Source organism: Kribbella sp. NPDC050124 (assembly GCF_044460355.1).
In the GTDB taxonomy this organism is placed as follows: domain Bacteria; phylum Actinomycetota; class Actinomycetes; order Propionibacteriales; family Kribbellaceae; genus Kribbella.
Genome location: NZ_JBITJU010000037.1, coordinates 1 through 57,245, shown reverse-complemented (window position 1 = coordinate 57,245; position 57,245 = coordinate 1). Strand labels below are relative to the sequence as shown.

At 67.4% G+C, this 57,245-nt stretch carries 51 protein-coding genes and 3 pseudogenes (1 of these 54 running past the window's edge); 31 read left to right on the top strand and 23 right to left on the bottom strand.

Annotated elements, in window-relative coordinates:
- A protein-coding gene (locus ACIBL3_RS43885) for an NAD(P)/FAD-dependent oxidoreductase (protein WP_396359958.1) crosses the window boundary here: on the bottom strand, positions 1-109 show its 5' end (the start). It extends 1,271 nt beyond the left edge of the window; only the first 109 of its 1,380 coding nucleotides appear in the window; it begins with the start codon at positions 107-109; its stop codon lies beyond the left edge, outside the window.
- Positions 110-223: 114 nt separating this feature from the next.
- On the opposite strand from ACIBL3_RS43885, the gene ACIBL3_RS43880 reads away from it, so the two are divergent.
- From ACIBL3_RS43880 to ACIBL3_RS43865, 4 genes are all read left to right on the top strand, one after another.
- Positions 224-922: a GntR family transcriptional regulator gene (locus ACIBL3_RS43880; RefSeq protein ID WP_396359957.1), complete on the top strand. Its 699-nt coding sequence runs from the start codon at positions 224-226 to the stop codon at positions 920-922.
- Between the two features lie 379 nt (positions 923-1,301).
- Positions 1,302-2,336, top strand: coding sequence for a betaine/proline/choline family ABC transporter ATP-binding protein (locus tag ACIBL3_RS43875; protein ID WP_396359956.1), 1,035 nt, complete (start codon positions 1,302-1,304; stop codon positions 2,334-2,336).
- Entirely contained in the window at positions 2,329-3,249 is a 921-nt protein-coding gene (locus tag ACIBL3_RS43870; protein ID WP_396359955.1) for an ABC transporter permease, read from the top strand. Before ACIBL3_RS43875 ends, ACIBL3_RS43870 begins: the two co-directional genes overlap by 8 nt.
- Positions 3,250-3,310: 61 nt before the next feature.
- A complete protein-coding gene (locus ACIBL3_RS43865; RefSeq protein WP_396359954.1) occupies positions 3,311-4,213 on the top strand; it encodes a glycine betaine ABC transporter substrate-binding protein in 903 nt (300 codons plus the stop codon).
- 52 nt (positions 4,214-4,265) lie between these two features.
- Here ACIBL3_RS43865 and ACIBL3_RS43860 read toward each other — a convergent pair whose 3' ends face one another.
- Positions 4,266-4,958 carry a GntR family transcriptional regulator gene (locus tag ACIBL3_RS43860; protein WP_396359953.1) on the bottom strand — a complete coding sequence of 231 codons (693 nt, stop codon included), beginning with the start codon at positions 4,956-4,958 and terminating at the stop codon, positions 4,266-4,268.
- Positions 4,959-5,025: 67 nt separating this feature from the next.
- Between ACIBL3_RS43860 and glyA the strand changes: the two genes are divergently transcribed.
- From glyA to ACIBL3_RS43815, 9 genes are all read left to right on the top strand, one after another.
- Positions 5,026-6,324 carry a serine hydroxymethyltransferase gene (gene glyA, locus ACIBL3_RS43855; protein WP_396359961.1) on the top strand — a complete coding sequence of 433 codons (1,299 nt, stop codon included), beginning with the start codon at positions 5,026-5,028 and terminating at the stop codon, positions 6,322-6,324.
- Complete coding sequence (locus ACIBL3_RS43850; RefSeq protein ID WP_396359952.1) at positions 6,321-7,541, top strand: sarcosine oxidase subunit beta family protein; 1,221 nt, start codon at positions 6,321-6,323, stop codon at positions 7,539-7,541. Before glyA ends, ACIBL3_RS43850 begins: the two co-directional genes overlap by 4 nt.
- 18 nt (positions 7,542-7,559) lie before the next feature.
- On the top strand, positions 7,560-7,847 hold the full coding sequence (locus ACIBL3_RS43845) for a sarcosine oxidase subunit delta (protein ID WP_396359951.1): 288 nt from the start codon (positions 7,560-7,562) through the stop codon (positions 7,845-7,847).
- Positions 7,844-10,714 carry a sarcosine oxidase subunit alpha family protein gene (locus ACIBL3_RS43840; RefSeq protein WP_396359950.1) on the top strand — a complete coding sequence of 957 codons (2,871 nt, stop codon included), beginning with the start codon at positions 7,844-7,846 and terminating at the stop codon, positions 10,712-10,714. The genes ACIBL3_RS43845 and ACIBL3_RS43840 overlap by 4 nt, the downstream gene beginning before the upstream one ends.
- Positions 10,707-11,279 (top strand): sarcosine oxidase subunit gamma, encoded by a 573-nt coding sequence (locus tag ACIBL3_RS43835; RefSeq protein ID WP_396359949.1) that lies wholly within the window; start codon positions 10,707-10,709, stop codon positions 11,277-11,279. Before ACIBL3_RS43840 ends, ACIBL3_RS43835 begins: the two co-directional genes overlap by 8 nt.
- Positions 11,279-12,649 carry an L-serine ammonia-lyase gene (locus ACIBL3_RS43830; protein ID WP_396359948.1) on the top strand — a complete coding sequence of 457 codons (1,371 nt, stop codon included), beginning with the start codon at positions 11,279-11,281 and terminating at the stop codon, positions 12,647-12,649. Before ACIBL3_RS43835 ends, ACIBL3_RS43830 begins: the two co-directional genes overlap by 1 nt.
- 14 nt (positions 12,650-12,663) lie before the next feature.
- Positions 12,664-13,530, top strand: coding sequence for a formyltetrahydrofolate deformylase (gene purU / locus ACIBL3_RS43825; RefSeq protein WP_396359947.1), 867 nt, complete (start codon positions 12,664-12,666; stop codon positions 13,528-13,530).
- Between the two features lie 235 nt (positions 13,531-13,765).
- Positions 13,766-15,340, top strand: a complete 1,575-nt coding sequence (locus ACIBL3_RS43820) for a helix-turn-helix domain-containing protein (RefSeq protein WP_396359946.1) — start codon at positions 13,766-13,768, stop codon at positions 15,338-15,340.
- Between the two features lie 189 nt (positions 15,341-15,529).
- A complete protein-coding gene (locus ACIBL3_RS43815) occupies positions 15,530-16,894 on the top strand; it encodes an MFS transporter (protein WP_396359945.1) in 1,365 nt (454 codons plus the stop codon).
- A gap of 449 nt (positions 16,895-17,343) precedes the next feature.
- Here the strand turns inward: ACIBL3_RS43815 and ACIBL3_RS43810 are convergent, their stop codons facing one another.
- Complete coding sequence (locus ACIBL3_RS43810) at positions 17,344-17,499, bottom strand: hypothetical protein (RefSeq protein ID WP_396359944.1); 156 nt, start codon at positions 17,497-17,499, stop codon at positions 17,344-17,346.
- 370 nt (positions 17,500-17,869) lie between these two features.
- Between ACIBL3_RS43810 and ACIBL3_RS43805 the strand changes: the two genes are divergently transcribed.
- Genes ACIBL3_RS43805 through ACIBL3_RS43780 form a run of 6 tightly spaced genes read left to right on the top strand, consistent with a single transcriptional unit; the run spans position 17,870 to position 25,267 of the window.
- Positions 17,870-19,132, top strand: a complete 1,263-nt coding sequence (locus tag ACIBL3_RS43805; RefSeq protein WP_396359943.1) for an aromatic ring-hydroxylating dioxygenase subunit alpha — start codon at positions 17,870-17,872, stop codon at positions 19,130-19,132.
- Between the two features lie 23 nt (positions 19,133-19,155).
- Complete coding sequence (locus ACIBL3_RS43800) at positions 19,156-20,289, top strand: 2Fe-2S iron-sulfur cluster-binding protein (protein ID WP_396359942.1); 1,134 nt, start codon at positions 19,156-19,158, stop codon at positions 20,287-20,289.
- A 10-nt stretch (positions 20,290-20,299) separates the two neighbouring features.
- Positions 20,300-21,682, top strand: coding sequence for an FAD-dependent oxidoreductase (locus ACIBL3_RS43795; protein WP_396359941.1), 1,383 nt, complete (start codon positions 20,300-20,302; stop codon positions 21,680-21,682).
- Between the two features lie 36 nt (positions 21,683-21,718).
- Positions 21,719-22,615: a 4-hydroxy-tetrahydrodipicolinate synthase gene (gene dapA / locus ACIBL3_RS43790; RefSeq protein WP_396359940.1), complete on the top strand. Its 897-nt coding sequence runs from the start codon at positions 21,719-21,721 to the stop codon at positions 22,613-22,615.
- A gap of 25 nt (positions 22,616-22,640) precedes the next feature.
- On the top strand, positions 22,641-24,146 hold the full coding sequence (locus tag ACIBL3_RS43785) for an aldehyde dehydrogenase family protein (protein ID WP_396359939.1): 1,506 nt from the start codon (positions 22,641-22,643) through the stop codon (positions 24,144-24,146).
- A 14-nt stretch (positions 24,147-24,160) separates the two neighbouring features.
- Positions 24,161-25,267, top strand: a complete 1,107-nt coding sequence (locus ACIBL3_RS43780; RefSeq protein WP_396359938.1) for a mandelate racemase/muconate lactonizing enzyme family protein — start codon at positions 24,161-24,163, stop codon at positions 25,265-25,267.
- A gap of 9 nt (positions 25,268-25,276) precedes the next feature.
- Here ACIBL3_RS43780 and ACIBL3_RS43775 read toward each other — a convergent pair whose 3' ends face one another.
- On the bottom strand, positions 25,277-26,017 hold the full coding sequence (locus tag ACIBL3_RS43775) for an IclR family transcriptional regulator (RefSeq protein ID WP_396359937.1): 741 nt from the start codon (positions 26,015-26,017) through the stop codon (positions 25,277-25,279).
- 80 nt (positions 26,018-26,097) lie between these two features.
- Complete coding sequence (locus ACIBL3_RS43770) at positions 26,098-26,880, bottom strand: IclR family transcriptional regulator (RefSeq protein ID WP_396359936.1); 783 nt, start codon at positions 26,878-26,880, stop codon at positions 26,098-26,100.
- A 109-nt stretch (positions 26,881-26,989) separates the two neighbouring features.
- Between ACIBL3_RS43770 and ACIBL3_RS43765 the strand changes: the two genes are divergently transcribed.
- The 6 genes from ACIBL3_RS43765 to ACIBL3_RS43740 are packed head-to-tail and all read left to right on the top strand — an operon-like array spanning position 26,990 to position 33,688.
- Positions 26,990-28,339 (top strand): aromatic ring-hydroxylating dioxygenase subunit alpha, encoded by a 1,350-nt coding sequence (locus tag ACIBL3_RS43765; RefSeq protein WP_396359935.1) that lies wholly within the window; start codon positions 26,990-26,992, stop codon positions 28,337-28,339.
- Between the two features lie 18 nt (positions 28,340-28,357).
- Positions 28,358-29,590, top strand: a complete 1,233-nt coding sequence (locus tag ACIBL3_RS43760) for a glycine betaine/L-proline ABC transporter ATP-binding protein (RefSeq protein ID WP_396359934.1) — start codon at positions 28,358-28,360, stop codon at positions 29,588-29,590.
- Complete coding sequence (locus ACIBL3_RS43755; protein WP_396359932.1) at positions 29,587-30,558, top strand: ABC transporter permease; 972 nt, start codon at positions 29,587-29,589, stop codon at positions 30,556-30,558. Before ACIBL3_RS43760 ends, ACIBL3_RS43755 begins: the two co-directional genes overlap by 4 nt.
- A 36-nt stretch (positions 30,559-30,594) precedes the next feature.
- Positions 30,595-31,521, top strand: coding sequence for a glycine betaine ABC transporter substrate-binding protein (locus ACIBL3_RS43750; protein WP_396359931.1), 927 nt, complete (start codon positions 30,595-30,597; stop codon positions 31,519-31,521).
- Positions 31,521-32,570 (top strand): alcohol dehydrogenase family protein, encoded by a 1,050-nt coding sequence (locus ACIBL3_RS43745; RefSeq protein ID WP_396359930.1) that lies wholly within the window; start codon positions 31,521-31,523, stop codon positions 32,568-32,570. The genes ACIBL3_RS43750 and ACIBL3_RS43745 overlap by 1 nt, the downstream gene beginning before the upstream one ends.
- On the top strand, positions 32,567-33,688 hold the full coding sequence (locus ACIBL3_RS43740) for a mandelate racemase/muconate lactonizing enzyme family protein (protein WP_396359929.1): 1,122 nt from the start codon (positions 32,567-32,569) through the stop codon (positions 33,686-33,688). Before ACIBL3_RS43745 ends, ACIBL3_RS43740 begins: the two co-directional genes overlap by 4 nt.
- 2 nt (positions 33,689-33,690) lie before the next feature.
- On the opposite strand, the pseudogene ACIBL3_RS43735 reads toward ACIBL3_RS43740, so the two are convergent.
- From ACIBL3_RS43735 to ACIBL3_RS43710, 6 genes and pseudogenes are all read right to left on the bottom strand, one after another.
- Positions 33,691-34,715: pseudogene (locus ACIBL3_RS43735) on the bottom strand (proline racemase family protein).
- Positions 34,716-34,751: 36 nt separating this feature from the next.
- Positions 34,752-35,540: an MOSC domain-containing protein gene (locus ACIBL3_RS43730; RefSeq protein ID WP_396359928.1), complete on the bottom strand. Its 789-nt coding sequence runs from the start codon at positions 35,538-35,540 to the stop codon at positions 34,752-34,754.
- Between the two features lie 4 nt (positions 35,541-35,544).
- Entirely contained in the window at positions 35,545-36,549 is a 1,005-nt protein-coding gene (locus ACIBL3_RS43725; RefSeq protein ID WP_396359927.1) for an Ldh family oxidoreductase, read from the bottom strand.
- The gene (locus ACIBL3_RS43720) at positions 36,536-37,240 is read right to left on the bottom strand and encodes a GntR family transcriptional regulator (protein WP_396359926.1); all 705 of its coding nucleotides are present in this window, start codon (positions 37,238-37,240) and stop codon (positions 36,536-36,538) included. The genes ACIBL3_RS43725 and ACIBL3_RS43720 overlap by 14 nt, the downstream gene beginning before the upstream one ends.
- A gap of 47 nt (positions 37,241-37,287) precedes the next feature.
- Entirely contained in the window at positions 37,288-38,502 is a 1,215-nt protein-coding gene (locus ACIBL3_RS43715) for an allantoate amidohydrolase (protein WP_396359925.1), read from the bottom strand.
- Positions 38,499-39,653 (bottom strand): FAD-dependent oxidoreductase, encoded by a 1,155-nt coding sequence (locus ACIBL3_RS43710; RefSeq protein WP_396359924.1) that lies wholly within the window; start codon positions 39,651-39,653, stop codon positions 38,499-38,501. The genes ACIBL3_RS43715 and ACIBL3_RS43710 overlap by 4 nt, the downstream gene beginning before the upstream one ends.
- Before the next feature lie 106 nt (positions 39,654-39,759).
- Here ACIBL3_RS43710 and ACIBL3_RS43705 point away from each other — a divergent pair, with 106 nt between their 5' ends.
- Both ACIBL3_RS43705 and pruA read left to right on the top strand, forming a co-directional pair.
- A complete protein-coding gene (locus tag ACIBL3_RS43705) occupies positions 39,760-40,713 on the top strand; it encodes a proline dehydrogenase family protein (RefSeq protein WP_396359923.1) in 954 nt (317 codons plus the stop codon).
- 37 nt (positions 40,714-40,750) lie between these two features.
- On the top strand, positions 40,751-42,388 hold the full coding sequence (gene pruA, locus ACIBL3_RS43700) for an L-glutamate gamma-semialdehyde dehydrogenase (RefSeq protein WP_396359922.1): 1,638 nt from the start codon (positions 40,751-40,753) through the stop codon (positions 42,386-42,388).
- Positions 42,389-43,445: 1,057 nt separating this feature from the next.
- Here pruA and ACIBL3_RS43695 read toward each other — a convergent pair.
- From ACIBL3_RS43695 to ACIBL3_RS43660, 8 genes are all read right to left on the bottom strand, one after another.
- On the bottom strand, positions 43,446-43,883 hold the full coding sequence (locus tag ACIBL3_RS43695) for a nucleotidyl transferase AbiEii/AbiGii toxin family protein (RefSeq protein WP_396359921.1): 438 nt from the start codon (positions 43,881-43,883) through the stop codon (positions 43,446-43,448).
- 93 nt (positions 43,884-43,976) lie between these two features.
- Positions 43,977-44,441: a hypothetical protein gene (locus ACIBL3_RS43690; RefSeq protein WP_396359920.1), complete on the bottom strand. Its 465-nt coding sequence runs from the start codon at positions 44,439-44,441 to the stop codon at positions 43,977-43,979.
- A gap of 363 nt (positions 44,442-44,804) precedes the next feature.
- On the bottom strand, positions 44,805-45,275 hold the full coding sequence (locus ACIBL3_RS43685; protein WP_396359919.1) for a HEPN domain-containing protein: 471 nt from the start codon (positions 45,273-45,275) through the stop codon (positions 44,805-44,807).
- Positions 45,272-45,877 (bottom strand): ArsR family transcriptional regulator, encoded by a 606-nt coding sequence (locus ACIBL3_RS43680; RefSeq protein WP_396359918.1) that lies wholly within the window; start codon positions 45,875-45,877, stop codon positions 45,272-45,274. Before ACIBL3_RS43680 ends, ACIBL3_RS43685 begins: the two co-directional genes overlap by 4 nt.
- A gap of 140 nt (positions 45,878-46,017) precedes the next feature.
- Complete coding sequence (locus tag ACIBL3_RS43675) at positions 46,018-46,296, bottom strand: hypothetical protein (protein WP_396359917.1); 279 nt, start codon at positions 46,294-46,296, stop codon at positions 46,018-46,020.
- A 4-nt stretch (positions 46,297-46,300) separates the two neighbouring features.
- The gene (locus ACIBL3_RS43670) at positions 46,301-46,945 is read right to left on the bottom strand and encodes a type IV toxin-antitoxin system AbiEi family antitoxin domain-containing protein (protein ID WP_396359916.1); all 645 of its coding nucleotides are present in this window, start codon (positions 46,943-46,945) and stop codon (positions 46,301-46,303) included.
- Between the two features lie 488 nt (positions 46,946-47,433).
- On the bottom strand, positions 47,434-48,297 hold the full coding sequence (locus ACIBL3_RS43665; protein ID WP_396359915.1) for a cytochrome c biogenesis CcdA family protein: 864 nt from the start codon (positions 48,295-48,297) through the stop codon (positions 47,434-47,436).
- Between the two features lie 14 nt (positions 48,298-48,311).
- A complete protein-coding gene (locus ACIBL3_RS43660) occupies positions 48,312-48,929 on the bottom strand; it encodes a redoxin domain-containing protein (protein ID WP_396359914.1) in 618 nt (205 codons plus the stop codon).
- Positions 48,930-49,012: 83 nt separating this feature from the next.
- On the opposite strand from ACIBL3_RS43660, the pseudogene ACIBL3_RS43655 reads away from it, so the two are divergent.
- The 3 genes and pseudogenes from ACIBL3_RS43655 to ACIBL3_RS43645 form a co-directional block, all read left to right on the top strand.
- Positions 49,013-49,891 (top strand): annotated as a pseudogene (locus ACIBL3_RS43655) (IS630 family transposase); the annotation flags it as partial.
- Between the two features lie 734 nt (positions 49,892-50,625).
- Positions 50,626-52,374, top strand: coding sequence for a group II intron reverse transcriptase/maturase (ltrA, locus tag ACIBL3_RS43650; protein ID WP_396359913.1), 1,749 nt, complete (start codon positions 50,626-50,628; stop codon positions 52,372-52,374).
- 73 nt (positions 52,375-52,447) lie between these two features.
- A pseudogene (locus ACIBL3_RS43645) lies at positions 52,448-52,642 on the top strand (IS630 family transposase); the annotation flags it as partial.
- 498 nt (positions 52,643-53,140) lie between these two features.
- Here ACIBL3_RS43645 and ACIBL3_RS43640 read toward each other — a convergent pair.
- From ACIBL3_RS43640 to ACIBL3_RS43625, 4 genes are all read right to left on the bottom strand, one after another.
- Positions 53,141-53,587, bottom strand: a complete 447-nt coding sequence (locus tag ACIBL3_RS43640; RefSeq protein ID WP_396359912.1) for a DUF4383 domain-containing protein — start codon at positions 53,585-53,587, stop codon at positions 53,141-53,143.
- 245 nt (positions 53,588-53,832) lie between these two features.
- Positions 53,833-54,741, bottom strand: coding sequence for an alpha/beta fold hydrolase (locus ACIBL3_RS43635; RefSeq protein ID WP_396359911.1), 909 nt, complete (start codon positions 54,739-54,741; stop codon positions 53,833-53,835).
- Between the two features lie 117 nt (positions 54,742-54,858).
- Complete coding sequence (locus tag ACIBL3_RS43630) at positions 54,859-55,629, bottom strand: hypothetical protein (protein WP_396359910.1); 771 nt, start codon at positions 55,627-55,629, stop codon at positions 54,859-54,861.
- Positions 55,630-56,077: 448 nt separating this feature from the next.
- Positions 56,078-56,461: a hypothetical protein gene (locus ACIBL3_RS43625; RefSeq protein ID WP_396359909.1), complete on the bottom strand. Its 384-nt coding sequence runs from the start codon at positions 56,459-56,461 to the stop codon at positions 56,078-56,080.
- Positions 56,462-56,685: 224 nt separating this feature from the next.
- Between ACIBL3_RS43625 and ACIBL3_RS43620 the strand changes: the two genes are divergently transcribed.
- Positions 56,686-57,168, top strand: a complete 483-nt coding sequence (locus tag ACIBL3_RS43620; RefSeq protein WP_396359908.1) for a hypothetical protein — start codon at positions 56,686-56,688, stop codon at positions 57,166-57,168.
- The last annotated feature ends 77 nt before the right edge of the window (positions 57,169-57,245 follow it).

Here is a 57,245-nt window from a genome sequence, read left to right as displayed (position 1 = left end):
GGCCGCCGACGCGGTCCCCGGACTCGAGCAGCAGGGTGTCCCAGTGCCGAAGGCGCCAGCCCGCGGCCAGACCGGCGATGCCGCCCCCAACGATCACGACATCTCTCATGAGGTGCCCTTCTACGTAATTCCCCGGTGGTGCTTCCCACGGAACCGTAGTTTGTGATCACAGATCACGCAAGAGGTGAGACGCGAGGGCCCGGAAGTGTCTATCTTTGATCCTGTGACCCTTTCGAAGCGGCTGGAGCCGACCCTGCTGACCGACCAGGTCTACGCCGTTCTCCACGAGTCGATCATCAGCGGCGAACTGCCCGCCGGCTCCCGCCTGAGGGTCCGGGATCTGGCCGCCCAGGTGGGCACCAGCGTCATGCCCGTCCGTGAGGCGATCCGTCGGCTCGAGGAAGCGGGGCTGGCCGAGCGGGAGCCCCACAAAGGGGCGGTGGTGAAGGGGCTGACGCTGCAAGAGCTCGTGCACGTGTACGGCGTACGCCGGCTGCTGGAGGGCGAAGCGGCACGGCTGGGTGCTGAGCGGATCACGGCCGAAGACTGCGACGCGATGCAGGCCGAGTACGACGCGATGGTGACTGCAATCACCGAGCGGCGTGTGGTCGACATCCTCGACCATGATGAGTCGCTGCTGGCGATTCTCTACGACGCCGCCGGAAATCCCGTGCTGGTCAACATGATCAGGACGCTCTGGCAGCGCTGTCGCGCTTACAAGATCGTGGGTGCCCAGGGGACGCTGTACGCCGAAGGCGAGGACTCGCTGTGGCGGTACCAGAAGCGGTTGGTCGCTGCTGCGCGTCAGCAGGACGGCGTCGCCGCCCGGACGGTGTCCGATGCCTCTCTCGACAACGCGACGCTGCGCATCAGGGCGCTCCTGGCCGTGCAGGACGACGAGGAGAACGTCGGCGCGTTCTGAGCGCGGCGACCTGACCAGAGTCGGAGCCGCCACCAACGGGTGATGGCGGCCTCTCCGCGCGACCCAGCGGCGTAACTCAGTCGCGGGCCGCCGCTGAGTCGCGCCCCGAGTCATCGCTGCGGTCGCGCCCCATACCGCGGGTCGCACCCTGAGCTTTGGCTGGACGTGCGCGTGACCCGGCTACTGCGTGCCGCTGACCGGACCCAAATTGTCACTCCGGAAACCGATGCGAAGAAAGATTGAGTTAGCGCTTGTGAGATCTGTGATCACATCTTATGGTCATGGCTGAGACGCGCATCACAGCCCGCCCCACGCCGCCAGGACGGTGCAGCGCCCGCCCAGGTGCGCCGCGCCGATGGAAACGACCAGGGAGAACGAGATGGCATCGCCCACACCGATGATCGAGGCGCGCGGCCTCACGAAGGTCTACCAGGCCGAGCGCGAGCGCAGTTGGCGCCGGCGCAAGCCGAGTGACACCGGGCGACGGCCGGCGGTCGACTCCGTGTCCTTCGATGTGGCCCGCGGCGAGCTGTTCGTCATCATGGGCCTGTCCGGATCAGGCAAGTCGACGCTGCTGAGAATGCTCAACCGATTGGTGGAGCCGACCGCCGGGACCGTGACTGTGGACGGTGTCGAGATCAGCTCGGCTGCCCCTGGCGAACTTCGCCGGCTGCGGAACAACACCCTCAACATGGTGTTTCAGCACTTCGCGATCTTCCCGCACCGCACACTCGTGGAGAACGTCGGGTACGGCCTGCAGATCCGTGGCATCGCGGCCGGCGAGCGGGCCGAGCGCGCGAACTGGGCGCTGAGCCGGGTCGGCCTGAAGGAGTGGGGACACGAGCTGCCGTCCGCATTGTCCGGCGGCATGCGACAGCGCGTCGGGCTGGCCAGGGCGCTGGCCACCGATGCCGAGGTGCTCCTCATGGACGAGCCCTTCAGCGCGCTGGACCCACTCATTCGCAGAGACATGCAGGACCTGCTCCTGGACCTGCAGAGCCAGCTCAAGAAGACGATCGTCTTCGTCACCCATGACCTGAACGAGGCCATGCGGCTCGGCGAGCGAATCATGGTCATGCGGGACGGCAAGCTGATCCAGCTCGGCACCGGATCGGAGATTCTGTCGAACCCGGCCGACGACTACGTCGCCGACTTCGTCTCCGATGTCGACCGCTCCCGGGTCGTCACCGCGGAACGTGTCATGTGCGAGCCATCGAGCTCGCTGCGCGGTCTGGATCTGGCGAACTTCGCCACTGTTGAGAGGAACACCCGGCTGATGGACATCTTCCCCCTCGTCGGCGAGGACGGTACGCCAGTGTGCGTGCTGGACGACTCCGGCCGGCTCGTCGGCGAGATCTCCAGTACAGCCCTCCTCCAGGCCCTGACCACGGACAGGAGTGTCAGCCATGCGTGACATCCCGGTAGGAGACGCCACCGAGCAGGTCGTCGACTGGATGCGCGAGAACCTCGCGCCCTTCTTCGACGCCGTGTCCGCGGTCATGTTGTGGTGCGTCGACATCATCCTGCAGGCCCTCACCGCACCGCACCCGCTCGTCATCGCCGCCGCGGCAACCGGTCTGGCGCTGTGGGCCCGCGGTATCGGTCTCGCTGTCTTCTCGCTCGCCGGGCTGCTCCTCATCCAAGGCATGCAGCTCTGGACGCAAGCGATGGAGACCCTCGCCGTGGTGATCGTGGCCTCGATGCTCGCGGTCGCCGTCGGGATCCCGGCCGGGATCTGGGCGGCCAGGAGCCGCGCGGCCAACCACGTCATGCGCCCAATCCTCGACCTGATGCAGACGCTGCCCGCGTTCGTCTACCTGATCCCGGCGGTCTTCTTCTTCGGTATCGGCCTCGTCCCCGGCGTCGTCGCCACCTTCATCTTCGCGATCCCGCCGGCGGTGCGGCTGACCGAGCTCGGCATCCGCCAGGTCGACAAGGAGATGGTGGAAGCGGCCACCGCCTTCGGTGCGACGCCCGCCCAGACCCTGCGGCAGGTGCAGCTCCCGCTCGCCGTCCCGTCCATCATGGCCGGCCTCAATCAGGTCATCATGATGTCCCTGTCCATGGTGGTCATTGCCGGGCTTGTCGGTGCCGGCGGCCTCGGCTCGGTGGTGGTCACCGGCATCAGCCGGCTCGACATCGGCGTCGGCTTCGAAGGCGGCCTGGCCGTGGTCTTCCTGGCCATGTACCTGGACCGCGTCACCGGGGCATTCCCCCGTGAGCGGGGCCGCCGGCGCACTCGCCGTACCGGTGTCACCAAGGTCGCGGAGCCCGAGCCGACGCCGGACCCACAGCCGGCCGCGGCTCCCGCCCAGATCCACGCCTGAACGCCCGGTCGCGCACCAACCCCTGACCCGGTCGCGCACCAAACTCCTGAAAGGAACACCTATGTCCCACCTCAGAAGGCGACGTACGCCGCGGCTGATGGCGGTGCTCGCTCTCGCGGTCGCCATGCTGCTCGCCGCCTGCAGCGGAAACACGCAGTCGGTCGGCTCGAACAGCGGCGGCGACGACAAGTCCGTCACGATCGGGTACGTCCCGTTCGACGAAGTGATCGCGGTCAGCTACCTGTGGAAGAACATGCTCGAGAAACAGGGCTACCAGGTCGAGATGCAGCAACTCGAGGTCGCCACCGTGTACCAAGGTGTCGCCAACAGCCAGCTCGACGTCTTCTTCGGCGGGGTCCCGATCACGCACAAGGACTACTGGGACCGGTTCGGCAAGGACTTCACCAGCATCCGCCAGTGGTACGACACTCTGCTGCAGGGAATCGCCGTACCGAACTACTCGGGCCTGAAGACGCTCAGCGATCTGGAGGGCAAGGCCAGCACGTTCGGCGGCCAGATCGTCGGGATCGAGGCCGGGTCCGGGCTGATGCGGCAGACGAGTCAGGACGCGACGAAGACCTACGACCTGTCCGGTTACAAGATCATCGATGGCAGCACGCCGGCGATGCTGGCCGCGCTGGACAAGGCGATCAAGGCGAAGAAGAACATCGCCGTGACGCTGTGGACGCCGCACTGGGCGTTCGAGCGGTATCCGATCACCATGCTCCAGGACGACAAGAAGGCCTATCCGGGCAACGACACCTACAAGACCGTCGTCAGCAAGGACTTCGCCGGCAACTCGGCGGTCGTGGACCAGTGGAAGACCTTCCACATGACCGAACAGCAGCTCGCCACGCTCATGCTGAAGATCACCGACGCCGGCCAGGGCAAGGAAGACACCGCCGTCCAGGGCTGGATCACCGAGAACCAGGCCGCCGTCGACGGCTGGGCCGCGAAGAAGTAGCGCCTGTCCCTGTGTTGCCCTGCGGCGCCAGCCGCCGTGGGGCGATACGGGGTCAGAGCAATGCCCGGACTTCTTGCTCGAAGTGGACCACGTGTTCGCGAGCCAGCCCAGCTGCTGCGTCCGCGTCACCAGAGACCACCGCATTCAGGAGTGGACTGTGCTCAGTGATGTGGCCGGCCATGCCGGGCAGGCGGTTGATGAACAGGCACCAGATCCGGTTCGCAAGGTTGTCGTAATGAACGAGGGTGTCCTCGAGGTGTGGGTTGTGCGTCGCCGCGTACAGCGCGCGGTGTGCTTCCAGGTCCAGGCGCATCAGGTCCCGCGCGCCCATCCGCGACACTGCCTCCGATCGGAGCGTTTCGGCCAACTCGTGGAGCGAGGCACGCTCAGGTGCAGTGGCTCGGCGCGCGGCGCTCGCGGCCGCGAGTGGCTCCAGATGCTGGCGCACCTCGGAGATGTGGGCCAGATCGGTGATGTTGACGTCCGTGGCGAACGTCCCGCGACGCGGGTAGGCGACGACCAGCCGCTCATGCGCGAGCCTCTTCAGGGCCTCCCGCACCGGCGTGCGGCCGATGCCCAGCGAGGCCCCCAACTGATCCTCGTTGATCGGGCTGCCAGGACGGATGTCGAGCATCACCAAGCGGTCGCGGATCTCACGGTACGCACGGCCGGCCAGCGATTCGGCCGCATCGCCTGCCGCGGCGCCGCTGCTCAGGCCGTGGGACATGTTGACGGACTCCGACATGTGCCGTACGTTACCTGAACAATTGATATATCAGTAGGTTTTCAATCGTGCATCAGTGGAGGCCCGCATCGTGACCGCATCCCTCGACCTCGACCTTGCCGCGTTCGACCCTGAGATCCACAACGCCATCAGCGCCGAGCTGCACCGGCAGCAGTCGACGCTGGAGATGATCGCGTCGGAGAACTTCGCACCGTTCGCCGTGATGCAGGCTCAAGGCTCGGTGCTGACGAACAAGTACGCCGAGGGTTACCCGGGCCGGCGGTACTACGGCGGTTGCGAGCACGTCGACGTCGTCGAGCAGCTCGCGATCGACCGGGTGAAGGCGCTGTTCGGTGCCGAAGCGGCGAACGTCCAGCCGCACTCCGGGGCCCAGGCGAACGCTGCCGCGATGGTCGCCCTGCTGGAGCCTGGCGACACCATCCTCGGCCTCGACCTCGCCCACGGTGGTCACCTGACGCACGGCATGCGGATCAACTTCTCCGGCAAGCTGTACGACGTCGTGCCCTACCACGTGCGCGACACCGACTTCCGGGTCGACATGGCCGAGGTCGAGCGGCTCGCACTCGAGCATCGGCCCAAGCTGATCGTGGCCGGCTGGTCGGCGTACCCGCGCCAACTGGACTTCGCCGAGTTCCGGCGGATCGCCGACCTCGTCGGCGCCTACCTGATGGTGGACATGGCCCATTTCGCCGGGCTGGTCGCCGCCGGCCTGCACCCCAATCCCGTGCCGCACGCCGACGTCGTCACCACCACCACGCACAAGACTCTCGGCGGCCCGCGCGGCGGCGTGATCCTGTGCCGGCCGGAGCTGCTGAAGAAGATCAACTCGGCGGTCTTCCCGGGCCAGCAGGGCGGACCGCTCGAGCATGTCATCGCGGCCAAGGCGGTCGCCTTCAAGGCGGCCGCGAGCCAGGAGTTCCGGGACCGCCAGGAGCGCACCCTCGAGGGCGCCCGCATCCTCGCCGACCGGCTCAGCGCCGACGATGTCGCCCGCGCCGGCATCTCCGTCCTGACCGGCGGCACCGACGTCCACCTCGTCCTTGTCGACCTGCGGAACTCCGAGCTCGACGGCCAGCAGGCGGAGGACCGGCTGCACACGATCGGAATCACAGTGAACCGCAACGCGGTGCCGTTCGATCCCCGCCCGCCGATGGTGTCCTCGGGTTTGCGAATCGGGACCCCCGCGCTCGCGACGCGTGGCTTCGACCCGACTGCTTTCGTCGAGGTCGCGGACGTCATCGCGGCGGCCCTGTCGGCCCCGCTGGATGAGGCCCGTTCGGCGGAGCTCGGTGGCCGGGTCGAAAGTCTGGCGGACAAATTTCCCCTCTACTCGCACCTCGCTACCGTCGAGGAGGCCTCGGCATGAGCAGCCCACATCTGCCGGAGCACCCCGACTGGCTCTGGCGCGATCCCGACCCGAAGTCGTCGTACGACGCCGTCGTCGTCGGCGGTGGTGGTCACGGCCTGGCCACTGCGTACTACTTGGCGAAGAACCACGGCATCACCAACGTCGCAGTACTCGAGAGGGGTTGGTTGGCGGGCGGGAACATGGCCCGCAACACGACGATCATCCGATCGAACTACCTGTGGGACGAGAGCTCTGCGATCTACGAGTTCGCCCTGAAGCTCTGGGAGCAGCTGCCCGCGGAGTTGGACTATGACTTCCTGTTCAGCCAGCGGGGGGTGCTGAACCTCGCGCACACCCTGCAGGACGTCCGGGACAGCAACCGGCGGGTGAACGCGAACCGGCTCAACGGGGTCGACGCCGAGTGGCTCGAGCCCGACGACGTGGCCAAGATCTGCCCGATCGTCAATGTCTCGCCGGACGTGCGCTATCCGGTGCTCGGGGCAACATTCCAGCCGCGGGCCGGGATCGCCAAGCACGACCACGTCGCCTGGGCGCTCGCCCGGGCGTGTGACCAGTTCGGCATCGACCTGATCCAGAACTGCGAGGTGACCGGTTTCGTCAAGGACGGCAACCGGGTCGTCGGCGTCGAGACCACCCGCGGGCGGATCAACGCCGACGTCATCGGGCTCAACGCGGCCGGCCACAGCAGTGTGCTGGCCGGACTCGCCGGGTTCCGGCTCCCGGTGCAGTCCCACCCGCTGCAGGCGTTGGTGTCCGAGCTCTATGAGCCCGTTCACCCGACCGTGGTGATGTCCAACCACGTACATGTCTATGTCTCCCAAGCGCACAAGGGCGAACTCGTCATGGGCGCCGGCGTCGACTCATACAACGGCTACGGACAGCGCGGCTCGTTCCACGTGATCGAGCACCAGATGGCCGCGGCGCTCGAGCTGTTCCCGATCTTCGCCCGCGCGCACCTGTTGCGCACCTGGGGCGGCATCGTCGATGTCTCGCCGGACGCCTCGCCGATCATCGGGCCGACGCCGGTCGAGAACTTGTACGTCAACTGTGGCTGGGGGACCGGCGGCTTCAAGGCGACGCCGGCGGCAGGCTGGGCGATGGCGCACACCATGGCCACCGGGAAGCCGCACGAGCTGAACCGGCCGTTCGCGCTGGAGCGATTCGTCACCGGCGCCCTGATCGACGAGCACGGCGCCGCCGCCGTCGCCCACTGAAGCCCGAGCGGAGGACCGATGCTCCTGCTGACCTGTCCCTGGTGCGGACCACGGGACGAGACCGAATACCACTACGGCGGCGAAGCCCACGTGCCGTATCCCGAGGACCCGTCCGCGCTCTCCGACGACGAGTGGGCGGCCTACCTCTTCTACCGCGACAACCCCAAGGGCAGGTTCGCGGAGCGCTGGTCGCACAGCGCCGGCTGCCGCCGCTGGTTCAACGTCGTCCGTGACACCGCGACGTATGAGGTGCACGCGGTCTACATCGGGGCAGCTCCGGCCGCCCAGCCAGGAGGAGCCAAATGACCGGGACCCAGTCCCACCGGCTGTCCGTTGGCGGTCGGATCGACCGCAGCCGGGAGCTTCGCTTCACCGTCGACGACGTGGAGTACGTCGGCCATCCCGGTGACACCGTGGCGTCCGCTCTGCTCGCCAATGGGCAGGGTCGGGTCGGTGACTCCATCTACAGAGGCCGACCCCGCGGCATCGTGGCGGCGGGCGTCGAGGAGCCGAACGCACTGCTTCAGATCGGCGGCGACTGCTCTGAGCCGATGGTGCCTGCCACTGTGCGGGCGCTGGTGGATGGACTCAGCGCGCAAACTCTGTCTGGACTCGGACATCTCGATCCTGCGCCGGACGAGGCCCGCTACGACAAGCGGTTCGTCCACACGGATGTCCTGGTGATCGGCGCCGGCCCTGCCGGTCTCGCGGCTGCCGACGCGGCCGCGGCCGGTGGTGCGCGCGTCATCCTCCTCGACGAGCAGGCAGAGCTCGGCGGATCGCTGTTGTCCAGCAGCCGGGAGCGCGTGGACGACAAGCCGGCGCTGGACTGGGTTGCCGACGTGATCGCCCGGCTCGAGGCGTCCCCGGAGGTCACCCTGCTGGCCCGGACCTCGGCGTTCGGCAGCTACGACGACAACTACGTGCTGGCCGTCGAGCGGCGGACCGACCATTTCGACGAGCCCCCGGCTCATCTCTCGCGGCAGCGGCTCTGGCACATCCGGGCGGGTCAGGTGGTGCTCGCTACCGGTGCACACGAGCGGCCGCTCGTTTTCGCCGGCAACGACCGGCCAGGCGTCATGTTGGCCGATGCCGTGCGTACCTACCTCAATCGGTACGCCGTGACCGTCGGCGACCGCGTGGTCGTGGCCACGACCAACGACAGCGCGTACGAGCTCGTCGCCGACCTGGTCGCGGCCGGCGTCGACGTGCCCGTCGTACTGGATACGCGGCCGACCCTGTCGGACCGGGCCGCCACCTGCGGCGTCCACGTGGAGCTGGCAGCCGTTGTGGTGGCAACCCATGGCGACCCCCGGGTGTCCTCGGTGGAGATCAGCAAGCTCGACGCCCAAGGCCAGCTCGCGGGCGAATGCTCCACGATCACCTGCGACACGTTGGCGGTGTCGGGTGGCTGGAGCCCGGTCGTGCACCTGCACAGTCAGCGGCAGGGGCGGCTGAACTGGAACGCCCGGATCGCCGCTTTCGTCCCGTTCGGGGCCGTACGCAACCAGTTCGTGGTCGGCTCCGCGGCCGGCGAGTTCAGCCTCGACGCGATCCTCGGCGCTGGAGGCGTCGCCGGCATTGCGGCGGCCGGTCGTCAGGGATATCCCTCCGAGGTGATCACACCCCGGGGCACCGGCGGCTGGAACGGAGCGGTACGACCGGTCTGGTTGGTCCCCGGCATCGACGGTGAGCCGGGCGAGTGGGACCAGCACTTCGTGGACCTGCAGCGCGACCAGACCGTCGCTGATGTCTGGCGCGCCACCGGAGCAGGCATGCGCAACGTCGAGCATGTCAAGCGGTACACGTCGATCGGGACTGGTCAGGACCAGGGCAAGACCTCGGGCGTCGCCGCCATCGGGGTGATAGCGGCCGCCCTGAACGAATCGGATCTCGGCGGGATCGGCACGACGACCTATCGGGCGCCGTACACCCCGATTCCGTTCGCGGCGTTCGCGGGACGCGAGCGCGGGGACCTGTTCGACCCCGAGCGGACCACGCCCGTGCACTCGTGGCACGTCGAGCACGGCGCCGAGTTCGAGATCGTCGGGCAATGGCTGCGCCCGTGGTATTACCCGCAGGCCGGAGAAGACCTGGACGCGGCCGTGGCGCGCGAGTGCCGGGCCGCCCGCCAGGGCGTGGCGATGATGGACGCCTCCACCCTGGGCAAGGTTGAGATCCGCGGCAGGGACGCGGGGGAGTTCCTCAACCGGATCTACACCAACGCATTCAAGAAGCTACCGATCGGCTCGGCGCGGTACGGCGTCATGTGCACGCCGGACGGGATGATGTTCGACGACGGCGTGACGCTGCGGCTTGCCGAGGACCGCTACTTCTTGACCACGACCACCGGTGGCGCCGCCGGCGTCCTGGACTGGCTCGAGGAGTGGTTGCAGACCGAGTGGCCCGACCTGGACGTGGTCTGTACGTCGGTCACGGAGCAGTGGACCACCGTCGCTGTCGTCGGCCCGCGTTCGCGCGAGGTGGTAGCACAGGTGGCGCCGTACCTCGATGTCTCCAACGACGCCTTTCCGTTCATGACCTTCCGGGAGACCACGCTCGCGTCCGGCATCCCGGCCCGGATCTGCCGCATCTCGTTCTCCGGTGAGCTCGCCTTCGAGATCAATGTGCCGGGCTGGTACGGGCGTGCAGTCTGGGAGGAGGTGTACGGCGCTGGGCAGCACTTGGGGATCACGCCGTACGGCACCGAGACCATGCACGTACTGCGCGCGGAGAAGGGCTATCCGATCGTCGGCCAGGACACCGACGGCACGGTCACTCCGCAGGATGCCGGCATGGAGTGGGTCGTTTCGAAGGTCAAGGACTTCGTCGGCCGACGCTCCTACAGTCGCCCGGACACCTCGCGCACCGACCGCAAGCACCTGGTCGGTGTGCTGCCCGTCGACCGCAGCACCCGGCTGCCCGAGGGAACCCAGCTCGTCGCTCCCGGTTCGCCCACGACAGCGGCGGACGGCCCGGTGCCGATGCTCGGGCACGTGACCTCGAGTTACCACAGTGAGGCGCTCGGTCGGCCTTTTGGTCTGGCGCTCGTCAAGTCCGGCCGCGACCGCTTCGGCGAGGTACTCCTGGCCCCTGTCGGCGACCGGATGGTGGAGGTCGAAGTGACCTCACCCGTGCTGTACGACCCCGAAGGGACGAAGCGAGATGGCTGACCTGAGTACGCTGCGGCGCAGCCCGCTGACGCATCTTGCCGACCGGATGGCCGCGGCCTCGGCCGAAGGCACGGTGAGCCTGTCGGAGGTGCCTTTCCTCGGGATGGTCAGCCTGCGGGTGGACCCGTCCGTGCCGGTCGCGGCCGTCCTTGGGGCCCCGCCGCCGGCCGGGTGCGGGCAGACCACCGGCACCGGCGATCTGCAGATCCTGTGGCTCGGTCCGGACGAGTGGCTCGTGGTCACCACGAACGACCCGGTTGCTCTGGTCGACCAGCTCGATGCCGCCCTCGGAGCGGACCCTGGACTGGCGCTGGACGTATCGGCCAACCGGACCGTCATCGAGCTCACCGGTCCGCAGGCCCGCACCGTGCTCGAGAAGGGCTGTCCCGTGGACCTTCACCCTCGCTCGTTCGGGCCGGGCCGCGCAGTTATGACCACTCTCGCCAGGGTGCCGGTGCTGCTCTGGCAGACCGACGACAACCACTACCGGCTGCTGCCGCGTTCGAGTTTCGCCGAGTACGTCGCCCGCTGGCTGCTGGATGCGATGCAGGAGTTCACCACCTGATGGCGCTCTCCGCGTTCGACCTCTACTCCGTCGGCATCGGCCCCTCCTCATCTCACACGGTGGGGCCGATGCGGTCCGCGAAGATCTTCGCCGAACGACTCGCGGAGGCCGACCTGCTGGCAGGCGTTGCCCGCGTGCGTGCCGAGCTGTTCGGTTCGCTCGGCGCCACCGGCCACGGGCACGGTTCGCCCAAGGCAGTGGTCCTAGGGCTCGAAGGCGAGGATCCGGCGACGGTCGACACCGACAGTGCCGACCGGCGGCTGGACCGGCTACGAGCCGAGCCTGTGCTCCAGCTCGGCGGCACTCATCCCGTGCCGTTCGACCTCGATGAGGACCTGGTCATGCATCGCCGGCGCAGCCTCCCGGCACACCCGAACGGAATGACCTTCGCCGCGTACGACGCGTTCGGGAAACCGCTGCTGGAGAAGACCTACTACTCGGTCGGCGGGGGGTTCGTGGTCGACGAGTCGACCGCCGGCTCCGACCGGATCGTGCACGACGAGACCCCCACGAAGTTCCCCTTCGGCACCGGCGATGAGCTGCTGGAGATCTGCGCCCGCGAGCAGCTCTCGATCAGCGACGTCATGCTCGCCAACGAGCAGGCCTGGCGATCGGAGCAGGAGATCCGCGACGGCATGCTGCACCTGTGGTCCGTGATGTCGGAGTGCGTGGACCGCGGGTTCCACCGCGAGGGCGTTCTGCCCGGAGGGTTGAAGGTCCCGCGCCGAGCACCGGGACTCTTCCAGGCACTCTCGGAATCCTCCGGTCCGGACCCGCTCCACGTGATGGACTGGGTCAACCTGTTCGCGCTGTCGGTGAACGAGGAGAACGCGGCGGGCGGCCGGATCGTCACGGCCCCCACCAACGGTGCCGCCGGCATCATTCCCGCGGTGCTCCACTACTACGTGTGGTTCGTGCCGGGCGCCGACGAGGACGGCATAGTGCGCTTCCTGCTCACCGCCGCGGCGGTGGGGGTCCTGTTCAAGACCAATGCCTCGATCTCGGGTGCCGAGGTCGGCTGCCAGGGCGAGGTGGGCTCGGCCTGCTCGATGGCCGCGGCCGGCCTGTGCGAGGTACTCGGAGGTACGCCGGAGCAGGTGGAGAACGCCGCCGAGGTGGGCATCGAGCACAACCTCGGGCTCACCTGCGACCCGATCGGCGGCCTGGTGCAGATCCCGTGCATCGAGCGGAACGCGATCGCCTCGGTCAAGGCCATCAACGCCGCGCGCCTGGCCATCAAGGGCGACGGCAGTCACAAGGTCAGTCTCGACAAGGCGATCAAGACCATGCGGGACACCGGCCGGGACATGAAGACCAAGTACAAGGAGACCGCGCGTGGCGGCCTCGCAGTCAATGTGATCGAGTGCTGATCGGCAGGTTTGCTATGAGTGATGCAACCGTGGAACACGTCCTCACCCTCGACTGCCCGGAGTCGCCGGGCATCGTCCACGCCGTCAGCGGGTTCCTGCTGGACCATGGCTGCGACATCGTCGACAACCTCCAGTTCGGTGACCGCCTCGAGAACCACTTCTTCATGCGAGTCCACGTCGTCTCCGCGGCCGACGGTGTGCACGTGACTGACCAACTGCGGGAGGACTTCGGCCCGGTGGCCGCCCGGTTCTCCATGTCGTGGCGGCTGGAGCGGTCCGACCACCGCCGGCGAGTGCTGGTCATGGTCTCGAAGCTCGACCACTGCCTCAACGATCTGCTCTACCGCGCCCGCACCGGTGACCTCCCCATCGAGATCGTCGCGGTGGTCTCCAACCACCGTGATCACGCGGGCCTCGTCGACTGGCACGGCATACCGTTCCATCACCTGCCCGTGACACCGGCGAACAAACCCGATGCCGAGCGCGCGCTGCTCGACCTGGTGGCGACGTACCAGGCGGAGCTGGTGGTGCTGGCGCGCTATATGCAGGTGCTCTCGGACGAGCTGTGCCGCCGGCTCGACGGCCGGGTGATCAACATCCACCACTCGTTCCTGCCGAGCTTCAAAGGCGCGAAGCCCTACCACCAGGCCCACGCCCGCGGCGTGAAGCTGGTGGGTGCCACCGCGCACTACGTCACCGCCGACCTGGACGAGGGACCGATCATCGCTCAGGACGTGATCGAAGTGGACCACGGGCACCGCGCCGAAGATCTTGTCGCCGTCGGCCGGGACGCCGAGGCAAGCGCGCTGCAGAAGGCCGTGCGCTGGCACTGCGAAGGGCGCGTGCTGCTACACGGCAACCGCACTGTCGTCCTCCGCTGACGTATTTGAAAGGGCCGAACGCCTCGCCTGGTGCCAGGAGCACCTCAACGACCTGCGCAGGCTCCTCCTTGGCGAGCCGCGAGGCCACCCCGCAATGTGTGGGCCCCCAGGGATTTGCCATGGGCGACGTCTGGGGCGGGACATGGCTGTAAGCCGTTGCGCGACGCCTTGTATCACTTGGCCTCACAGCTCGACGTCACCGCCGAATTGAGTCAAAAGAAAGTATGCTGTTTGCGTGGCCGGTCAACTCTCACCTGGCGACCGCGAGATCCTGCTGCGGACCGCACAGTCCCGGCAGACTGCCCAAGGCGTGGCGATCCGGGCCCGACTCGTTGTCGACTGCGTCGACCTAGGTGTGGCCGAGGCGGCTCGGCGAGCCTCAGTGAGCAGGGCGACGGCCGCGAAGTGGTGGCGGCGCTATCTGATCGCGGGTATGGGCGGCCTCGACGACGCCGCTCGCAGCGGCCGCCCTTCGGCATCCGACGATGTCGTTCAGCGCGTCCTGACCTGCACGCTCGACGAGCCGCCGCCAGGCGCGAGACGGTGGACCACTCGCACAGTCGCCGAAGCAGTAGGCGTCAGCCAGGCCACTGTGAGCCGGATCCGCCGCCGCTACTTCGAACCGGGCGTTGTTGCCTTCGGCCCGGATCTGTCGCCTTCGATCATCACCTACGTCGACGTCCACCCGCTCGGATGTGCTCTGGGGTTCCACGAGACGAGCGGGTCCGCCACGAGTCTCGCGCCGGCACCGGCAGCCCGAGTGGACATCGTGGAGACCATCGTCTGCGCCCCGCTGTTGTGCCGCCAGCCGGCGATGAGCGATTCCGGTGAGGGTACGGACGCCACGGCCGTGCTCCGCCGAGCCGCCGAACGACTCCCATCCAGGCAAGCCGTCACGCTGGTCGTCGACGTGGAACTCGACCGGGCGGCCCAGCAATGGTTGTCGCGCTACCCGGAGATCACAGCCCACTCCGTCAGCCGGGAGGGCTGGTTACGCATGGTGCACCAGGTCGCCGATGCCATCGAACCACAGCAGTTCGCAGAACTCCGCGACCTTCAGCGACTCGTTCGGCGGGCGAGAAGCGAGGGTGCCCGCGAGTTCGTCTGGTCACGAAGCTCCGATTCGTCGACGTCCGACGTGGGCACGGCCGCTCTCGCGGAGACCGAGCCTTCCGCCGGAGACATCCTGCAGGTCGGCCGAGGTATCTGCGCCGCCATCAGCGCCGGCGCACTGCGCGCCGGCGAGATCATCCCGGTGCGTAGTATCGCCGAACGGTCAGGTCTTTCGTCCAGACGTGCCGCCGATGTCCTCGCCCAGCTGGCGGACGAAGCGCTGATCGACAAACGGGCCGGCCGGTATCGGCTCCCCGTTCCCACGCCCCGCGACGTCATCGAGACCTACACCGCACGGGGCCTGCTGGGCACAGCGATCGCTCGCCGGCTCGCGGCGGCTCGCATCATGCTGCCGCCGGTCGTCGACGCGCACTATGCGGAGCTCATCCGCTGCGATCAGCTCGGGCTCCTCCCCGAGGCCGGGATGGCCGACCTGGATCTGCAGGACGAGCTGGCGCGAGCGGCGGCCATGCCGCGGATCGGCTGGATGTTCATCCGCCTCACCCTCCAACTGCGAATCTTCGTCACCATCTTCGGGCTGAGCTACCGCTACCCGACGGACGAGATCCTCGCCGACGACCAGCGCATCCTGCGCGAGATCCGTCGCCACGATCCGGGCACCGCCGTCGAAGCCTGGCGCAGCAAGATCGACAACTGCGGGCGCTTCATGCTCGCGCACCTGTCAGCGATCGCGTAGCTGCGCCGACGCGAAACATGTTCTGACTCAGACGGTCCTGGCGGTTGACGCTGTTCTGACCCGACTGCACGCTGCTGAGCACGGTCGACGGCGTTGACGACCGACCAACCCGCCCGCCGCCCGTCCATCGCCGGCTGACCCTTTTCTCTCCCCTCGCGACAACCGAATATCGAAGAAGGAGAAGAGCTGATGTCATCGAACATGAAGGACAAGACTCCGGAGGCCAGCGACGTCTCCACGGCGTTCAAGCGACGCTTCATGCGAAGACTGATCGCCGTACTCATCGGCGGCATGTTCCTCGACGGCTACATTCTCGGGATCGTCGGTCCGGTGACCAGTGAGATGCGCGACGATCTGGGCCTCTCGGATCTCTGGATCGGCCTGATCGCGGCCGCCCCGTTGTTCGGCATCTTCATCGGCTCACCGCTGGGCGGCTGGCTCACCGACAAGTTCGGTCGCAAACCGCTGTTCCTGGTCGACATGGCCCTGTTCGTGGTCGCGTCGACGGCGCAGTTCTTCGCCGGTGCCATGCAGTTCTTCGTCGACTCGGCCCTGCAGTTGGTCCTGGTGCGGTTCCTGATGGGCGTCGCGATCGGCGGCGAGTACTCCATCGGCTGGCCGCTGATGTCCGAGTTCGCTCCGGCCCGGCTGCGGGGACGGATGCTCGGGCTGACCATCATTGCGTGGTACGTCGGGTTCATGGTCGCGTTCCTGATGGGTCACCTGCTGATCGAGGCGACGGACCTGCACTGGCGCACCATCCTCGGCTCGAGCACCCTGATCGCGGTGGTCTTGTTCCTGGCTCGGCTCGGTCTGCCCGAGTCGCCGCGCTGGCTGTGGACTCAGGGGCGCAGAGAGGAGGCTCGGGTCCTGGCACACAGGTACATGGAGAGTTCTGCCGAGATGAGCGATGTCGAGCACGAGGACTCGAAGACGGGTGGCTTCGGGATGCTGTTCTCGAGCCAGAACTGGCGGGCGACTCTCTTCACGTCGGGGTTCTGGTTCTGCGCCGTCGCGCCGTACTTCGCGATCGCGACGTTCGCCGACAGCGTGCTGGAGAAGTATGGCCTCAGCGGCGGACTCGCGGGCGGGGTCGGGCTCTCCGCCCTGGCTGCCGCCGGGGTCGTGCTCACGGTCCTGTTGATCGACAAGGCCGGCCGGCGCGTGCTGACCGTCCCCCCGCAGTGGCTGTGCACCGGCTTCCTCGCGATCATCGGCCTCTGGGCGGGAGCTCCGCCGATCGTCGTCCTGTGCCTGTTCCTCCTGTTCTCGTTCTTCAACGCTATGTACAACACGCTGACGAGCATCTACCCGGGTGAGGTGTTCCCGACCGAGATCCGCGGCATCGGGACCGGCTTCGCCGCCGCCGTCAGCCGGATCGGGGCCGGCCTCGGCACGTTCCTCCTGCCATGGTCCATGGAGAACCTCGGGACCGGCCCGAGCATGCTCGTTGCCGCCGGCGTGGCTGCTGCCGGAGCCGGGTTGTCGCAATGGCTGGCTCCCGAAACCAAGGGAAAGAGCCTCAGCGAAACCGCCTCCATCTACGCCCACTAGCAGACGTCGGCGACGCCAAGCGTGGCTTCGATCGTCTGCAGGGGCCTCGGTCGACGAGATCGCGGCGCCGTACGCGTTCCTCGCCTCCCCCGCGGCCGCCTATGTCACCGGCGCCCTCGTCTCGGTGGACGGCAGCAACACCGCGACGCGAGCAGGTTGTAGCCCGCTCTCGAGCAAATCCGGGGGAGTGGCACTTGGCTGCGGGAACGTGCCGAGGCGGCGCGACACGTCTGGAGTTCGAGCAGGCTGACTCCGGATGTACTCGTCAGCGGGTCAGCCCGCGAGCGCGTCCGGGAAGCCGAATGTCGGGACGAGCGCGGGATCGTGGAACTTGATCAAGCGGGAGATGCCGGTGGCGGTAGGGGCCAGCACCACCGGCCGTCCGCTCGGAGCGGGCTCGAAACCGGCCAGGTACGGTGGCCGCGGCCGGTCCCGAACGTGCCGTGGCCTTAGATGTCGGCGAAGTTGACGCCGGCGGCGGTGACGCGGATCAGGACCTCGCCCTGACCAGGGCTCGGCACCGGCGCGTCGGTGATCAGGCACATGTCCTGCGGGCAGTTGAGGGACGTCTGCTGCAGCGCGCGCATCGACGCGCGAACGCTCATTGGCGATCAGCCTTTCTTTCTCGGCATACATGAGAGAGACCGCCCCGATCTCTCTCATGTAGACCCCGGCCACCACCAAAGGAATCGGCCGCTGCCCGAACCGCACGAGGTCGGCTTTCGCCGAGGGCGAGCCTTCCGTTCATGCTGAGCTTTGACTTCGGACACGAGCAGTGCGCGGGACCGACGTGATCCCTGGCAAGCCCGGCCGGGCATAGCCGTCATCTGACCCGGCCGCGATCGAAGCACCACTCAGCGCGCGGGACTGGTCGCTCGACGGCTGATCGAAGGGTTGACAAGACCTTGGGGGACGACTGACAGTTGTCTCGTTAGATGTAGAAGTTGCGCATAGCGAGACAACGGATCGGCCTGGTTGACTGCCTTGAACACAGCTACGTCGCTGAGCGACATCGAGTCCCTGGTGAAGGGTCGCGCCGTTGGGTACAGCCTCGACGCGCCCTTCTACACCAGCCGTGAGATCTTCGACCTCGACGTAGCGGCCATCTTTGCCAAGCACTGGCTGTTCTGTGCGACGGAGGCGGAGATCCCCGAGCCCGGGGACTTCGTCACTGTCGACATCGGCCCCTTCTCGGTCATCGTCGTACGCGACGACGACAACCTGCGGGCCTGGCACAACGTCTGCCGGCACCGCGGGTCGAAGATTCTCGACGCGCCCTGCGGAGCGGTCGGCAACCTGGTGTGCCCCTATCACCAGTGGACGTACCGCACTGACGGAAGCCTCATCTTCGCCGAGTCACAACCGCCCACCTTCGACCAAGGACGTTTCGGCCTCAAACCCGTCAACGTGCGGAGCGTGTCCGGGCTGGTTTTCCTCTGCCTGTCGGACGAACCTCCGGCCGACCTCGATGAAGTGGCCGGCGTCCTCGAGCCCTACCTGACTCGGTATGGGCTCAGGAGCACCAAGGTCGGGTTCCAACAGGATCTTGTTGTCGAGGGCAACTGGAAACTCGTGCTGGAGAACAACCGCGAGTGCCAGCACTGCGACGCCTCGAACCCGGAACTGGTGAGTGCCTACTTCCCGCTCTTCGGGTACTCCGAGGACGACGTACCGCCTCGCCTTCGACCGGTCTTCGAGCGCTACCAGGCGGCCGCGACAGAGCTGTGGACTGTCTGCGCCGCGACCCGTTTCCCGCGGGACGAGCGACGTGAACTGGACACCCGGGTGACCGGGTTCCAGGTGTCACACCTGCCACTCGATGGAGCGGGAGCGTCCTTCGGGCCGGGTGGTGAGTCTGTCTGCAAGCAGCTGATGGGCTCGATCGCCGAGCCCCGGTTCGGCGACCTGTCCGTGCACATGCAGCCCAACTCCTGGTTCCACTTCCTCAGCGACCATGCGGTGGTCTTCCGGGCGCTGCCGCTGGGGCCGGACCGGACGCTTGTGCGGACCACCTGGCTGGTGCACAGCGATGCGGTCGAAGGCCTCGACTACGACGTCGAGTCCCTGACGACGGTCTGGCGAGCGACGAACAACGAGGACAGGTCGCTCATCGCGAAGGCTCAGGACGGTATTACGAGCCCAGGCTACGAGCCCGGTCCGTACTCCTTGGTCGAGGACGACGTCGAAGCCTTCGTCAACTGGTACATCGGCCGACTGCACGAGCACATCAGCGCGTGACCGAGCTACGGGAGGCTAGTGAAATGGTGGTTGCGGAAGCCGACCAGCGGTCTCGCCTGGTGCCGCCGCCGTGGGCGCCGGACTGCTGGGGTGACGAGGACCGCGCGGTTCTCGTGTGCCGCAACGTCCTCGAGATCACCCACGACGTGAAGAGCTTCCACTTCGAACCCGAGGGCGAGCGCGCCTTCACCTTCGAACCCGGTCAGTTCATCACCCTCCTGATCGAGCTCGACGGTGAGACGGTCAGTCGTTCCTACACGATCTCGTCGCCGCCGACCCGGCCGCACCTGATCTCGATCACGGTCAAACGCGTCGTGGGCGGCCCGGTATCGAACTGGCTGCACGACACCATGGTCCCCGGCGCCCGGATCACCGCGGACGCACCCTTGGGCGCCTTCACGCTGACGGCCCCGCCGGCGCCGAAGTACCTGTTTCTGTCCGCGGGCAGCGGGATCACGCCGGTCATGTCGATGACGCGCACGCTGTTCGACCTCGGCTCGGACGCGGACGTGCTGTTCGTGCACAGCGCCCGCACTCCCGCGGACATCATCTTCCGGCGCGAGCTCGACGCGATCGCCGCGGTGATGCCGAGCATCCGGGTCGTCCATGTGTGCGAGGGAGATTATCCCTCCGAACGCTGGACGGGACTCCGCGGGCGCTTGTCCACGGCCATGCTCCAAGACCTCGCACCAGATCTCCACGAGCGCGAGACCTACACCTGCGGGCCTGCTGCCTACATGGCGTCCGTGCGGAGAATCCTCGGCGAAGTCGGCTACGACCTGCGCAAGTACCACGAGGAGAGCTTCTCGTTCGAGGATCTCCCGGCTGCGCAGGTTCCTCCCGCTATCGACAGTGACGATTCCCCTTTGTCCGCAGGGGAAGCCGATGCGGGTACGACGTTCAGCGTCGAGTTCGTTCGCAGCGGCGTCACGGTCACCTGCGGTCCGGACGAGTACGTGCTGGACGCTGCTTATGCCGCGGGCCTAAGGCCGCCGGCTTCCTGCGCGCAGGGCATGTGCGGGACCTGCAAGACGACGATGCTCTCCGGCGAGGTCGACATGCGGCACAACGGCGGCATCCGGCCCCGCGAGATCGCAGCGAACAAGGTCCTGATCTGTTGTTCCAAGCCCCTCAGCGATCTGCGGATCGACAGTTGATGGAGGACGTATGAAGGACGTGGTGATCGTCGGTGGCGGTATCGCCGGCCTGGCCGCGGCGTGGCGGCTTCGCCACCGCGACCTGTTGCTGCTCGAGGCCGGCGACCGCGTCGGCGGCCGGATCCGATCCGAGCGTCGTGGTCCGTACTGGCTGAACTGGGGCGGTCACGTGTACGACGGAAGTCCCGCGTCGTCCACCCAGTCGCTGCTGAAGGACACCGGGTTCGAGTCACGCCCGGTGCCCGGCAACCTGGCCGGCCTCAGCATGAACGGGCGCCTGTTGCTGACCGGCCGGGTCGAGACGTTCCCGTTCCGCGTTCCGATGTCGTGGCACGACCGGGCCAGTCTGGTAAGGGCCGGCGCGAAGGTCCGCCTCGCCGTGGCGCGCTACGCCCGGCTCTCGAAGCGCCGCCCCGGTGAGGACGAGGCCGCTCGTCAGCAGCGGGTCTACGACTTCATGAACGACCGTTCCTTCGCGGACTTCATCGGAGATCTTCCCCAGGACGCCGAGGCCCTCTTCAAGCCGACGGTGACCAGGTCCTCGGCCGAGATGGACCAGATCTCCGCGGGTGCCGGCGTCGGGTACTTCAACCTGGTGTGGAACATCGGCGCCGGCCTGTCGCACAGCATCGTCGGGGGTCCGTCCACCCTGACCGAGGGAATCGCCGAGGGCTTGGGTGAAGCGGTGCAACTCGGTGCGACGGTCGAGGAAGTCGTGCACAAGAAGGACTCCGTGGTGGTTCGCTATCGGCAGTACGGCGTCGAGCAGGAGGTCGAGGCCCGCAGCGTCGTCCTGGCCACCACGGCGAGCGTGAGCCACCGGATCGGGGTCGATCTCGACGCCGGCCTCCGGGATGCGCTCGCGCAGGTCAAGTACGGCCCGTTCGTGAGCGCGGCCTTCCTCACCGGCGAAACCGAACGCCAGCCCTGGGACGACACCTACGCGGTCGCCACCCCCAAGCGCTCGTTCACCGTAGTGCTCAACATGTCCAACAACGTGCGCGGCAACTCGCCGGAGCGACAGCCGGGCAGCAGTTTCATGGCGTTCTCACCGGCCGGCGTCGCCCGCCGGCTCCTCGAACAGGACGACGAGACGATTCTCAAGACCTTCGTCGACGACCTCGATCAGGTGCTGCCGGGAACGGCGGCTCAACTGGTCGAGGCGGAGATCGCTCGGTGGCCGGAGGCATCGCCGTACTGCTTCCCCGGTCGCGGCAAGCTCCAGCCGATCCTCACACGGCGCAACAGCCGGGTGATGCTGGCGGGAGATTACCTCGGCACCCAGTACACGGAGACCGCGGTGCATACCGGACTCGTCGCCGCGCAGACCGTGGAGCAACTCCTGCGTACCGATCGCTGCGCTGCTCCCGTGCCGCCGAGCTCAGCGTCGTAAAGCCCTGCCCTCTTCAAACCCTCAAGGAGTCCGAGCATGTCAGCACGTCTGAGCGGCGTACTCTCCGCCCTCCTCACCCCCTTCGACAACGACGGTGCGGTCGACGAGGCCACCCTGCGTCGGGTCGTAGATCGCAACATCGAGGGCGGTGTCCACGGTGTCGTTGCCTGCGGCTCGACCGGCGAATTCACCACCCTCAGTGCATCCGAGCGCCGGCACGTTGTGGAGACAGTGATCGATCAGACGGCAGGCCGGGTGCCTGTAGTGGCGCAAACCGGTGCCCAGTCAACTGCCGAAGCCATCGAGCTCTCGCGCCATGCGGAGCAGGCGGGTGCGTCGGCGCTGATGATCGTGGCGCCGTACTACGAGCCGCTGACGATCGACGAGACCAAGCGCTACCTGCGCACCGTCGCCGCGTCGGTGAACCTGCCGATCATGCTCTACAACCTCCCGATCGCCACCGGGGTCAACATGACCCCCGCACTAGTCGGCGAACTCGCTCGCGAGGTCGAGAACATCCAGTACATCAAGGACACCTCCGGCGACATCGCCCAGGCCGGGCAACTGATTCACCTGTACGGCGACGTCATCGCCACCGTGGTCGGCTGGGACGCTCTGGCCCTTGCCGCGCTCGCTGAGGGCGCGGCCGGAATCATGGCCGGTACGGCGAACGTTCTCGCGGCCGAGCTGGTCTCGATCCACGCGGCCATGAGCGAGGGCGATCTCCATCGAGCGCGCCGCGTCTGGGACCAGATCTACCCGCTCGTCGACGCGATCATGGCCGCACCGTTCGCCCCGGCGGTCAAGGCGGCGCTCGGCGCGACGGGCTTCGCCATCGGGAACCCGCGACTGCCGGCCAATCCCCTCGAGCCGGTGGTCGCCGAGACCATCGCCCGGCTTGCGGCTCCGTTCTCGCTGTCCGCGACCGTCTGATCAGCCCACCGCCGGAGGAGTGCACATGTCCGTCACCGATCACCCTGCAAGCGTCGTACGGCGTCCGCCGAACGCGATCACACTCGACGCGTCGGACCTGCCACCGGCCGGCCATTTCATCGACGGCGCCTTCCGGGAGGCCCCGGGGGCCGAGTTGCTCGACATCGTCAACCCTGCGTCCGAAGAGGCGATCGCCAAGGTTGCCCTAGGCAAGGCAGCGGACGTCGATCGGGCGGTCGCGGCCGCGGTCGAGGCCAGGGAGTCCTGGGCGCGCGTCGTACCCAAGGAGCGGTCCGAGGTCCTGCACGCCATCGCCGATCGGGTGGCGAAGAACTACGACGTCCTCGTGCGGTTGGAGTCGGCGAACACCGGCAAGCCGCTCTCGGTGGCGCGCGACGATGTCGACGGCACCATCGATACCTTCCGGTTCATGGCGGGCGCGCTCCGGGCGACCACGACGATGGCGGCCGGCGACTACGCCGAGTCGCACCTCTCGGTGATCCTGCGCGAACCCCTCGGTGTGGTCGGCGTGGTCACACCGTGGAACTACCCGCTCCTGATGGCGGCATGGAAGCTCGCGCCGATCCTGGCCGCGGGCAACACCACCGTGATCAAACCGTCGGAGCAGACGCCATTGTCCACGGTGAAATTCGCCGAACTGGTCGCCGATTTGCTGCCACCGGGCGTGCTCAACGTGGTGACCGGTCTCGGCCCCATGGTGGGTTCCGCTCTGGCTGCGCACGCCAAGGTCGACATGATCGCGCTGACCGGATCGGTCGGCAGCGGCCGGGCCGTCGCGCGCGCCGCGGCGGACACTCTCAAGCGCGTTCACCTGGAACTCGGCGGCAAGGCCCCCGTCGTGGTCTTCGAAGACGCGGACCTCGATCTGGTCGCGACCTCGCTGCGCACGGCGGGTTTCTACAACTCGGGACAGGAATGCGGTGCCGCCTGCCGGGTGCTGGTGCATGAGTCCGTCGCCGACCAACTCGTGGAACGCTTGGTGGCACAGGTGCGCGAGTTGGCCGTTGGTACCCCGGACGCCGGCGACGACATCGAGGTCGGTCCGCTCGTGTCGAAGGCACACTACGACCGGGTCCTCGGACACCTCGACCGCGCGTTCGCCGAAGGAGCCCGGGCTGCTGTCGGTGGCGGGGCCATCGAGGGGACTGGCTACTTCGTCCAGCCGACCGTGCTCGTCGACGTACCCGCCGGTGCCGCGTGCACCCGGGAAGAGATCTTCGGGCCCGTGGTGACGGTCGAGACGTTCTCCGACGAAAACGAGGCCGTGCAGCGTGCGAACGACGTACCGCTCGGCTTGTCCGCATCGGTCTGGACGAACGACGCCCGTCGCAGCCACGATGTGGCCGCGCGGCTCGACGCCGGCACCGTGTGGGTCAACTCCCACCTGGTGCTCGCCAACGAGGTGCCGTGGGGCGGGTTCAAGGGCTCGGGCTATGGCCGTGATCTGTCGGTGTACGCGCTCGACGATTACTCGCGCACCAAGCACGTCATGCACTACCACGGCCGCTGATCGAGGAGCGAATCATGAGAATCTCGACCATCAACATCTACAATGTCGATCTGCCAGTGGTCGGCGGCACCTACCGGATGTCGCTGTCCGCCGTGTCGCTGCTCAAGAGCACCGTCGTCGAAGTCATCACCGACAGCGCCACCGTCGGCTATGGCGAGACCTGCCCGGTCGGGCCGACGTACGCGCCCGAACATGTCCTCGGGGCGCGGGCGGCGTTGGCGGAGATCGGTCCACACCTCATCGGGCTGGATCCCCGGAACTTGGGCCTCCTTCACGACGCCATGGACCGAGCCCTGAACGGGTCCCGCTACGCCAAAGCAGCAGTCGACATCGCGGCGTGGGACATCTGCGGTAAGAGCTACGGCCGCCGCGTCTGCGATCTACTCGGCGGAGCAACCGGCGAAACGGTTCCGACGTACTACTCGATCAGTGTCAAAGAGCCGGAGGAGGCCGCGAGGGAGGCGAAGGAGCGACAGGCTGAGGGGTTCAAACGACTACAGTTGAAGATCGGCGGCCGGGACGTCGAGGAGGACATCGAGACCATTCGCCGGGTCGCGGAAGTGCGGGAACCCGGAACGAAACTCGCGGCGGATGCGAATCGTGCGCTCACTTCGCGCGACGCGATCGCGCTGTCTGAGCAGTGCCGCGACATTCCGTTCGTCCTCGAACAGCCCTGCGGCTCGCTCGCGGAGCTGGCCGGACTGCGCCACCGGCTGCACCATCCGCTCTACCTGGACGAACTCGGCACGGACGTCAATGCGGTCATGCACGCCGTATCGTCCGGCCTGGTCGACGGCTTCGGCCACAAGCTGACCAGAGTCGGTGGAATCTCCGCGATGCGGACGATCCGGGACATCTGCGCGGCCGGATCGATGCCGCATACCTGTGACGACTCCTGGGGTGGTGACATCATCGCTGCCGCCTGCGTGCACGTCGGCGCAACGGTCGCGCCTTCGCGATTCGACGGCGCGTGGATCGCGGCGCCGTACATCCAGGAACATTACGATGAAGAGAACGGGCCGCGGATCGAGAACGGCCGGATCAAGGTGCCGACCGGAGACGGTCTCGGTGTCGTCCCAGACGTGGCGAGGTTCGGGGCTCCGATCCTGTCGTTCAGCTGAGCGGCTCGATCAGCCGGCCTTCGGGTACCCGTTGCGTTCGGAGATCTGGGCGGCGGCCGGCAGCAGGCGTTCGGCGATCTTCGGAATGCTCGCGCGATCGATGCGGAAGGTCGGGCCGGAGACGGTCAGCGCGGCGATGACCTCGCCGTCGAGGGACCGGATCGGTGCCGCGACGGCCGCGAGCCCGATCTCCTGCTCCTCGAAGGTCGAGGCGTAGCCGTTGTCACGCACCCGCGCCAGGTCGGCCTCCAGGACGCCCGGGTCGACCATCGTGTGGTCGGTGAAGCGTTCCAGCTCCGCGCTGACATAGGTCTCGAACTCCGCGCGGGGCATGTTCGCGAGGAAGACTTTGCCGGCCGACGTCGCGTGCAGAGGATCACGCTGGCCGACCCAGTTCACGGTGGTGATCGACGCCGAGCCGATCACCTGGTCGATGGTGACGACCGCGCGGCCCTCGTGGACGACGACGTTGACCGTCTCGCCCACATCCTCCGCGAGTGCGTCGCACACGGTGCGGCTGATGACGGCGAGGTCGTGCTTCTTGCTCGCGCCTTCGGCCAGCTGTACGACGCCGTACGCGAGTCGGTAGCGACCGCGACTGGCGGCTTGCTCGACCAGGCCTCTGGCCTCCAGGGTGCCGAGCAGCCGGGACACCGTCGACTTGTGCACGGACAGCTCGGTGGCGATCTCGGTGACGCCTGCCTTCTTGAGCCTGGCCAGGACTTGCAGGACAGAAATGGCCCTGTCCACGGATTGGACCGAATTGTCTCGCGCGGTTCCGCCACTTTCGCTCACAGAGCGAAGATACAGGGCGCCCCTCCGCAAAGCCCTCAGCCAACCTTGGGGTAGCCGACACGGGTCGAGATCTCCGCGGCGGCGGCGACCACGTGCTTGGCGATCGTCGCCCTGCTCTCCTCGTTGATGCGGAACGACGGCCCGGAGATGCACAAGGCGGCGATCACCTCGCCGTCGAGAGAACGGATGGGTGCCGCGATCGCCGCGAGACCGACCTCGTGCTCGTTCAGCGTGTGGGCGTAGCCCTCCTGACGCACCACCTCGAGGTCCCGTTCCAGGATGTCGGCGTCCACGATGGTGTGTTCGGTGTATCGCTCGAGCTCGCCGGCCAGGATGCTCGTCCGCTCTGCGGGAGTCATGTTCGCCAGGAAGAGCTTGCCGGCCGAGGTGGCATGCATCGGCGTGCGCTGACCGACCCAGTTCACCGTGGTGACCGTCGAGGAGCCGATCACCTGGTCGATGCTGACCACGTCGTGCCCGTCCTGGACGGCCACGGTGACGGTCTCACCTCCGACCTCGGCGAGCTCACGGCAGATCGGCCGGCTGATGACGGACAGGTCGTGCTGATGGGTCGCACCCGCCGCGATCTGAACCATTCCGTAGCCGAGGCGGTACCGGCCGCGACTCGCGCTCTGCTCGACCAGTCCTCGCGCTTCCAGCGTACTCAGCAGTCGGGACACGGTGGATTTGTGGACGTCGAGCTCGGCGGCGATCTCGGTGACACCGGCCGCTCCCAGACGCGCGAGGACTTGAAGGATCGAGATCGCCCGGTCGACCGAGTGAACCGAATTGTCTCGCGGAGCGCGACTATTTCTCATGGCGGACCTCTTGACAGTGAAGTGAGACACACCTAGCGTCGTCTCGTATTGCACGACTGTCCCACAATGTGCAACAAAATTACCACCTCAGTCTTGTCTGGAGCCACTCGTGAACTTCGCGACCGAGCCCCCCGCCACCTCTCCGGCCGACCACTCCGGCCACGCCGATATCGCCGCGCTGGTCGAGCGTCGAGCCGTCGGCTACAGCCTCGAGGGGCCGCTGTACACCAGCCGGGAGGTCTACGACCTCGACCTGGGCGTCATCTTCGGTAAGCACTGGCTGTTCGTAGCCGCCGAGGCGGAGCTGGCCGAGCCGGGCGACTACGTGACGGTCGATATCGGGCCGCACTCGGTCATCGTCGTTCGCGACGACGACGAGCAGGTCCGTGCGCTGCGCAATGTCTGTCGGCACCGCGGCGCCCGGATCCTGCAGGACCCGTGTGGCGCCGTCGGAAACCTGGTCTGCCCCTATCACCAGTGGACCTACCGCACCGACGGAAGCCTGATCTTCGCCGAGGGACAGAGCCGCGACTTCGACAAGAGCCAGTTCGGCCTCAAGTCGGTCAACGTCCGGACCGTCGGCGGCCTGATCTTCGTGTGCCTGGCCGACGAGCCGCCGGCCGACTTCGACGAGGTCGCCGCGGTGATCGAGCCGTACCTGGCGCCGTACCGGCTCCAGGACGCGAAGGTCGCGCACCAGACCGACCTGGTGGAGGGCGGCAACTGGAAGCTCGTGATGGAGAACAACCGCGAGTGTCAGCACTGCGACGCCTCGCACCCTGAGCTGATCGACGCCTACTTCCCGTTCGGTCCGGCTGTGCCACTGGTCCGCTCCTCCGAGGAGGGGATCGCTGCGCGGTTGCGCCCGGTGTTCGAGCGCTATCTGGCCGCTGGTGATCAACTGAACTCGGCCTGCAGCGTCGTCAAGATCCCGCGGGCGGCTCATCGCGAGCTCGACACCCGCGTCAGCGGGTACCAGCTCACCCATCTGCCGCTCCAAGGCGACGGCGCCTCCTTCGGGCCAGCGGGTGCGCAACTCAGCCGCAAGCTGATGGGTGACCTCACGGTCTCCGCCTTTGGTGACATGTCGCTGCACCTGCAGCCCAACTCGTGGTTCCATCTGCTCAGCGATCACGCCGTGGTCTTCACCGTCCTGCCAGTCGCCCCGGACCAGACTCTGGTTCGCACCACCTGGCTCGTCCACGCCGACGCCGTGGAAGGCGTCGACTACGACGTCGAGTCGCTGACTGCCACCTGGCGTGCGACGAACGACCAGGACCGAGTGCTCGTCGAGATGGCACAGCGGGGAGCGGCCGACCCCGGTTACGAGCCTGGCCCCTACGGGCTGATCGAAGACGACGTCGAGGCGCTCATCAACTGGTACATCGGGCGCCTGCGCGCGCACTTCGGCCTCGGCGGCCGGCAGTTGAACATGCTCACCCAAGCCTCCGGCCAGTGACAGCACAGGGAGTCCGCTATGAACGCGATCGTTGCCAAGAGCACCTACAAGGTCTTCGGTAAACGCCCCGAGCGTGGTGTCGCGCGACTGCGAGACGGCGCGACCCGCGACGAACTTCGCAAGGAGGGCATCACCGCCGCGGTGATCGACGCGTCCTTCGAGGTCCGCGAAGGCGAGATCTTCGTGGTCATGGGCCTGTCCGGCTCGGGCAAGTCGACGTTGATCCGGATGGTGAACGGCCTGCTGGAGCCGACCGCCGGTGAGCTGCGCGTGTACGGCGACGACGTCGTGACGATGAATCACCAGCAGCTGCGCCGGATGCGTCGCGAGAAAGTCAGCATGGTCTTCCAGCACTTCGCGTTGTTCCCGCACCACACGGTGGGCGAGAACGCGGCGTACGGCTTGCGGATCCAGGGCATCGGAAGGGACGAGTACGAGCGCCGGGCGAAGGAGGCACTGCGGCTCGTCGGGCTCAAGGGCTGGGAGGACTCGCTCCCGGGGCAGCTCTCCGGAGGTATGCGGCAACGGGTCGGTCTGGCCAGGGCGCTCGCCGCGGGCACCAACATCATGTTGATGGACGAGGCGTTCAGCGCCCTGGATCCGCTGATCAAGCGGGAGATGCAGGACCAGCTGGTCGAGCTCCAGCACAAGCTGGGCAAGACGATTCTGTTCATCACCCACGACCTGAACGAGGCCATGCGGCTCGGGGACCGGATCGCGATGATGCGCGACGGCCGGATCGTCCAGATCGGGACCGCCGAGCAGATTCTCAACGATCCGGCCAACGACTACGTCGCTCAGTTCGTCCAGGATGTCGACCGGACGCGGGTGCTGACCGCCGGCGCGGTGATGACCCCGCCGGTCGCGCTGATCGGATCCGGGCAAGGACCCAGATCCGTGCACAAGCTGATGCGTGAGCACCAGACCGCGCGCCTGTTCGTGGTCAATCGGGAGAAGCGGCTGTGCGGCGCGGTCGACGAGGAAGCCGTCGTGGCCGCCGTGGCCAGTGGGGCGCAGAGCCTCGAGGGCATCATCGACGACCAGGTGGTCAGCGTGCCGGAGCACACCCACCTGTCCGAACTGCTCGCCGTGAGTGCGGGCACTCCCAAGGCCCTTGCCGTCGTGGACGACGATCGCCGATTGGTCGGCGTGCTCGCCAGGGTCACCCTGCTCCAGGCTCTGGGCCAGACCAACGGCGCGGCGCACGTCAACGGCGTACCGCGGTCAGCGATGGAGGTGTCCGCGCGATGAGTATCTCCGGATTGATCGACGTTCCCAGGGTCCACGTCGGCGACGCGATCAAGGACTTCTTCGACTGGCTGAACACCAATCTGGCCGGGTTCTTCCAAGGCGTCAGCGATGTCGTCGGCGCGACCGTCGACAACCTCATCTCGCTGCTCCAGCTTCCCGACCCGGTCGTGCTCGCGCTGGTCTTCGCGCTGCTCGGCCTGGTCCTGAGGGGGTGGAAGTTCGCCACCGTCGCGCTGCTCGGCCTGCTGCTCATCATCGGCATGGACCAGTGGGAGGCCGCGATGCAGACGCTGGCGCTCGTGCTCGTCTCCACCGTGGTGGCGGTTGTCATCGCACTCCCGCTGGGAGTACTGGCTGCCAGGAAGCGATGGGCGAGCGCGGTGCTCAAACCGGTGATGGACCTGATGCAGACGATGCCCGCGTTCGTGTGGCTCGTGCCGGTCGTCACCCTGTTCAGCATCGGCGTCGTCCCCGGCGTCGTCGCGACGATCATCTTCGCCCTTCCGCCCGGCGTCCGGCTCACCGAACTGGGGATCCGCACCGTCGACGCGGAGATGGTCGAGGCATCGCACGCGTTCGGTGCCACGCCCCGCCAGACCCTGCTCGGTGTACAACTGCCGTTGGCGATGCCGACGATCATGGCCGGCGTCAACCAGGTCATCATGCTGGCCCTGTCGATGGCAGTCATCTCCGGTCTGGTCGGGGCCGAAGGGCTGGGCGGCCAGGTGACATCCGCCATCGCGACGCTGGATCTCGGTCTCGGCTTCGAGGCGGGACTGTCGGTCGTGATCCTGGCGATCTATCTGGATCGCGTCACCGCCTCGATCGGCCCGGCCGACGGCCGGCGCGGCCTGGGCTTGTGGCCGCGGAAGGAACGGCCCACCGACGACGAGGAGCCGACTGCCGAAGGGGCGGAAGACCAGGCCGGAGAGACGACGGACGTCGTGGCAGTGAAGGTCGGCGGCTAGCGCCGCGACCACCCGAAACCCCGAGAAAGGACGATGATGAAGAAGCGACACCTGAGGATTCCGGTGCGGCTGGGAGCGGCCGTCACAGCGCTCGCGCTGCTCCTGTCCGCCTGCGGTGGAAGTAGCAGTGGCAGTAGCGGTTCTGGTTCCGGCGACGACAAGACCATCACGATCGGCTCGGTCGAGGGATGGACCGACCAGACCGGAACGGCGTACCTGCTGGGGAACATCCTGGAGCAGGCCGGCTACAAGGTGAAGCAGGTGAACCTCAGCGACAACGCGCCGTTGTTCGCGGGGATGGCCAAGGGCGACATCGACATCATGGGCTCCGCCTGGCCGGAGCGCACGCACAAGGCCTACATGGACCAGTACGGCGACAAGCTCGAGGATCTGTCCACCTACTACCCGAACGCCGGGCTCTTCATGGCCGTCCCGACGTACTCGAGTATCAAGTCGATCGCCGACCTGCCCGGTCACGCCGGCGATTTCAACGGCAAGGTGATCGGCATCGAGCCCGGGGCAGGGTTGACGAAGCTGACCAAGGAGAAGGCCTTCCCGGAGTACGGGCTGGACAAGGACTACAAGCTGGTGCTCTCCTCGACCACCGCGATGCTGACGGAGCTGAAGAAGGCCACCACGGCGAAGCAGGAGATCGTGGTGACGCTGTGGAAGCCGTTCTGGGCCAACCAGGCGTTCCCGGTCCGTCCGCTCGAGGACCCGAAGAAGGCGTACGGCTCGACTGAGGCCCTGCACACGCTGGCGCACAAGGGTTTCTCCGCGGAGTCTCCTGAGGTCGCCGAGATGATCAAGCACTTCAAGCTCACCGACGAGCAGTACGGCAGCCTGGAGGACACGATCGTCAACAAGTTCGGTCCGGGCAAGGAGGCGGACGCGGTCGCGGCGTGGCTCAAGGAGAACCCCGACTTCGCCACGAACCTGGCGCAGTACCTCAAGAAGCAGTGATGCTGCCGGAGACGATGAGCGCGGTTCTGCTGACCGGCCATGGCGGCCTCGAGAAGCTGGAGTACCGATCCGGCGTACCGGTACCTCGCCCGCGCGCGGGCGAGGTGCTGATCGAGGTCGCCGCCGCGGCGATCAACAACACCGACATCAACACGCGGATTGGCTGGTACGCCAAGACAGCTGGGGAGGACTCCAGTTGGTCCGGGATCCCGCTGGAGTTCCCCCGGATCCAGGGCGCGGATGTCTGCGGCCGCATCGTTGCGGTCGGCAACCAGGTGCCGCAGGACCGGATCGGCGAGCGGGTCCTGGTGCGCAACATGTTGCGCAGCTACGTCGACTACCGGCCGTTCGAGTGCTGGACTTTCGGCAGCGAGTGCGACGGCGGTTTCGCGCAGTACGCCGTTGCTCCGGCGAGAGAGACTTACGCGGTCGAGTCCGATTGGACCGACGCCGAACTCGCGGCCATACCGTGTGCCTACTCCACCGCGGAGAACATGCTGCACCGTGCCTCCGTCGCGGCCGAGCGCGTGCTGGTCACCGGGGCATCGGGAGGTGTCGGTCTCGCCGCCGTACAACTGGCCAAACGTCGTGGCGCCACGGTGATCGCCGTCTGCTCGGCCGACAAGGCGACGGAGGTCCGCAAGCACGGGGCGGACCAGATCGTCGAGCGCGGGCGGGATCTCGCCGAGGTTCTCGGCACCGAGTCCGTCGACGTGGTCGTCGATCTGGTCGGCGGCCCGCAATGGCCGCAACTTCTCGAGGTGTTGCGCCGGGGCGGTCGCTACACGATCGCCGGCGCCATCGGCGGGCCGATCGCGGAGATCGACCTGCGCACGCTCTATCTGAAGGATCTCACCCTGTTCGGGTGCACCTTCCAGACCGACGAGGTGTTCGAGAACCTGATTCGGTACGTCGAGCATGACGAGATCCGACCGGTGATCGCCGGGACGTATCCGCTTGCCGAGATCGTCCGGGCCCAGGATGCCTTCCTCACCAAACAGCACGTCGGCAAGCTGGTTCTCGTCCCGCCACCTGGAGGATCGACATGAAGATCTCGCGCATCGAACTCTTCCAGGTCGATCTGCCCTACACCGGCGGCGTCTACCGGCTGTCGGGCGGTCGCACCTATACCTCGTTCGACGCCTCCATCGTCCGGATCACCTGTGACGACGGCACTCAGGGATGGGGTGAGAGCACACCGTTCGGCTCCACCTACATCGCGGCGCACGCCAACGGCGTCCGCGCCGGTATCGCCGAGATCGCGCCGCATCTCCTCGGTCGGGACCCTCGCCGGCTCGACCGGATCAGCGACGCCATGGACGAGGCGCTGCTGGGCCACAACCATGCCAAGACCGCGCTGGACGTGGCGTGCTGGGACATCTTGGGCAAGTCCGTCGGTCTTGCGGTGTGTGAGCTGCTCGGCGGGTCGACCGGCGTACCGATGCCGCTGATCTCGTCGATTCACGCCGGCGATCCCGAGGAGATGCGCAGCCGGGTGGCCGATCACCGAGCGCGCGGGTATCAAGGCCATTCCGTCAAGATCGGCGCCCTCGACAGCGAGGGCGGTCCCGCGCTGGACGCCGAGCGGATCGCCGCGTGCTTGGCCGACCGGCGGACTGGCGAGTTCTACGTCGTCGACGCGAACGGTGGCCTCCCACCGGAGAATGTCCTCAGGATGCTCCGGTTGTTGCCGCCTGGGCTGGACTTCGTCCTCGAGGCGCCGTGCGCGACCTGGCGGGAAACCCTGTCGGTTCGCCGGCGGTGCGCGTACCCGATCGTCCTCGACGAGCTCGCACAGCAGGATGACGACATCGCCCTCGCGGTGGCGAACGATGCCGCGGACGGCATCTCGATCAAGATCTCCAAGGCCGGTGGACTGACCCGGGCCCGGCGGCATCGCGACATGGCTCGCGCGGCCGGCCTGACGCTGAGCGTGCAGGACACCGTCGGCTCGACGATCGCGTACGCCGGCATCGTGCACCTCGGTGCCACGGTCCCACCCCGGCTGCTGCGGGGGGTGCTCAACTGCGAGGACATGGTGACACCGCGCATCGCGACCTTCGACGCCCGCAGCGAGGGCGGCGGCGTCCTGCCCCCCGATGCCCCCGGTCTGGGCATCGACGTGGACGAGGCCGCTCTCGGCCAACCCACGGTCTGGGCGCTCTGAGCTCAGGACTCGGCGCCGAGGTTCATCCAGCTGTCCGAGAGCGTGTAACCAAGAGGGAAGGGATCGGTCGGGTCCAGGCCAACCTGCGACATGTCGGTGATCCAGGCCTGGCCCGCCACGCTGGGGATCACCGCCTCGTAGTCTCCCACCGTGGTCAGCGACTCGATGGTGCTCTCGAACCGGCTCCCGATGAGTGACTCGTGCACGAAGGTCTCTCCCACGCCGATCTCCCCGCGCGCGTGCATGACGGCCAACCGCGCCGAGGTGCCGGTGCCGCACGCGCACCTGTCGATACGCCCAGGTGACACGACAACGGCGTTGCGGGCATGCAGGATCCCGTTCTCCCGGCGGACGGGGTTGGTGAACTCCGTGATGGTGACGCCTGCGAACAGTGGGTTCTCGGGATGTACGGCGTCCAGTTGCTCCGCGGCACTGCTTTGATGCGCTGCCCGACAACGCACAGATCCCGCGCCTCGTCAGGCACCATGTCGAACCCGACGCCGGCGGCGTCCACGATCGCGTAGGCCATCCCTCCCCACGCCACGTCCAGTGTCACCGTGCCCAGCCCTTCCACCTCGACGTGCGCATCCAGGTGATATACGAAGGCAGGCTGATTGCGGAAGCGGACACTGAGAACCTTTCCGTCCCGGCACTCACAACGAAGCCTGATCAGACCGGCCGGGGACTCCAGGACAAGCTCGGTGACGGGCTCTTGCATGGGCACCATGCCGGTCTCCAGGAGAACGGTGGCCACGCAGATGGTGTTGCCGCCGGACATCGCGGGGTACTCCTCCGACTCCATGATCACGAAGCCCATGGCCGCGTCCGGATGGGTGGCCGGGAGGACGACATTGGCCGACCGGATCATGGATCCGCGCGGCTCCTTCAACAGCAGCTGCCGGATGTCGTCCCGCTCCCGCTCCAGGTACAGGCGCTTGTCGAAGATCGTGTCGCCCGGGACATCACCGACTCCGCCGACGACGACGTTGCCGACCTCTCCGCCGACGTGGCAGCCCACGACGTTCATGACCTTGCTGAAGCGCATGGCGCATCCTTTCGATGTTCAGGCCTCGTCGTGGACTTCCACGGTGTCGCCGACTGAGATCGTGCCGGGTTCGAGTACGTCGGCGTAGACGCCGAAGATCGCGCCGGCGCCGAGCACGGAGTCCTGGCGACCGCGGTACGCCGTGATCAGCCGGAGCGTCTGCAGGTCGACGACGCCGGAGGCGGGGTTGCGGGTGGTGGCGGCGCAGCGCTTGACCGGACCGCCGCCCCGCAGGACCGCGTCGCCGACCTGAAGACGCTTCCCCGCCCAGGAATCCTCGATGTGCGGCTCGCCGCTCGAGAACTCGATCAGCATCCGGAAGCGCCGCGAGTCGACCTCGCTGAGGCCCGACTGCCGCGCCAGCTCCGCGACGGAACCAATCCCGAGCAGGGTGGCGGGCTGCACGTCATAGGACGGCGCACGGGCCTGGACCAGTTGGACCCGCCGCCCGACGACGTCGGAGAAGAAGGTGCTCCAGACGGGGTCCGCGACGACGTCTGACGTGATCGTGCGAAGCCCCCACATGTCGGTTTCGACAGCCACGGCCGGTTCGACGGTTCCGCCGTACATCAGCTCGTCCCCGCGGGCGATCTCGAGGCGACGGGTCTCGTCGTCGTACGTCGCCTGGAGTCCGTACAGGCTGGGGTTGCCCGTGCAGCTCTGCAGCTTTCCACTGTCGTCGACGAGGTAGAACAGCCGGTCGCCGACGACGCCCTGGGACGTCAGGTCGATCGAATCGGGATGGTGGAGGGCCAGTCCCTTGACAGGAGTGATCGACAGGCGCGTGACGGTGACGCTGATCGGCATGAGCTCAGCCTCCCGCGCGGCCAGGGGTGAATGCGCGCAGCTGGTCGTACACCTCGCGAGACACCGAGCAGGTTTCCGCCTCGTCGTGGGTCGTCCAGACGCCGGGATCGGCGCCGTGCTCGGTCTTCCAGCGAGCCAACTGCGCCTCGAGTCGGTCGGCGTAGCCTGGGTCGAGCGTTGCGATCGCCACCGCGACGATCACCACGCCGACCGAAGGCGAGGCAGTACCGCTGTTGAACGGCGGTGCGTCGCTGGAGAAGAGGCCCCCGGCGAGCGTGGCGAGCAGTTCCACCAGCAGGGCGATGTTTCCGCCCTTGTAGCCGCCGAACGGCAACAACGCTCCGTCGAGGCCGGCTGACGCAGAGGTCGTCGGCGTACCGTCGCTGTCCACGGCCCAGCCGGCGGGGATGGGTGCGTCAGCCATCGCGGCCTCCCGCAGCGACACCCAGGCCGTTGCGCTGGAGGCTTGGTCGACGGCGAGCCGGCGGTCGTCGGGCAGGGGTATGCCGAACGCGAGCGGGTTGGACCCGAGCAGGGGACCTCGTGCCCCGGCAACGGTCATCAGCGCTGGGGAGTTAGCGAACGCCAGTCCCATCAGCCCCTGTCGGTTCAGCGTGCGAACGTAGTAGTCGAGCTCGCCCGCGGTGAAGCACCGGCGAAGCGCCGCGACGGCCAGCCCGTGTTCGGCGGCGGCGTAGCACAGTCCGGGGAGCGCGAGCTCGAACCCGTGCTGCGCCAGACCTTCTCGACAGTCGATGGCCGAGATCACTGTGGTGCGCTGCTCGACCTTGGGTACGGCGGTCGCCGAGATGCGTCCAGTACCGAAGCCGTCGAGGTAGTCGAGGAGATGCGACAGACCCACTGCGCGCCGGCCGAGCAACTCGGCCTGCGCCGTTGCTTCCGCAAGGATCGCCGCCTGCGCGGAGGTGGCGCCGGCGCCGAGGAGCGCCTGCTCGCACAGCGCAGTCAGCTCTCTTCGGGACAGGTCGACCACGTCAGGTGTCTCCATCGGTCTCTTCCGGTGACTGGATCTCCCGCTCGAGCCGCTGCCGCGCGCTGATGAGTGAATCACGCGTGATCATGACGGCCAGGTCGGCGTCGCCGGCCTTGAGCGCGTCGATGAGAGCCGGCTGGGGAGTCCACAAGGACGAGTCGCGAGCCTCGAGAGCCGCCCGCGCGCCGATCACCTTGTACGGCCGGCACTGGGTCCAGAGCGACTCGATGGTCGCGATCAGTACGTCGTTGCCGCCGGCACGATAGAGCCGTCGCAGCAGATTCTCGTCCTCGTCGAGCGCTTCCGTGACCCGGCCCTGGACCACGGCCCGGTACATCCGCTCGCACGCGCCGCGCATTTCCTCGAGGTCCTCGCCGGTGACGGACAACGCGCCCTTGCGGGCGGCCTCGGTCTCGAGAACGGTCCGTACCTCGTACAGGTCCAGCAGTTCGTGCACAGTGAACGCCCGGACCCGGGCGCCCCGATGCGGGTGCGTCACCGCGAGGCCGTTCTCGACCAGCAGCCGGATGGCCTCGCGAACCGGCATCACACTCGTGCCGACCTGTTCGGCCAGGTCGCGGACCGGCAACCGATCGCCCGCGGCGAGATCGCCGTCGAAGATGCGCTGGGCCAGGATCTCGTAGACCTGGTCCGCAACGAGCGTCGGGTTGGCGCTCTCGCTCACGTCGCCGGGCCCTGTGACCACTGAGAACTCCATCGCGTCGGCAGCAAGACACGACGACGATAACCGGCTCATGCCGTGGCCGAGAGTTTCGCCAGGACCTCGGTGAGGGCGTGGGCCCCGGCATCGACGTCATCGTCTTCGGCGTACTCCTCGGGGGAGTGGGAGACCCCGCTCGGGTTGCGGACGAACAGCATCGCCGACGGCGTGTACGGCGCCAGGACGCCGGCGTCATGTCCGGCTCCGGTGTCGAGCAGCGCTGCGGTCGGAAGGATCTCGCGGCAGCGCCGGATCAGGTCGGGGTCGAAGTGGACTGCCGGGCTGTAGGACTCGCAGCTGACCTGCGTTCGACAGCCGGCTGCGATTGCCAGCCGGTCGGCCTGCGCACTGATCTCAGCGACCAGCGGCGCCAAGGTGGACTCGTCGGGATGACGTACGTCGAGCCACACATCCACCGTCGAGGCGATGACGTTCGAACCGCCCGGAACCGGAACCAGCTTGCCGACGGTCGCACGAGCTCCCGGGACGGCACGCGCGGCGGTCTCGGCTGCGAGGACGGTCTGGGCCGCGGGAATCATCGGATCATTGCGATCGGACATCAACGTCGTACCGGCGTGGTTGCCGTGGCCCTCGAAGCGCAGCTTCCACCGGCCGTGGCCGATGATGCTGCGACCGACGGCCACCGGCTCGGCCAGGTCGACGAGGCCGCGGCCCTGTTCGACATGGAGTTCGACGAAGGCACCGATCCGCCGGACCGCATCCGGATCGGGCCCGACTCGTGCGGGGTCGATGCCGTTGCGATCGAGGAGCTCGGCGAGTGTGTCGCCGTACTCGTCCTTGAGGGAGAGCGCCCGGTCGGCGGAGATCGTGCCTGTCAGCAGCCCGGAGCCGAGGCAGGGCACTCCGTATCTCGACCCTTCCTCCTCCGGGAAGACGACCACGACGATCGGGCGATCCGACGTGTGCCCGATCGCCTGCAGCTGCTCGACGGCCGCGAGTGCCGACACCACGCCGAGCGGACCGTCGAAGGCGCCGCCTCCGGGCACCGAGTCCAGGTGGCTCCCGGTCGCCACCGCGTTCGTCCGCGGCCGGCCGGGCGCGTCCCACCAGGCCCAGATCAGTCCGTTCCGGTCGGTCTCGACGTCGAGGCCCAGGCGCCTGGCTTCGGCCACGAACCACTCGCGGAGCTCGAGTTCTGCCGGTGCGAAGACGGGGCGGCTGTAGCCACCGCGGGCCGGATCGCGGCCGACGTCGGCGAGGGCGGCCAGCATCGATGATGCCGTCACAGCGCCCCCCGCAGGCTGCCACCGACCAGGAATTCGCGGGGCAGCACAGCACGACCCGCGGCCGGAGTGCGAGCGCCGGCGAGAGCGGCGGCCAAGAGCCCGATCAGCGGCGCGAACTTCGCGCCGTGTCCCGAGCAAGGGGAGATCACGGTCAGGTTCCCGGTGCGGTCGAGCACGAAGTCCTCGGTGGGCGTGGTCGTGAACAGGCAGGTGGTCTCGGCGTACGGCTCGGGTACGAGACCCGGCAGGTTCTCCTTGACATAGGCGATCAGCCGCTCGCGGTTTGCCGGGTCGATCCGGCCGTCCTGCTCGTACGCCGATCCGATCGCCTTCCCGACGGCGTACTCCGCCAGCTTCTGACCGCGGAACTCCGCGTCCCGGCCGCCGGGCAGGCTGTAGGTCTGGATCGCGTCGGCCTTGTGGATGAAGGTCGGCCAGTCGTCGCTGTCGCCGTACGGGAAGTGGTAGGCCTGTTCCTGCGTGACCTTGAGTGCCGGCATTGCCTCGACGAATCGTGCGTCGACGTCGAGGTTGTGCAGCAGTTGCGGCAGGAAGCCGCCGGCGCAGAGGATCACGTGCTCGGCGTCGATGGTGTCACCTGCGGACGTGCGGAGGCGGTACCCGGTCGTCGTCCGCTCGACCTTCCGCACGTCCCAGCCGGTGCGCAGCCGGGCACCGTGGGAGTTGGCGAGCGCCACCATCGCGTTGACCGAGCGCTCCGCGTCGATCACGCCCGCGTCGGCGTGCCACAGCACGGTCGACTCGAACCGGATCGGCCACCGTTCCGAGGCGGCCGCCGGGGTGAGCACCTCGTGCTCGACACCAATCTCTTCCAGCGAGCGGGCGAGTGCGAGTGGATCGCGCCGTTCACCCCAGTCCAGACAGCCGGTCCGGGTGATCAGCCGCTCTCCCGCGGCCGCCTCCAGTTCGGACCACAGCGGCCGGGCGCGGAGAACGAGATCGGTGTAGAGCGCCGACGGATAGGCGTAGCGGAAGATCCGGGCCGAACCGTGCGAGCTTCCCCGGTGGTCGGCGGGTTCGCCCCGCTCGACGAGGGTGACGTCGTGGCCGGCCTCCGCGAGGCGCCAGGTGGTCGCCGCGCCGGCCAGGCCCGCGCCGACGACGACGTACGTGGAGTGCTCTCGTGCCATGAAAACGAGAGTCTCATGTGATCACAACTGCTGTCTATGGGGTTCTGTCGATCGGGGTTCACGCTTGAGCCCGACCTCTTGCGCCATTCTGTGATCACAAACTACGGTGAAGGAGCTGCGCCGCATCATCGACCGGAAGGGCCTCCCGATGCCGAACAAGCTGCTTCTGCTGGCGTCCGAGAACAAGAAGCTGGGGAGGATCGTCACGAAGAGCAAGCTCACCCGCCCGATCGTCCAGCGATACGTCGCCGGTACGACGCTCGCCGAGGCGCTCGACGTGACCGCGGAGCTCAACGCGGCCGGGATCGAGGTCAGCCTCGACCTGCTCGGTGAGTCGGTGCACGACCTGAAGCAGTCGGACGCGGCCACCGAGGAGTACCTGCGCGTGATCGAGGGGATGGCGCCGCGCAGCCAGGACGCCACGGTCTCGGTCAAACTTTCGCAGCTTGGGATCGTGATCTCGGCCGAGCGGTGCGAGAAGAACCTCCGGCGCCTGCTCGAGGCCGCCCGCACCCATGGGTGCGAGGTCGAGGTCGACATGGAGCACAGCTCCGTGGGCCGCGAGACGCTGGCCATCTTCCGGCGGATCCAGGTGGACTACCCGCAGACCCGGGTCGCGATCCAGGCGTACCTGCGCACGACCTTCGAGGACCTCGCCGGTTTCGGTGCCAACCCGCCGAGGATCCGCCTGGTCAAGGGAGCCTTCGACGAGAAGGTCGATTTGGCGATCCTCGACCGCGACGACGTCACCGCGCAGTACCAGTACCTGGCCAGGTGGGCGCTGGCCAACCTGCCCGATCCGGCGTTCGGGACCCACGACGACGCCTGTATCGACACCGTCAAGCAGACGGCGCGAGAGCTCGGCATCGACAAGCGTTCCTTCGAATTCCAGATGCTTCACGGTGTACGGCGGGACGTTCAGGAGCAGTTGGTCCGTGAGGGTTACCGGGTCCGCGTGTACCTGCCCTACGGCACCGAGTGGTACCCGTACCTGACCCGCCGGATGGCCGAGAAGCCCGCCAATCTCCTGCTCTTCCTGCGTTCGGTCGTCGGGTCGTAACGCCATCAGCACCGCATTCGAAGGGAACCCTCACATCATGTCTGTCAGCATTGCCGCCAACCCGCGCGTGCCCGCTCCGAAGAACGAGCCGGCCCGGCACTTCGCGCCCGGATCACCGGAGGCGCGCTCGGTCGCCGCCGCGATCGAGAACTTCCGGGTCAGCCCGCGGGAGATCCCGCACGTCGTGAACGGCGAGCGAATCATGACCGCCGAGACCACGCGGGTCGTCGAGCCGCACGCACACGCCAGCGTTGTCGGCGCCATGGCGGTCGCCGAGGAGACGGTGACGAAGAAGGCGATCGCGGCCGCACTCGAGGCACAGCACGAGTGGTCGCGGACGCCATGGTGGGAACGCGCGGCCATCATGCTGCGCGCCGGTGACCTGGCCTCAGGCAAGTACCGTGACGAGCTGGTCGCCGCGACAATGGTGGGGCAGTCGAAGACGTTCCATCAGTCGGAGATCGACGCGGCGTGCGAGTTCGCGGATTTCATGCGCTTCAACGTGCACCTCGCCCAGCAGATCTACGCCGACCAGCCGGTGTCCCTGCCCGGTGACATCAACATCCTCGACCAGCGCCCGCTGGAGGGTTTCGTCCTCGCCCTGACGCCCTTCAACTTCACCGCGATCGGCGTGAACCTGCCGACGACTCCGGCGCTGATGGGCAACACCGTGGTGTGGAAGCCGTCCGGCATGGCCGCGCTGGCCGCCGAGGTCACGATGCGCGTGCTCGAGGAGGCCGGCCTGCCGGCGGGCGTGATCAACCTGGTCCACGGGTCGGGGGCCGCGGTCTCGGCGACCGCAGTCGCGGATCCGGACTTCGCCGGACTGACCTTCACCGGTTCCACCGAGGTCTTCCGGAGCCTGTGGCGGGCGGTCGGCGAGAACCTCGACTCCTATCGATCGTTCCCGCGCCTGGTCGGCGAGACCGGTGGCAAGAACGCGGTGGTCGTCCACCCGACCGCTGACGTCGCCGCCGTACGAACCGCGCTTGTGCGTGCGGCGTTCGAGTACCAGGGCCAGAAGTGCTCTGCCGCGTCGCGTGCGTACATCGCGCGGTCGGTATGGAACAAGCTTCGGGACGAATTCGTCGACCTCGTCCGCGAACTGCCTGTCGGAGACCCGACCAAGCACGAGACGTACGTCGGTGCCGTGATCGACAGGTCCGCGGCGAATCGCCTGCGGTCGGCGTTCGACCGCGCGAACGCGCTCGACAGCCACGAACTGCTGGTCGGTGGCACCACCGACATCTCGACTGGCTGGTTCGTCGACCCGACGGTCTACACCACCACCGACCCGACCGCGTTCAGCATGTCGGAGGAGTTCTTCGGTCCGCTGCTCACGGTCTACGTGTACGACGACAGCGAGTGGGACACGGTTCTGCGCGAAGTCGACCGGGCCAGCGACTACGCGCTGACGCTGTCGATCTTCGCCTCCGACCGGCGAGCCGTCTCGACGGCCCTCGACGCACTCCGCAACGCCGCAGGCATGACCTATATCAACGACAAGCCGACCGGCGCGTTGATGGGCCAGGTGTCCTTCGGCGGCGGCCGTGCCTCGGGGACGAACGACCGAACCGGCTCCCGTCTCGCCTTGCAGCGCTGGATCTCGCCACGGTTCATCAAGGAGACCCTCACCCCCGCAACGGACTGGACCTACCCCTACCTGGCTCGGTGACAATCTGGCGATCGCATCGGACACGATGACCCCCGACGCGTGCCGTCGCTTCGTGGTCATCAGGACGACCACGCTCGCCCGGCGGGTGTGTGCAGCGCTGCGGGAGCGCCGACACAGCGCGTCGTACGTGAGGTCGACGTCGATGATGCGCTGCCGTTGCTCGAGGTCCATCAGCTCCGCTGGGCGTCGGCGGTCAGGCTCTTGTGGAGGAGGGTGGCTTCTTTGGCGGTGTGAGGGCTCGGGGTGGGGTCTTAGGTGGACCTTCGATGGTGTCGACTTCGCGGGCGGGGTTGACGGTGATGGCGCCGTAGCGACGGCGAGTCTCATGGCGCGTGGCACACGCCAAGTTCCGCGACCACGAAGGCAAGGTCCGCGCAGTCACGGCCGTCGGCGCAACCAAGTCCGCCGCGCGGACTTGACTGATCTTGGTGGGCTTGCCGTACTTGTTGGTCTTTGTGGTCCTGGTGGAGATCTCTCCCCAGGTTCGATGCGCAGCGGTGGCCTCGGCATGTCTCCAACCGGTGAGCGGGTTGGTTGTTCAACGCCCGGCCGGCGTGGACGATCGGCGTGGTCGGTAGGGTCGCGAGCCGATATGATGTGACGCACAGTCACGATCAGCCGAAGGCCGCACCGCCCAGTCGGCGGTGGAGCCGTGTGGCTGAAAAGGTCGAATAAAAGGTGCCCTGTGGGCATGAAGAAGCCCAGGGCACTCGTGTGACCTGGGCTTTTGTGCGCCGCCAGGGACTCGAACCCCGAACCCGCTGAATTCCAGCTGAGATTGATCGTCGTTTGCCGACGATGAGCGAAACCTCTTATAGGCAACGGGTTTCGTGGTGTCATGTTGCACATAAGTTCTCATCGGCAACCATCCTCTCGCGCTGATTGAGGTGCGTAAAGAGGTGAGTCGCCGGTTGGTCGGCCCGTTGGCGGACCTGTCGAAGAAGGTCATCCAGGCGGTCCGTGGGGTGACCTGTTGTTCAGGTCCACCGAGCGTTGTCTGGATCCCAGTGCCTGCCGCGGGCCTCACCGCTGATGAGTGGGTCTGCGAAGGCTGTGATCACGGCGGCTGCGTCCGCGAAGCTGGTTGGGTAGCCGCGGCTGGGCCTTGACGTCGTAGCCATGGTTGGGGCGCGGGGGTGATGGGATCACCGAGACTGATGTCGAGTTGGAGCTTGAGTTGCGCACGCGTGATCGAGGCGGGGATGATGAGTCGGAGCCCGTGATAGCGGCCGTCCTCACGGGTCGGCGCGGTTCTGAGGCTTGCACTGTCGAACGCGACGCCGTCGTCGGCTTCGGTCGCGGCGTTTGCCCTGACCCGTCGGGTGATTTCGGTGTCGTCGCCGGTGAAGGCTCGCCCGAGGATGTCGATGTCGCGGGTGGTGCGGCGGGCGCCGAACTGGGCCAGGAGCAGGCCGCCCTTGAGGACGAAGTGTTCGCGGCCGGCTGGAGATATGGCGAGCCGGTAGAGGAGTCGTTCGAGGACGTACTCGACCATGACTTCGTTGGTGGCGCGCCTTTGCCCGGCGTGCTGAGTTCCGCAGGTCGTTGTAGGCGCGGCCGGCAGTGGTGTCGCGGGCAGGGTTGACCATCAGGCGAGCACCGCTTCGACGGCCGGCCGGATGACGGACAGGGCGTGCAGTTCGCGCGCGATGCTTTGGAGATCCGCGACGCCGTCGGGCCCGCTGGTTCGCAGGTAGCGGCCGAGTGCCGCGAGGGCGAGGGTGTGGCCGATGCGGTTGCGGTGGCGCATGGCATCGACCACGCTGCGGGCTGCGTCGTAGACCGGCACGAACTCGCCCGGTGCAGCCTCGTACTGCTCGATGTTGAGGTTGAAGGTCTTGGCCGCGTACTGCGCGACGACGATGGGCGGGTATGAGATCGTCGGACGGCGGGTGCCTCGCGGTACGGCGATGTGTACGGCGGCTGGTATGTCGTCGATGCTCGCGCAGTGCGAGGGCGGACTCGCCGCAGATGACTGCGTGGGATGCTCGGGTGTGGACACCCAGCAGATCGAGGTGTGCAGTCTCGGGGGCGTCCGACCGTCGGTAGGCACCACGCGAGAGTTCGATCGCGGCGCCTTCGTTGACCAGCGTCGCCAGATCCCGTGACGCCAGGCCGGCCCGGCGCGCCTGCGCCGTGGTGAAAGTGGCCGGCAGCATCGCCAACCGTTGGCGTGCACGAGGCGGCTCTGAGGACGTCATGTACCAAGCCATGCCCTGCGATGGTGCTGAGGGGTGCGATTTGATACAGACTTCGGGCCTCCGCCTCAAGAACCGATCCTGAACGACGCTTTCTCCAAAACCGCCTCACCGAACTGAGCGCATGACGTTGCCATACCTCGCGAACGCCCAGCGGGGCGGCACGCTGATTCATGGGCGGCGGATGACGACCGCGTTCGGCAGCCCTTCGGTGGGACTCAAGTCCAGGGCGGCATTGTGTCGATGACCTTGGTGGCGATGTCGAGGATGGCTTCGACTTTGGGTAGGGTTTCGGCGAGTTCGTCTTCGGTGACGGGTGGTACGTCGGGGGCTGGGTATTCGATGCGGTTGCGGCGGGTGCGCATCCGGTTGGCGGTTCGCAGCGTGGTGCCGAGGGGTGGGTCGAGTTGGGCGGTGACGGCGTCGATCAGGGCGATGTGTCCGCCGCGGCTGGTCGTGCGTAGGCCTTGGTTCTCGAGCACGGCCGTGAGTGCCTTGCGGGCGGCGTCGTAGGCGAGGACGTAGCCTGCATCAGGGTCGGTCGGTGCGACGAGTTGTGCCGAGGCGACGTAGCGGCGTGCCTGGGCGAGCATCGCGTCGGCGTGCTCGCGGCTGGCGGTGACGCGTTGGAGCCGTTGTTCTGCCAAAAGCTTGTCGATGGTGGTGCGGCCTTGTTCCCAACGCTTCACGCATCCTCCTGGTCGGGTTGACTGGTTCGGTCAAGTAGTAGTTCGACGAGCGGTTGTGAGCGCACAGTGGTGAGGAACGGGTCTTGCGTCGAGGACGCCCAGCTCTGCTTGCTGACCCGGTGGATGTTGACATCCAGGCCCAGCTGGTCTCGTGCGATTCGTGCGATCTCATCGAGATCGTCGAGGTCGGTCGTTCCAATGACGAGCACGTCCAGGTCAGCGGGTACCGGGCCGGGCTGCCCGGCGTGCCGGGCCGCCCAGGAACCGTAGATGTAGGCCTGCGCTACGCCGGGGACGGTGGACAGGAGGTCGGTGAGTACCGGCACCGGGCCGTAGGTCGCGGCAAGTAGATCGGTCAGCGGGCGGGTGAGCCGGTGGCTGGTGTCCGCGGCGAGCAGACGGACATTGCCGACACGGCGCGAACGCACAAGGCCGCCCTCGGTCAGGCGGTCGGCCTCGTGATGAATGGTCTTCACGCTCACCCCGAGCAGCCGGGCCAGATCGGTCAGGCTGTACTCGTCGTCAGGATGCAGGTAGAGCTGGGCCAGCAGGCTGCCCAACGTTTGCGACCGCAGCAGAGGCAACAGCGGCGCTACTCTCACAACTAGTAATCTGCCTTACGAGTTGTGAGAAGTCAAGCGGTGTCAAGTGCTCGGGCGCCGTGAAGCGGATGATCCGGAACGTCAGATGGTCGCCGAGGTCGACATCGACCAGTCCGGTCAGTGCTCTTTCACGGCCTCGGTCAGATTGGTCGCGTGCTGTGCTGCCAGATCCATGTCCTTGGTGGTGCGTGAGCGGGGCACGGGGCGAGCATGCTCATCCCGCCCTTGAGTAGCCACTCGGACTGCTCGCCCTCGGCGAAGACGCGGGTGAGGAACCGGTCGAAGCGCGCCTGCCGGATCTGGGCATCGACGCTGGCGGCGTTGACACCGGGGCCTGCTTGCCGGGCCGCCTTCTTCGCGGCGTCCTTGATCGCCAGCTCCAGGGATCGCCAGTCGGCGTAGCCGCCATGCTCAGTCATGGTCTCATCCTTCCGGTTGCACGCCCGCCAGCTCGTACAGGTCGTTCGCCAGGGAGTTGCCGTCGCTCCTGCGTCGCGCCGCGAAAGGGTCGAGGTAGGACGCGAGCCGGCCGGGTGCCACGAGCTTGTCGGCGCGTACGGCGTCGCGTACGGCGCCGGCGACCAGGGACAGGTCGGTTCCGAGCTCGACCAGATCCGCGATCGTGCGCTCGACGGTCAGGGTGGGGAGTCCATCGACGGGGACCACCTCGTCACGGGTCAGTTGCCGGATGCGCAGACGCACGCCGGGAAGCCGGGTTCCTTTGCGTGCAGGCACCATGAAGTCGAAGCCGTCGAGGAAGTAGTCACCGACGTCGTGAACGATCGCCGCCGTGATGCCGGCCGCCACGACCGGCGCGACACCGGCGCTGGTGCGGGGCGCGGTCGCTCCACCAAGGGCCAGCCACGTTGTGTAGATCGCCTCGTGATCTTGTGGTGGCGCTCCGGCCATGCGATAGACGCCTTGTGCCACACGCTCGATCGCACCGGCCGACGCCATCCGGGAAAGCTGCTTGCGGGAGACACCGGCGTCCTCGGCCTGGGCAGTGGTGACCAGGCCCCACCGGCGTTCCGCGATAGAGCCGAGCCGTACCAGCGTCGAATCAGCCACAGCAACGATTGTACCCAATTCCAGGGACAAATGTTGTCATGGATCGTATCGCGGTGCCTCGAAGATGGTCACGATCCGTAAAGGTGTCGGCAAGGTTCGTGAGTCATGCCTTGAGGTCGGCCAGCTGCTTCTTCAGGGAGTCGCGCTTCTGCAGTAGGTCGGTGACAGGCCGGCCTGGCGCGCCTGGGCCGTGGTGAAAGTGGGCGGCAGTACCGCCAGCCGTTGGCGTGCGCGAGGTGGATCCACGGGCGCCATATATCAAATCCTGCCCCGTGATAGCACCGAAGGGTGCGAGTTGATACCGGCTTCGGCTCTCTCCGAGAAGTCCGATCAGGATCGCTCTGCGGGATCCGGGCGCCGCACCTCAGCCGCTGGGCCAGGCTTAGATGCCGGCTCGGTTGAGGCGTTCGATGAGGCTGGGTTTGCGTGCGTGGGTTTGGCGCAGGGTGGTGGTGCGTTGCATGAAGTGGTGCTGCGTTGCAACCTGCTCACAGGCTGGTCCGGCGCCGGCGTTGACTTCTGGTGTGGCGAATTGTGAGGGCGGCGGCGAGTATCAGAGCAGCGAAGAGGGCGGCGATCGCAGCTACGCCGAGGTCGCTGACGATGTCGGCGATGCGGGTCTGCAATTTGCCTGCTGCGTCGATGACGGGGTCGGTGGTCGTCGTTCCACGGAAGACTCGGATCTCGTACCAACCGTAGTAGGCCACGTAGGCGCCGGCGATCAGCAGGAGCCCTCCGCCGGCACGTGAGGCGACGCCGCCGAGTCGGCGGATTCGGCCGATCGTCTCGCGCCGTGCCATGGCCAGCGCCAGGGCGGCGACGCCGACGATCAGGCCCATGCCGGCGGCGTACGCGCCGAACAGAGCGACCCCGGCCGCGGTCGAGTCGGTGCGGAAGGCCGAGACGACGATCGCCAGGAACGGTCCGATCGTGCACCCGAGGGAGGCGATCGCGTAGGCGCCGCCGAACAACACCATCGAGGTAGCCGACCGGGTGACCGCCGGACCTCGACGGAGCTTCGGTACGAGCGCAGGCAGCTCGCGGCCGGCCAAGAGCCAGGCACCGGCGGCGGCCAGGAGAAGGCCGAGGCCGATGGTGAACCAGGGCAGATGCTGTTGAATCTGGCCCGCAGCGGGGGCGACGACGAGGCCGAAGACGCCGAAGACTGCAGCGAACCCGGCCGTCATCGCGGCGGTCGCCGCCAGCGCGCGGCCGATCGCGACACCCCGCGACGGCGAGTCGTCACCGACCACCAGCAGTGTCAGGTAGGCGGGGAGCATGGCGAATCCGCACGGATTGACGGCCGCGAGCATCCCCGCCGCGAGCGCCAACGCCAGGGGTACGTCGCTCATCCGGCCGCGACCCCTCAGCCGACCAGCTCGGCGATCTTGTCCGACAGGCCGTTGCCGGCGGGCAGGTTCCCGGCGAACACCTTGTTGCCCGCCGCATCCAAGACGACATAGGTACTCTGCTCGGTCACCGCGAACCGCTCCCACACGTCGCCCGCCTCGTCGGACAAATGCGGAAATCCGCCCACGCGCTGATCCCTGACGAATCCCCGCATGGCCTCTGGGTCGTCCAGTCCGGCCACGCCGACGACGGAGGCCCTCCCTTTGTAATCCTGCGCGACCTTCGCGGTCTCAGCCGCCTGTGCACGGCACTTGGGGCACCACGGAGCCCAGAACCACAAGACGGCCGGCTTCCCAGCCAACGTCGCGCCGTTGAACGCCATGCCGTCCAGCGTCGTACCGCTGAACCGCAGCTTCTCCGGTACGGCGGCCGACGCCGACCCGGCGGGGGAGCGCGGCACCGAGGTCTTCGCCGTTGCCGACGGCGTGGTCGCGGACGGCTGCACTGCCTGGCTGGGACTGGTGACGGCTGGCTGACCCGCCTGGCCGGCCGGTGGCGTGGCCTCGGCGCCACAGGCTGTCAGCAGGAGGAGTGCAAGGAAGGCGGTCGCCGGCGCAAGTCGTCGTACAGGCATCGAGTTCTCCGGGGCTGGGGATTCTCACCCTAGTGTCGCGTGTAGTTAGTTGATTGACGGTTGGTTTGCGTCAGGATGGGGGTATGGCGAATCGTCCTGCTGCTGCGCTGGTTCTGCGTGAGGGTGATCGGGGTCGGCTGGTGCGGATGGCGCGGTCGTCGGCGGGGCGGGCTGGGTTGGCGCAGCGGGCGCGGATCGTGCTGCTGGCGGCTGATGGTGAGGCCAATACGGTGATCGCTGAGTGGGTGGGGGTCTCGCGGCCGACGGTGATCGGCTGGCGGGAGCGGTATACGGCGCGGGGGTTGGCGGGGCTGGATGATGAGCCGCGGTCGGGTCGGCCGCGGGTGGTCGATCATCGCAAGATCGTGGCGGAGACGCTGAAGCCGCCGCCGAAGCGGCTGGGGGTGACGCACTGGTCGAGCCGGCTGCTGGCCACTCGGTTGGGAGTGAGCAATGGCACGGTGGCCAAGGCCTGGCGTGATTACGGGGTGCAGCCGTGGCGGGTGGAGACGTTCAAGTTCTCCACCGATCCCGAGCTGGTCGCCAAGGTCACCGATGTGGTCGGGTTGTATCTGGCGCCGCCGGACAACGCGATCGTGTTGTGCGTCGACGAGAAGTCACAGGTCCAGGCGCTCGACCGGACCCAGCCGACGCTGCCGATGCAGCCTGGACTGGCCGAACGGCGTACCCATGACTACGTCCGGCACGGCACCACCACCTTGTTCGCGGCCCTGGAGATCGCCACCGGCACGGTGACCGCGGCGGTCAAACCCAGGCACCGGCACCAGGAGTTCCTGGCCTTCCTCAAGCAGGTCGCCAAGGCCTACCCCGACGACCAGCTGCACCTGGTGATGGACAACTACGCCGCCCACAAGCGCCCCGAGATCAGGGCCTGGCTGGCCGCCAACCCGCGGATCCAGGTCCACTTCACCCCGACCTCCGGATCGTGGCTCAACCTGGTCGTGCGACACGAAGCCGCTTCAGAGCAGCGGCACACATCGAAGGAGGTTCGACCGTTGTCGAAGGTGTAGTGCTCGGTCCAGTGCGCAGGGACCGTCCCCGCCTCGGCGTGCGTCGCGGGTAACCGCGGGGTGCGAAGCCCGAGGTTGAAGGCCCAAGGGCTCCCGTTCCATCCGAGGGTCACAGGCTGGGGAAGACCGGACGGGTGAAGGACGTGAACCCTCGTTGACGCCTCGTCATTAGCACTCTCGCCGATGGGATGTTTCAGCGAGAGATAGGGGCCGGCCGTTGTAGGGCGGCGGGTGCCGTCCGGGGGGATTTGGCCGGGCGGGAGCGCACCACCGTCCCCGGGGTACAGAGGGCACCCAACCCGGTCGTATCTGCTGGATGTGGAACGTGACAACCCCGTTGGGGTCCAGGCTGAGCATCTCGCTCAGGGATTCTCGTCTGGTAGGTCGGCCGTGAGGACGACCGACGCCGCAGCGGGCGCAGGACGACCCGAGAAGCGAACGCCGGTGGCCGAAAGGCAACGGGAAACCGGGAACCGTGCTGCTGGCTCCTCCGCCAGCGGTTCCCGCATAACCGGCCGGATAGGGGCTGTTGCTCCGACCCGAAAGGGTGCCGACGCGGGTCGGGTGAGCCTGCGAGGACATGCTGGCAAGGCACCGGAACCGAAGGGCAAGTTGGACACGATGACGGCAAACACGCCACCGCGGTTGCGACGGCGGCTATCGGAGTGAACGGACCGGAGGGCGCAGATGCTGACTGGGACACCGTCGACTGGCGGACCCAGGAGGACAACGTACGGCGGCTACGTCAGCGGATCTTCGCGGCATCGCGGGACGGGGACCTCAAAAGGGTCCGCAACCTGCAGAAATTGATGCTTCGCTCCCGCAGTAACGCACTCGTTGCGGTGCGACGGGTGACGGAGATCAATGCTGGCCGCAAGACGGCCGGGGTCGACGGCGTGAGGGTGGTGGAGTCGCAGCAGAAGGCCGAGTTGGCCGACTGGGCACACCGTCACGCGAAGCCGTGGTCACCGCGTCCGGTCAAGCGGGTGTATGTGCCCAAGAGCAACGGGCGTCGTCGTCCGCTCGGGATCCCGGTGATTGCCGACAGGTGCCTGCAGGCGCTGACGGTCAACGCGCTGGAACCCGAGTGGGAGGCCCGGTTCGAACCCAAATCGTATGGGTTCAGGCCGGGTCGTGGCTGCCACGACGCGATCGTGGCCATCCATACGACGGCGAGCCGCGCCGACGCCAAACGCCGGTGGGTGCTTGACGCCGACCTGGCGGCGGCATTCGATCACCTCAACCACGACCACATCTGCAAGTCGCTGGGCACCTTCCCCGCACGGGGGCTGGTGCGGCAGTGGCTGAAGGCCGGAGTGATCGAGGATGGCCGGTTCGCCTCCACCGAGGAGGGCGCGCCACAAGGCGGGGTGATCAGCCCGTTGCTACTGAACGTTGCTCTGCATGGCATGGAGGCCGCCGCCGGAGTCAGGTATCACGTCACCGGCACCAGAGCCGGTAAGACGGTGCCGGACTGTCCGGTGGTGATCCGCTACGCCGACGATCTGCTCGCCTTGTGTCACACCCGTGAACAGGCCGAGCAGGTCAAACAACGGCTTGCCGGGTGGCTGGCACCCAGGGGTCTGGTCTTCAACGAGGACAAGACCCAGATCACGACCCTGGACCAGGGCGTGGACTTCCTTGGGTTCACCATCCGCCGTTTCCCCAACGGCAAGTTGTTGACCAAGCCGAGCAACGATGCGTTGCGGCGGATCCGGAAACGGCTCTCCGTGGAGGTCTGGGCCCTGCGCGGGTCCAACGCCGACGCGGTGATCGCCAAGCTCAACCCGATCATCACCGGGTGGGCTGCCTACTACCGGATCGGGGCGTCCAAACGTGCCTTCGGTGCGCTGGACGCCCACCTGTGGAGGCTGGTCTACAAGTGGGCCAGGTTCACGCATCCGAACAAGTCGACGCGCTGGGCGATCGCCCAGCACTTCGGAATGTTCAACCCCGCCAGGCGAGACAAGTGGGTGTTCGGGAGCCAGGAGACTGGCTTCTACCTCCGCAAGTTCGCCTGGACACCGATCGTCCGGCACCGGATGGTCGCAGGAACGGCGTCCCCAGACGACCCGTCCCTGATCGACTACTGGTACCTGCGGCGTCGCCGCAGCCCACCCCCGATGGGCACCACCGTGCTGCGGCTTCTGCGAGCCCAGCACGGCCGATGCCCACTCTGTCGGGATTTGCTGCTGCACGCCGACCGTGAACCACAAAGCCCGCGCGAGTGGGAACAATGGCTCACGGCCACCCGCAAAGCGATTCGCAAACAGGCGGTCGCCGCCTGGGGAGCAGGCACACCGGACGAACGCGTCGCAACCCGTCTCATACACGCCCAATGCCACCGCCGCACCATCAGTGGAGGCAACGGAACAGCACTACTGCAAACCCGCGAGCCCCCAGGGCTTGCTTGAGCCGGTTGCCTGGAAATCGGGCACGGCCGGTTCTGAGGGGCCCCGGCGCAGCAATGCGCCGGGGCTACCCGACGAGGTATGGTTCAGCATCATCGAACGACAAGCCATCCGCCGCGGTACCTTCCGCTCAGTCCGTGATCTCAACGCCAAGATCCGCGCCTTCATCGACGGCTGGAACGACCGCTGCCACCCCTTCGTCTGGACCAAGACCGCCGACCAGATCCTCAGGAAAACCAACCGTCAGACCACTTCAAACACGGACCACTAGAACACTCCGGCACCGGCATCCAGGGCCGCCCTGACCGCCGCGGCGAATGTCAAGAAGTCTCAATGGCGGCGTCAAACAATCGCGACACCTCGGCAAGCTAGTGCCGCGTCAGCGATCGTTGGGGTCGTAACGCCGGCTTGTGTGCATTTCGACAGGAGGTGTCCGGTCCTCGCGCCCGATCTCCGGTCGGTTCAGGCGGGGAGCGGCCGGAGGTGGGTGTATACGTCCTGTCGAGCTGCACCGAAGGCCACCACGCTCCCGGTCCGCCTCCGCGCCACGGGCAACGCCACCCGGCACCGCATCCGCCTGACCGGGGCAATTTCAGCGGAGAATTCCGCAACTGCACCCTTCTCCCCCGCGCTTACCGGGGGAGAAGGGGCAAGGTCAAGGGAGAACCCGGCAAATGGCTCCACAGGCGGCGCACTCGGTGACGGCTCGGTCGGCCAGATGGCAGTTATCGGCTCCGGGATTACCTCCCCAACCTTGGTTGACGCGGCACTAGCCTCTCGACCGCTGTCGTACGGCGCCGTGGACGGCGGCGGTGATCATGGTCAGGGCAAGCAAGGTGTGGAGCCAGGCATCCGCCGTGTTCGTCGGAACGAGGTCTGGCACGACTGGCGTGTCGTCGAGCTGCCCGTACAGCACGAGGGCGATGAACACCGCACCTGTCACGCCGAGGAACAGCCGGCAGCGCCGCGGCGTTCCGGCGCTGATCACAGCTGCTACGCCGAGCAGCAGATGTACGACGTTGTGCAGCGGCGAAACGTGGAAGAGCCCGAACAGCAGGCCACCGGCCGCGGATCCACCCAGGTCGAGCCCCTCGAAGTCCTGGGCGAGACGAGGCAGGATCCCGAAGCAGGCCAGTGTGAGCAATGCTCCAGCGACCCAGAGCGCGACAGTCTGCGCAGCCGTCGGGAGCGGCGTTCGGGTCGGGTCGTCTTCCACGATCGGTTCCTCACTGGCAAGCTGCTCGAGCGCCACGCTGCGCCACCGACCGGGAGACTTGAGGTGACCCGGCCGGGTGGGGTGTCGGTCCGGCCGGGTCAGACGTCCGCCGGAAGCCCGTCCGGCCTGTGTCTCGCTGCGACTATAGGGCGAGCCTCGCCATCCGTGGCCGCCTGTGCCAGACCGTCCAGAGTCTCAAAGCGCCCTCAATCCGCCGTCCACGTACAGGCCACCGGATGCAGGGCTCACCGGTCCTGAACCCGAGGACCACACCAGTCGAGGACCGCTCGGGCGTACTCGGCGGGGACCTCGAACGGCGGGGCGTGACCCACGCGGTGGAGGACCACCAGGTTCCAGTCCGGTCGCTGCGCCGTCCAGTCATCGATCGACGCGCGAGGGGTGAGGCGATCGTCATCGCCCCAGACCAGGAGGGTCGGCGACGCTGCCCGGCGCATTGCGTCGAGCACGGGTCGCCGGCGGACGAACATCAGCGACATCAGCGACGCATACACCGGGACCGCGTTTCCCAAACGCGTCGGTTCGACCGTCGTCATCTCGTCCCGAAAGAGGTCGGCGAGTTCCGGCGACATTCTCGTCAGGTCACCGCCGAAGTTCCACTTGCTGCCCGCAACCGACGCGGGATCGCCCAGGACCCGCAGCTTCGCAGCGAGGATGCGCCGCCCCGCAACGCGGAGCAGCACCCGGGCGACCGGTGCGACGATGGCCAACCCGACCCTGCCGAGGGTTTGCCAGCTGCGCGCCTCGCCGGCGCTCAGCGGGGGAGGAAGTGCCGGCACCACCAGCACGAGCCTGTCAACGCGTTCGGGTGCCTGGTCGGCGAACAGCAACGCGATCGTCCCGCCCGCCGACCAGCCGTGAACCGTGACCCGATCCAGCCCGAGCGCGTCAGCGAAATCGCGCAGGAACCCGACGTTCGCTTCGATGCTTGCCGCGCGCCGATTCGGCAACGCGGTGTGGCCGGCGATCGTGCCGGGCAGGTCTACCGCGATCGCGTGCGCATGTGGTCGCAGTTCCGCGAGTACGTCGAGCCAGTTCGAGGCGCTGTTGGCCGGGTTGGGAACGAGCAGGTGAACCGGCGTTTCCGACGTGCGCGTCCGATCCGTCACCAGGTAGTGCACCTTCGTGCCGCGCATTTGGACTGTCTCGCTGCGAATCCCCGACCCAGCGAGCGGCGCGCTCACCCCAGTCGGTGTACTGCACCACCCCAGGCTACGCCCGTCGAGAGGAGTTTGCCCGACGCCCAGGGTTGGTCAGGTGCCGGACTTTGTGGCGCCGAGGATGTCTTGGGCTTTCTCGACCGCGGTGGCGGTCGCGCCGTCGATGTCTTCGGGCAGGCCGTTGATCACGGTGATGGCGAGGACGACGTCGTCGACGCCGGTGGTGATCATGGTGACCTCGAAGCCCTCCAGGGGCCCGGCGGTGGCGGTGAAGCGTACGGCGACGGGGTCGGTGCCGGCGTCGGGCGCGGCGACCTCGCGGATGCTGATCGGCGAGCTGCCCTCGCCCGGGACCTTCAGGGTCATCGTGCGGCACGCGGCGACGGCCTGCTTGAAGGATTTCTGCAGTGCCCGGACGGCCGCGGGCGATCCCATCGCGTCGATGCTCTCGTCGATCCACGGGCCCTGTGCGCCGCCGGAGTACGACTGGCCGGCAGACGCCTTCGATCCGGGCGGGTTGTCCGCGTTGGAGAAGGCGACCAGCTTCGCGCAGCGGGCGTCCTTCGACGAGACCGTGACATCGGAGTCGTCACCGCCCTCGTCCTTTTCGACGGAGAATCCCGGCGGCAGATCGGCCAGCGCGAGCAGCGCCTTGGCGAGCTGCGCCGCCGTCCGCGCCGGCTTCGCAGGCGGCGCCGACGGTACGGCGCTCGGCGTGGTCGCCGACGGCGTCGTGGTGGTCGGAGCCGGCGTCGACGAGGCCGTGGTCGAGGGTGCCGACGTCGAGGTGTCAGAGCCGCCGGAGCAGGCGCTGAGCGTAATCACGACAGCAACGCAAGCGGCGGCACGGAGGGACTTGATCATCAGCTTCTCCTGGTGTGCGGGCATGGGTCAGGCGTCGCCGACCAGACTTCCCGGCACACCAGAACAGCCGAACGTTCCAGTAGCGATGCCTCGCCATCAGGCGGCGCATCGCTACGACATGCGATCTACGCGGCTCGGGGAACCGCCGCACCGCATGCATTGACTACATCGTCCCAGCGGCGCCGGCGTTACGGCGCTTGCGCCTCACTCCTCAGAGCGTGACAGGCAACTCCTGCGGCCTGGCTCCAGGTGCGGAGCATCAGGCCGTTTGGGTCGGGTGCCTCCAACGATCTGCTGGCTCATAGCCGTTGAGTCCGCTGCCCCAGGTGGCTGGGTACGGGCGCCGCGATCCGGCGGACTCGCCAAGCTCAAAGGCGCCCGTGGATTTCGACTGGGCTGAGGCGTCTAGGCGCGGGTCGGAGTAAATCGTTCTGCTGCGGTTCAGGATTCAGCACTCCAACTCGAGCAGAAGCAGTTTGTCGCCGCTCGAGTCTGCCCACAGGTGGGCCAGAAAATGGACGTCAGTTCCAGTTGGCGGAAGGCCGTCGATTGAGATATAGCGCGGCTCGACAACAGTTGACCAACCCTCGACGCCGGATGCCAGGAGCTCATAGACGACAGGCATGGGCTCGCTCCTGTCGACCATCACCAGAGGTAGGTCTGGATTGTTCCGCAGGAGAGTTCCTACCTCCACAGCGTCCAGCCACTCGTCACGTTCCTCGGTGAACACGCGCCCGTCGCTGGAGACTAATTCGTCCCCGTGGATCTTGTCCGAAAAGTACTTCATCTTCGTTGAGATTCTGATTGATCGGCGCAACTTGTCGTCCATCACGACCCGTTCAACCTCGCTCCTCTCATCGACGTGCCTCGGCCATACACTTCCGGATGTGCGGGTACGCCAGTGTCAACCTGACGCTCTCATTCATCTTGGCCTTCAGCCAGCGTTCTCGCGCTCCCGCACCGACGGGGGCGTCTGAGTCCGCAGCCGGCGTAGTTGCTGCACCCTGACAGCCCAGCTGTGGCTGTCGGGATACCAGGCGTGGAACGATGCGCGGCATGCGCACGTACTTGCTGACGACTCCCCGGTGGGTGGTCGGGCTGTTCAGCGGGCTGGTCTTCGGACTCGGGATGGCCGCGTTGATCCGGTTCAGCAGCCCACCGGCCTCCTGGCGGGAGGCGGCGGTCATCGGTGGTGTGGCCGGTGTCTTGTTTGGGTCGGCGATGGCGTTCGGCCTCGACAGGCAGCGGCGCGAGTTGCGCGCCGCGGCCGGGGACCTGCCGCCGCGGCAGCTCCTGGAGGCGTATCGGGCTGCGTTTCGTGGTCCGATGCCGGATGACCCGCTCGTCCGGTCAGCGGCGGCTCGCGTGGCTCGGCGGAGGCTCGAGTCATTGCGGCGCGCGCGGATCCTGTTCGTGATCCTGGCGATCCTGATGGGAATCGGTGCCGTGACGAATCTGATCGGCGGTGACTACTGGGGGGCGGCTCTACTCGCCGCCGCGGCGCTGGCGTGGTTTGCCGAGCTAGTACTCCAGCCGTAGTTCGTGATCTGGCGGTGTGGCGGTCCCGGACGTAGCGCAGCCACCGGTTGATGATCTCGGGTTGTGTGGACTCAAGA

Excerpts from the sequence above, each read along its gene's own strand:
- ACIBL3_RS43875 (WP_396359956.1), top strand. The coding sequence starts at position 1,302 with ATGGCATCGCCCACACCGATGATCGAGGCGCGCGGCCTCACGAAGGTC.
- ACIBL3_RS43870 (WP_396359955.1), top strand. The coding sequence starts at position 2,329 with ATGCGTGACATCCCGGTAGGAGACGCCACCGAGCAGGTCGTCGACTGG.
- ACIBL3_RS43865 (WP_396359954.1), top strand. The coding sequence starts at position 3,311 with ATGTCCCACCTCAGAAGGCGACGTACGCCGCGGCTGATGGCGGTGCTC.
- ACIBL3_RS43860 (WP_396359953.1), bottom strand. The coding sequence starts at position 4,958 with ATGTCGGAGTCCGTCAACATGTCCCACGGCCTGAGCAGCGGCGCCGCG.
- ACIBL3_RS43850 (WP_396359952.1), top strand. The coding sequence starts at position 6,321 with ATGAGCAGCCCACATCTGCCGGAGCACCCCGACTGGCTCTGGCGCGAT.
- ACIBL3_RS43845 (WP_396359951.1), top strand. The coding sequence starts at position 7,560 with ATGCTCCTGCTGACCTGTCCCTGGTGCGGACCACGGGACGAGACCGAA.
- ACIBL3_RS43840 (WP_396359950.1), top strand. The coding sequence starts at position 7,844 with ATGACCGGGACCCAGTCCCACCGGCTGTCCGTTGGCGGTCGGATCGAC.
- ACIBL3_RS43835 (WP_396359949.1), top strand. The coding sequence starts at position 10,707 with ATGGCTGACCTGAGTACGCTGCGGCGCAGCCCGCTGACGCATCTTGCC.
- ACIBL3_RS43830 (WP_396359948.1), top strand. The coding sequence starts at position 11,279 with ATGGCGCTCTCCGCGTTCGACCTCTACTCCGTCGGCATCGGCCCCTCC.
- purU (WP_396359947.1), top strand. The coding sequence starts at position 12,664 with ATGAGTGATGCAACCGTGGAACACGTCCTCACCCTCGACTGCCCGGAG.
- ACIBL3_RS43815 (WP_396359945.1), top strand. The coding sequence starts at position 15,530 with ATGTCATCGAACATGAAGGACAAGACTCCGGAGGCCAGCGACGTCTCC.
- ACIBL3_RS43810 (WP_396359944.1), bottom strand. The coding sequence starts at position 17,499 with ATGAGCGTTCGCGCGTCGATGCGCGCGCTGCAGCAGACGTCCCTCAAC.
- ACIBL3_RS43800 (WP_396359942.1), top strand. The coding sequence starts at position 19,156 with ATGGTGGTTGCGGAAGCCGACCAGCGGTCTCGCCTGGTGCCGCCGCCG.
- ACIBL3_RS43795 (WP_396359941.1), top strand. The coding sequence starts at position 20,300 with ATGAAGGACGTGGTGATCGTCGGTGGCGGTATCGCCGGCCTGGCCGCG.
- dapA (WP_396359940.1), top strand. The coding sequence starts at position 21,719 with ATGTCAGCACGTCTGAGCGGCGTACTCTCCGCCCTCCTCACCCCCTTC.
- ACIBL3_RS43785 (WP_396359939.1), top strand. The coding sequence starts at position 22,641 with ATGTCCGTCACCGATCACCCTGCAAGCGTCGTACGGCGTCCGCCGAAC.
- ACIBL3_RS43780 (WP_396359938.1), top strand. The coding sequence starts at position 24,161 with ATGAGAATCTCGACCATCAACATCTACAATGTCGATCTGCCAGTGGTC.
- ACIBL3_RS43770 (WP_396359936.1), bottom strand. The coding sequence starts at position 26,880 with ATGAGAAATAGTCGCGCTCCGCGAGACAATTCGGTTCACTCGGTCGAC.
- ACIBL3_RS43760 (WP_396359934.1), top strand. The coding sequence starts at position 28,358 with ATGAACGCGATCGTTGCCAAGAGCACCTACAAGGTCTTCGGTAAACGC.
- ACIBL3_RS43755 (WP_396359932.1), top strand. The coding sequence starts at position 29,587 with ATGAGTATCTCCGGATTGATCGACGTTCCCAGGGTCCACGTCGGCGAC.
- ACIBL3_RS43750 (WP_396359931.1), top strand. The coding sequence starts at position 30,595 with ATGAAGAAGCGACACCTGAGGATTCCGGTGCGGCTGGGAGCGGCCGTC.
- ACIBL3_RS43745 (WP_396359930.1), top strand. The coding sequence starts at position 31,521 with ATGCTGCCGGAGACGATGAGCGCGGTTCTGCTGACCGGCCATGGCGGC.
- ACIBL3_RS43740 (WP_396359929.1), top strand. The coding sequence starts at position 32,567 with ATGAAGATCTCGCGCATCGAACTCTTCCAGGTCGATCTGCCCTACACC.
- ACIBL3_RS43730 (WP_396359928.1), bottom strand. The coding sequence starts at position 35,540 with ATGCCGATCAGCGTCACCGTCACGCGCCTGTCGATCACTCCTGTCAAG.
- ACIBL3_RS43725 (WP_396359927.1), bottom strand. The coding sequence starts at position 36,549 with ATGGAGACACCTGACGTGGTCGACCTGTCCCGAAGAGAGCTGACTGCG.
- ACIBL3_RS43710 (WP_396359924.1), bottom strand. The coding sequence starts at position 39,653 with ATGGCACGAGAGCACTCCACGTACGTCGTCGTCGGCGCGGGCCTGGCC.
- pruA (WP_396359922.1), top strand. The coding sequence starts at position 40,751 with ATGTCTGTCAGCATTGCCGCCAACCCGCGCGTGCCCGCTCCGAAGAAC.
- ACIBL3_RS43695 (WP_396359921.1), bottom strand. The coding sequence starts at position 43,883 with ATGGTCGAGTACGTCCTCGAACGACTCCTCTACCGGCTCGCCATATCT.
- ACIBL3_RS43675 (WP_396359917.1), bottom strand. The coding sequence starts at position 46,296 with ATGACTGAGCATGGCGGCTACGCCGACTGGCGATCCCTGGAGCTGGCG.
- ACIBL3_RS43665 (WP_396359915.1), bottom strand. The coding sequence starts at position 48,297 with ATGAGCGACGTACCCCTGGCGTTGGCGCTCGCGGCGGGGATGCTCGCG.
- ACIBL3_RS43660 (WP_396359914.1), bottom strand. The coding sequence starts at position 48,929 with ATGCCTGTACGACGACTTGCGCCGGCGACCGCCTTCCTTGCACTCCTC.
- ACIBL3_RS43635 (WP_396359911.1), bottom strand. The coding sequence starts at position 54,741 with ATGCGCGGCACGAAGGTGCACTACCTGGTGACGGATCGGACGCGCACG.
- ACIBL3_RS43630 (WP_396359910.1), bottom strand. The coding sequence starts at position 55,629 with ATGATCAAGTCCCTCCGTGCCGCCGCTTGCGTTGCTGTCGTGATTACG.
- ACIBL3_RS43620 (WP_396359908.1), top strand. The coding sequence starts at position 56,686 with ATGCGCACGTACTTGCTGACGACTCCCCGGTGGGTGGTCGGGCTGTTC.